This window comes from Acinetobacter brisouii (assembly GCF_008993995.1).
GTDB classification, from domain to species: domain Bacteria; phylum Pseudomonadota; class Gammaproteobacteria; order Pseudomonadales; family Moraxellaceae; genus Acinetobacter; species Acinetobacter brisouii_A.
Window position 1 is genome coordinate 1 of sequence record NZ_BKNN01000005.1, and the last position, 57,671, is coordinate 57,671.

The window sequence follows — 57,671 nt, forward strand, 5'->3', positions numbered from 1 at the left end:
GGTACTTGGTGATTTACTTGATCAAATCCCGTTGGATGAGCAGATTGATTCAGTCTATACCGACGGGGCTTATGACACAAAACAATGCCGTCAGGTCATTGCAGATCGGCAAGCACATGCAGTGATTCCACCCAGAAAAAATGCCAAGCCATGGAAAGATAAAAAGATGGGTTCGCTAGAGCGCAATGACTTGCTTAGAACAGTTAAGCGTTTAGGAAGAACTATTTGGAAGAAATGGTCAGGCTATCATCGGCGAAGTTTGGTTGAAACCAAGATGCATTGCATCAAGTTATTAGGCGATAAACTCAGTGCGAGAAACTTTCAAAGCCAAGTCAATGAGATTCATGCACGAGTGGCAGTATTAAATAGATTTACCGATTTAGGCAGACCTCACACCCGAGTTGTCACTTAAATTTGAGTAGATATGGGAAATCCTAGTTTTTAAATCTTTGTGCAACAAAGCCTCTTTAAGTTAAGTTGTTGATTTTTAATAATTATATAGATAATAAACTCTTAAGGTTTACAGGCTTTAATAGCGATCATTCTCTAAACAATGATCTGATTATGCTGGCATTTATTTCAAAAAATAAAATCAGTCTGCCTTTGGCGCTATTTAATGGTTTAGTTGCGTGTTGGTTGGCAGGATTTACCAATCTCAGTTTTTACCGCAATATTTCACAATTAAGCTCATATCAGGGTATGAGCAATTATTTATTTGTCTTTGTGACATTTATTTTGTTAAGTAGTTTTTACTTTTTTGTGTTGCAGTTATTGAATTGGCGACGTACAGCCAAGCCACTGAGCATTATTTTAGTGATCATGACGGGGATGACCTCTTATTTTGTAAATCAGTTGGGTGTTGAGGTGAGTACTGCCCAAATTGAAAATGTTGCGCAGACTGATTTACATGAAACACTGGATTTATTGTCCTTTCCCTTTTTACTCTGGTGTCTACTCACAGTCGTTTTGCCTGTTGTGGTCTTGAGTTTTTTGCAGATCCAACCCCAATCCTTTAAAAAAGTCATACTTACCAAAGTGGCATCGTTGGTTGTAGCATTGGCTGTGATGGGAGGAGGCTTATTTTCTTTTTATAGTCAATATGCCCCAATTTTTCGTGAGCATCGTCAGCTTAAAGCCCAGATTTCACCGATGAATGTCTTGTCGAGTGGCACAAGTTATATTCGTAAACAATTCAAACATGCCAATAAACCACTGGTTGCTTATGGGCAAGATGCGCATGTGGTTATATCTGCTACACAACGTCAGCCGAAGATTTTGGTGCTGGTGGTTGGTGAAACGGCTCGTGCCCAAAATTTCAGTTTGGATGGTTATTCAAAAAATACCAATCCTGAACTGTCTAAGCTGGATATTTTAAATTTTAATAATGTATCATCTTGTGGTACGCAAACTTCGGTGTCTGTACCGTGTATGTTCTCAGGTATGCCACGTAAAGACTATGATGAAGGTTTGGCATCGCATCGTGAAGGTCTGCTCGATATCGTACAGCGTGCGGGTTATCAAGTCACTTGGATTGACAATAACTCAGGCTGTAAAGGCACATGTACCCGCATTAAAAACTATATTTCACCGAAAGATGATCCACGCTATCAAAAGTGGTGTGATCATGGCGAGTGTCGTGATGGTATCTTGATTGATGCATTGACTGATTATTTAAAAACTTTAGATATGAAAAATTTAAAACAAAATCAGTTGATTGTTCTGCATCAGATGGGGAGTCATGGACCTGCTTATTACAAGCGTTATCCTGCTGAATTTAAGAAATTTACACCGATTTGTGAAACCAATAATATTCAAAACTGTGATCATCAGGCATTGATTAATACATATGATAATACCATTGTATATACAGACCATATTTTGGCATCGACCATTGATTTGCTGAAACAGCAGCCTGTTGCCAGTAGTATGCTGTATTTATCTGATCATGGTGAGTCGACAGGTGAAAGTGGTTTGTACTTGCATGGCACACCTTATATGGTTGCGCCTAAAGAACAGACACATATTCCAATGTTGTTGTGGTTTTCTCAAAACTGGTCAGAACGTCATCATATTTATCAATGCTTGTCACATTATAAAGACAGTGCATGGAGTCAGGATAATTTATTCCCAACCGTTTTGGGTTTACTCAATGTTCAGACTCAAGTGTATGACCAAAAACTAGATATGTTGTCGAGTTGCAAAGGGCAAATTTAGCATGATTCGAGTGCTGTATATTGAGGATGATGCAATGATTGGTAAGAGTACTTACCAGTTGTTGCAGCACGAAAAATTTCAAGTGGATTGGGCACAAACAGGTTTACAGGCCTTAGATTTGCTATTTCGCAATGTTTATCATATTGCTTTGCTTGATCTAGGCTTACCTGAATTGGATGGCTTGGAAATCCTGAAACATATTCGTAAAAAAGCCGATCTTAATCGTATGGGGGTGATTATTATTAGCGCCCGAGACCAAAGCAAAGACAAAATCTTGGGCTTGAAACTTGGGGCAGATGATTATCTGATTAAACCTTATGATTTTGAGGAGCTGACGGCACGGATTGAGTCAGTTTTACGCCGTAGTCACTTGAGTATTGATGAAGAAATTTGCTTTAAAGTGGGTAATATTCAACTGTTTCCAACCACGCATCGCATCTTAAAAGCAGGTAAAAATATTGAGCTATCCCAAAAAGAATGGGCAATCTTAGAGCCGATGATGATGTATCCCAATCAAATTTTTTCGAAGCAAGTGCTTGAAGAAAAACTGTATGACTGGCAAACCGAAATCAATAGCAATACCATTGAAGTTCATGTACATAATTTACGGCAGAAATTGGGAAAAGACCTGATTCGCACGGTACGAGGTTTAGGTTACTGTATTGAAACCCATGCAAAATAATTTATTAGGACTGCGTAAGTATGTTCAGCAGTTACAACAGCGATATGAACATTTAGCACTCAGCTCAAGGATGTCCTTGAGCGTTTGTATTTTTAGTATCTTATTGTTTTTTATGATCGGAATGTCGGCTTATCAGATTTCTCTCGAAGAGTCCGAAGAGGTACTCGATCGGCAAATGCAAGAGATGGCAAGTTTTTTAGATAAGAACAATATTCCAAATCGTATGTCGGTGTATGACTCACATCGACCTTATGATGAAACAGATTTATTTATTGATATTGTGCCAAAACAAGAGTTGTTATCAAAGAAAGCACATCCGAATTATTTGATGGCTTATGCCAGTGAAGCACATTTTCAGAAAATTCATTCTTCTCGTGGTGAGTTGAAAGTTTATGTCCTGCCACTGCCTGACAAACAGATTCAGATTAGTCAGTTTATTAAGGTTCGTCGTCATCTCGCCAAGCAATTGGCATTTACCATGCTCATTCCTTATGTGCTGTTTATGCCATTTGCAATTTATGGATTTTATCGGCTGATTCGTCATCATTTAAAACCGCTTGATCAACTTAAACAAACCTTTGCGGTACGTGATTATTCAGATTTATCGGAAATACGCATCGCGCATTTACCTGCTGAAATTACTCCTGCAATTGATGAGTTGAATCACTTGTTTCAGCGTATTCAGCAAGCGCAGCAGCAGCAGAAAATGTTTATTGCCAATGCGGCACATGAATTACGTACCCCCCTGACCGCGATTCGCTTACAGACATCATTACTTACAAAAACTCAAAAAGACTCAAAAGCTTATGCGGAAAATTTACAAGATTTGGAGCAAAGCCTAAAGCGTATGTCGCATTTGGTCGAGCAGTTGATGAGTTTGGCGCATCAGGAAGTACAAGGTAAGGAGCAGTTACAAGCGGTCGATTTGGTCGATAGCACTCGACGTTGTGTTGGGCAGTTATTGGCCAGTGCGCATAGAAAACAAGTCGATATTCAGTTGAATATTCAAGATGAGCATGTCGATAGTGTGGTGGCTGCTTTGCCCGCTGCCTTAGAGACCATTTTATTGAATCTGCTAGACAATGCAATTAAATATAACCCTGAGCAAGGGATTGTGTTACTGAATATGAAACAAGATGCCCAATATGTGTATTTGGAGATTCATGATGATGGTGCAGGCATTGAGCCAAGCCAATATGATCATGTTATGCAGCGCTTTGTGCGCTTGGAAAAGACGCAACATCAGGCAATGGGCAGTGGCTTGGGGTTGTCGATTGTACAGACTGCATTGCAACAAATTCATGCAGAGTTACAGTTTCAGCCCTCTGCATGTTTGCACGGATTGCAGGTTAATTTGAAATTTCTGAAATGGTCGAATCCTCAGTCTGAGGCATTGCATGAAAGCCATGTGCTTGAATGATATAAATCATAAGATCTACAGCCCAAGTCCACCACAGCGCCCACAAATTATGACTCAGAAAATGTGCGCCACGAACCATTTGTACACCGCTCATGATGCCGCCAATCAGTAAACCGAGTACAAGCCACAGGATTGCCAGTCGTGGATGCCGATGACGATAGCCAAAATATAATGCAATCAGGGAAAATCCCGCAGAGGCATGTCCACCGGGGAAACATTTGCCCAAGCCAATGACATGTTTACTCCAAGTCACGGTTTGACCATGCATTTCAACAATATTCCAAGGACAGGCATGCTCAGATTGCGATTTAAGTAAGCCAACAAGACTGGTGCTCATGATCATTGCCAGCAAAATATAACCACATAAACGGCGATAGCTGCGCCATTTTTCTTGCCAGTAACCTGCAATTAAAATATAGAGATGCACAAAAGCAATCAACCAGACACCCTGTTTTAAGGCATCGTGCCCAATCCGTGTTAACCACCAGTTATCTCTCAAATAATAATGCCCCTGAGCATCAACCCACGGCAAACTCAAAGACAAATCCAGTGCACCTTTGATTGGAAAAAATACAGATAAAATCAAAGCTGCGAACAGCAGTAAAATTAAATTGTTCCGCTCATAGGCAACAAGTACAGGGCGAGACCATTTCAAGATAAAGCATCCATAATGATAAACTATTCAGAACCTTAGAAGAGTAAACTTAAGACTTTCTGAGAAAAGCTTAAGAAAAGCTGAGCATTTGAAAATAACTTGTTATTTTATAAATGAAATAAGCTAATTTTGCAGGGCTAAATCGCTTGATCACAAATTATTTATGCTATTTCGAGTGTACTGTTAGCGTTAAACATAATCGTGTTGAAAATCAACGTGACTCAAAGGTAAAAATCCCTTAGATTGGGCTGAAATATATGACTTTCAGATTGAATAATAAAATGCCAAAAACCTTTGTGCTTGCCCCCGATTCGTTTAAAGAAAGTATGAGTGCTGTTGAGGCTTGCCGAGCCATGCAAACAGGGATTTCTCGTATTTTCCCAGATGCCTGTTTTATTCATGTGCCTATGGCAGATGGAGGTGAGGGCACAGTCGATGCCCTGCTCTTGGCACGAGAAGGTCAGCGAATTAGTTTTGAGGTCACAGGTTCATTCTATCCAGACAAAGTGCAGGCTGATTTTGCACTGATTGATCATGGAAAAACTGCGGTGATTGAAATGGCTCAAGCCAATGGTTTAGATTTACTCCGCCCAGAGCAGCGCAATCCTTTGTTGACCACAACTTTTGGTACGGGGGAACTGATTCGCGCAGCACTCGATTATGATGTCGATAAAATCATCATTGGATTAGGGGGCAGTGCAACCAACGATGCAGGTGCAGGAATGGCACAGGCCTTGGGCGTGCGCTTTTTCAATGCAGATGGGCAAATCCTTGCAAAGGGGATGTCAGGTGGACAATTGCAGCAGATTGAGCAGATAGATGTAACGGAACTTGACCCACGTTTACAGCATGTCGAAATTTTGATTGCCAGTGATGTGAGTAATCCACTGGTTGGAGAAACAGGTGCTTCGGCAGTTTTTGCCCCACAAAAAGGTGCAACACCTGACATGGTTAGGCAATTGGATGAAAATTTATGCTATTTTGCCAAAAAAATTCAACAAGCTTGCCAACTTGATCTTGCTCAAGTGACAGGTGCGGGGGCAGCAGGCGGTCTGGCTGCGGGGCTGATGGCATTTACAGGTGCAAGGCTGCATTCGGGTGTCGAGTTAGTGATTGAGCAAACAGAACTTGCCAAGCATATTGCCTGTGCTGATTATGTATTTACAGGCGAAGGTGGAATTGATTTTCAAACCCAATTTGGCAAAACACCTTTAGGCGTTGCAAAAGTGACTAAGCAGTTCAATAAACCCCTATTTGCTTGTGCAGGCTATGTCGGAACAGGTATTGAAACACTATATAGCGAAGGATTTACAGCGATTTTTGGCATTTTGGATGGTTGTTGTGATCTAGCAACAGCATGTCAACATGGACAAGAAAACTTGGCTAGAACTTGTGAAAATATTGCCAGAATTTTAAAAATTTATGATTAAAATCAAATGAATAATCTTATATTTTTTGATTGATAAATAACAAAAATAAATCATTGAAATTGAGGTGTTGTAGGACTAATTCAGCACTTTTTGAGTCAAAAATAGCTTTTACATATCATTTAACTTGATATGTAAAAGCGTTGAAGATTGAAAGGCTTATTAATTTTAATGATTTAATATTCAGACCTAGAGCGCATACACTCAGTATCATTACAAATATTTATAAATTTAAATGATTTAACGATAAGGTGACAAATCATGCTGAAAAAGGTGTTGGTGATTGTCGCGGTTGCCGTTTTGATCGGTGTTGCCGTTTGGATGAATTACAAAAGTAAAAATCAACTTCCTGAAGGTTTTGCGACATCCAATGGTCGACTGGAGTTACAGCGTCTAGATGTTGCGACCTTGTACGCAGGGCGTGTTCAACAGCTTTTGGTCAATGAAGGCGATAGTGTCAAGGAAAATGCGGTCTTGGCTGAATTGTCTTCAGAGCAGAGTAATAGTCAGGTTATGGCTGCTGAAGCAGGAAAAGATCGTGCCAAAGAAACTGTGGTACGTGCTGCCGCAGAAGTGAGCGCTCGTCAACAACAGCAAAAAGTTGCCAAGCTTGACTTGGAAAATACTCGTCAGTTGTATCAGCAAGCCTTGGTTTCTAAAGCCGAACTTGATCGCCGTCAAGCTGCTTATGATGCTGAAGTGGCAGCCGTTCATGCAGCACAGGCAGCCCAAGCCGAAGCAACCGCTGCGGTTGGACAGGCACAAGCACAAATTCATTCAGCCGATTCGACACATCAAGATATGCTGATTCGAGCGCCAAAAGCGGGTCGGGTTGAATATCGAATTGCAGAAGTGGGCAATGTCTTGGCAGCAGGCAGTAAGGTGGTGACTTTACTTGATCCGAGCGATGTCACCATGACGGTATTTTTACCGACCAATACAGTTGGAAAGCTAAAAGTTGGAGATGATGCCCGTATTGTGCTGGATGGTTTAAATGCGGTTTTCCCTGCCAAAATTAAATTTATTGCGGATCAAGCACAATTTACCCCCAAGTATGTTGAAACAGCCGATGAGCGTGAAAAACTCATGTATAAAGTCAAGCTTGCAATTCCGAGTGAGATTGCCTTGCGCTATAACCAGTTACTTAAAGGTGGCATGACAGGCAATGGTTATGTTCGCCTGAATTCGCGGGTAAATTGGCCGAAACAGTGGGCAATTCAACTTCCCCAATCTTAATGCGAGGACACTTTTATGTCAGAGCAACAAGTCGCGGTATGGTTGGATGCTGTTTCGCATCATTATGGTCGAGTGTGTGCATTAAACTCGGTGAGTCTGCGTTTGCCACGCGGTATTACAGTTGGCTTAATTGGCCCCGATGGTGTTGGAAAATCAACTTTACTGAGCCTGATTGCTGGGGTTAAAACCATCCAGTCAGGGGCTGTAAAGGTCTTGGATTATGATCTGTCCAAGAAAAAACAACGTCAGTTGGCCTCTCATAAAGTGGCATTTATGCCACAAGGTTTGGGACATAACCTTTATCCAACATTATCGGTTTATGAAAATGTCGATTTTCATGCGCGTTTATTTGGTTTGGCACGTGAGCAACGTCAGGCACATATTCAACGGCTTTTGAATGCGACAGGTCTAGCACCATTTGCAACCCGTGCCGCAGGTAAGCTGTCAGGAGGCATGAAGCAAAAACTCAGCTTGTGCTGTGCATTGGTGCATCAGCCTGAACTGTTGATTTTAGATGAACCGACCACAGGGGTCGATCCTTTGTCGCGTCGTCAGTTTTGGAGTTTGGTGGATAGCTTGCGGCAAGAAAATCAGGGCATGACAGTCTTGGTTTCCACCGCCTATATTGATGAAGCAGAACGCTTTGAATATTTATTGGCAATGGATGATGGACAGTTAATCGCCAGTGCACCTACTCAGCAAGTATTGCAACAAACTCAAAGTCACAATTTGGAACAGGCGTATATTCGCTTGTTGCCTGAGCAGAAGCGAACAGATGGACATGGGTTGCAGCTAACGCCTTTTGTGAAAGATGAAAATTCTCCACCTGCGATTGAAGCAGTTAATTTAACTAAAAGTTTTGGTGAGTTTACCGCAGTTGATCATGTCAATTTCACCATTGAACGTGGTGAGATTTTTGGCTTTTTGGGTTCAAATGGGTGTGGTAAATCAACCACCATGAAAATGCTGACAGGTCTACTGGAGGCGACAGAAGGAACAGCCAAACTGTTGGGAACGCAGATTGAAACCAGTGATATGCAGACTCGTTTACGTGTGGGCTATATGTCACAGGCATTTTCGCTATATGAGGAGTTGAGCGTCCGACAAAATTTAGTGTTGCATGCTCAGTTGTACCGCATGGCTGAACATCAAATCGCTCAGCGTGTCGATCAGGCTCTAGAAGAATTTGATTTAGGTAGTATTGCTCAAAGCAAACCCAATGAAATTTCTTTGGGAATGCGCCAGCGTTTGCAGTTAGCAGCCGCGTGTTTGCATCATCCTGAAGTTTTAATCTTAGATGAACCGACCTCAGGGGTTGACCCCGCAGCTCGTGATATGTTCTGGCGGCATTTGTTACGTTTATCAAGAGATGATCGGATTACCATTTTTGTCTCAACCCATTTTATGAATGAAGCGGCACGTTGTGACCGCATTTCATTTATGCATCGAGGGCGAGTACTGGCGGTGGGTTCTCCTGAACAGCTTTGCCAGCAGCAACAGACCTCCGACTTGGAAGAAGCATTTATTGCTTATTTGCAAGCGGCATCTCAGGAACAGCAGCCAACTCCCCAAGCTGTCGAAGCTGAAACAGAGACACATGATCTGGCGGATTTATCCCACTTGGCAGTTTTTCAGTCTGCTCAGGTACAAGGCTGGCTGTATTGGTTTGCAACCATTTGGACTTTTGCTGTTCGCGAGGGCAAGGAGCTGTTTCGTGACAAGATCCGTTTGTTTTTTGCTTTGATCGGCCCCGTGATTTTAATGATGGCGGCAGCTTATGGCGTGTCTTTTGATGTTAAAAAAATCAAGTTTGCTGTACTTGACCGCGATCAAACCATCGAAAGTCGCGAGTTAATTCAAAATTTCTCGGCATCGAGTTATTTTAGTTTTACCAAGAATTTGCAAAGTAGCGATCAGATTGATTATAGCTTGCAAAGTTCTGAAGCTCGATTGGTGATTGATATTCCTGCGCATTTTGGACAACAGCTATTACGTGGAGAAAAGCCTGAAGTCGGATTTTATATTGATGGATCATTGCCTTTTATTGCAGAAAATACCAAAGGTTTTATTTTAGGTATTTTAACCCGTTATTTAAGCGATAAATTGACCGCGAGTGGTTATCCACTGAATCAGGCAACTTCGGTACAGTTGCAACCACGCTATATTTATAATCAGGATTTTAAAAGTATTTATGCGATTGCTCCGGGCATGATCATGCTAGCAACCATGCTTATTCCTGTGATGATGACCGCTTTGGGCGTAGTGCGTGAACGTGAAATTGGTTCAATCACCAATTTATATACGTCACCTGCATCGGTACGACAGTTTTTGATTGGGAAACAGTTGCCTTATATTGCGGTTGCGATGTGTAGCTATTTTCTTTTGGTGTGGCTGGCTGTTGTGGTTTTGGGTGTCCCTGTGCGTGGTAATTTCTTTGCTATGGCATTGGGGGCTTTTGCTTTAATTTGTGCCGCAACATCATTTGGATTGCTGATTTCTAGTTTTGTGAAGTCACAAGTGGCAGCCATTTTTGGTTCAGCAATTTTGTCGATGATTCCTGCATTAAATTTTTCAGGTCTTTTTTATCCACTCTCGACCCTGACAGGCATTAAGGCATGGATTGGCTGGGGATTTCCCACTGCATGGTTCCAACTGATTAGCCTGGGTGGTTTTACCAAAGGGCTAAGTTTTCAGAGTTTCATTCCGTATTACCTGATTTTATTTGGTTTTGCCGTGCTGTATGTGTTTGTTGCAGGACTGATTCTGAAAAAGCAGGAGCAGTAGCATGTTACGTTGGCTAAAAAATGTTTGGGTATTGAGCCTTAAAGAACTTAAAAGCTTGTTAGGCGATGTAACTTTGCTAGGGCTGATTGTGGTGTTTCTTTCAGTTGCGGTATATACCGTAGCAACGGGCATTACCACAGAAGTTCGTAATGCCTCAGTGGCGATCATTGATGAAGACCATTCACAGTTGTCATTTCGGATTCGAGATGCTTTACAAGCGCCTTATTTTAAAACCCCTGTGATGATTTCACCCGATCAGGTCGATCAGGCGATGGATAAAGGCGACTATGTTTTTGTACTGACCATTCCAAGCAATTTTGAACGGGATGTGATGGCCAATCGTGAGGTTTCGATTCAAGTCCTTGCCGATGCAACCGCAGTGACTCAAGCGGGGGTGGGGACAACTTATCTGAATCAGATTGTGCAAAATGAAGTGAATGATTTTAAACAGCAGTCCCCTTCAGATTTATTGCCACTGACACCTGTTGTTCAAGTTTTATTTAATCCCAATACACAAACCCACTGGTACACAGGTGTAGCACAAGTTCTGAACAATATTACCTTACTTGCCATGATTTTGGTGGGGGCAGCGGTTATTCGTGAAAAAGAACACGGCACGATTGAGCATTTACTGGTTATGCCTGTACATGCCAGTGAAATTGTGATGTCTAAAATCGTGACCAATGGCTTGGTGATTACCTTGTCTGCATTACTGTCATTATGGTTGGTGGTGCATTGGGCTTTGGCTGTCCCTATTCATGGTTCGATAGGCTTATATGTGCTAGGTACAGCAATTTACTTATTTTCAGTGTCTTCTTTGGGAATTTGTCTGGCAACCGTTGCGCCAACAATGCCGCAATTTGGGTTGCTCTGTCTACCGATTTATATGGTGGCACGTCTGTTATCAGGTTCTGAATCACCGATTGAAAGTATGCCAGACTGGATTCAAAACATTACTTTTTATTCGCCTGTAACCTTATATATGCAGTTTGGACAAGAAGTGCTGTTTCGAGATGCAGGCTTTGCAATCGTTTGGAAAAAATTATTGGTTATGAGTGTCATGGGCGTAGGTTTTTTAATATTTGCATTGAAACGCTTTCGCTCCATGTTGGCCAGTCAAGGCTAAATTACGGAGAATAAAAATGCAAAAATCATTTTTGCTAGGGTTAATGAGTAGTTTGGTTTTAGCCGCATGTAGTCCAGTACAAGTTAAATTGAACTCCAGTGTTGCCGTACCCGCACAGTTTCAGCAAGTCGCTCCAGTCACTCCTGAGCATACCGATTTATCACGCTGGTGGTTGACGTGGCATGACCCTGTACTGACGCAGTTGATTGAGCAGGGCTTAAAAAATAATCATGATTTGGCAGCAGCGCGTGCCAATTTACAGGCGGCACGTGCCAATGCTGCTTTGGCTTTGGCAAATTTAGGTCCAAGTGTGGCTTTGTCCGCAGGTGCTGAAGCACATCATCTCCAATTGGATAATCCACTGAGTCAGCAAACACAAACGCTGCTTGCAACTGTTGGTGCAAGCACGTTGAATCAAGATCAATTAAAAACCACTGGCTACAGTGAACATGTGGGATTAGCTGCAAGTTGGGAACCTGATTTTTTTGGAGGAAAACGCAGTGATGCCGATGCTGCTCAATATGCCAGTGTTGCCGTGATGCAGCAGGGGTATGCTGCGCAAATGTTAATTGCCAGTGATATTGCTGAAAATTATTTAAAAGTTAGAGGCTTACAGAAAAGAATACAGATTGGACAACAAACCATTCAAAGTTTGTCTGAGCTGCGTCGTTATATTGATGGGCGCTTTAAGGCAGGGCAAGTAACAGCCTATGATGTGCATGATGTTGAGATTAAAAAGCAAAGCTTACAGGCACAATTAGCCACTTTACAGGCACAGGCAGACGCGTATCAACGCAATATTGCGGTATTAACAGGACAAGACCCACAGCAGTTTCATCTCGCGCATTCGATAGATATTCTTCAGCATCTTCCTGCACGTCCTCAGGGAGAAACGCCACTGAGTGTACTCAATCGCCGGCCCGATTTACGTCAGCAATATGCTTTATTACAAGCCTCTAGCGCACAGATCGCCAGTGCCAAAGCCGATTTATTGCCACGCTTTAAGTTGGAGTTCTTAGGGCAAATGGGACAAATTCGACTGGATAGTGATCGCTCAGAACTGCAAGGTTTTGCAGGTTTAGTGAGTGCAGGTGTAAGCCTACCGATTTTTACTTCTGGACGAATTCAGCGCAATATTGAAGCGCATGAAGCACAGACTCAAGCGTTATTGGCACATTATGATCAGTTATTACTGAAGTCTTTGGCGGAAGTAAACAGTGCCTACCAATTACAAAGCAGTTTGTTTCAGCAAAACCAGTATTTGAGTCAAGCGACAGCTCAAGCCAATACCCAAGTTAAACAAGCCAATCAGTTGTTTAAATTTGGCAATCTGACTTTAGATAAAGTCTTACTTGCAAGAATCAATGCTCAAGACTTGCAAGATCGCTTGGTACAAGGACATTTGGCAGAAGCCAGTAATCTACTCAGTTTATATAAAGCGCTAGGTGGAGGCTGGCAGCCAGAAACAGAGTAAGCGATGTTTTGCTCGGCGAATTTTCTATTTTCAATAGGGCTTGATGTTTTTGGACATCAAGCCCTATTTTTTGACTGGTCATATCAAAGAAAATGATAGATAAAACAAAGAGAATATATCTGAATATGAATTCAAACCTGCTATGCAATAAGTAGGTTATCGGCACAGTTCAGACAATAACAGGAAGAACGATCAGGGTTCAGGGGATTGAATATGCGTATGAAAAAATTACTATGGCTTGCAACTACAAGCCTTATGTGGCTGAGTGCGACACAAGCACAGGCAACCAGTTTTAAGAATGTGGTTATTTTTGGAGATAGCCTAAGTGATGGTGGTAACGTTGCCTTATATACCGCAGGAACTCAAGCACGCTACACCACCAATCCGGGACAGGCAGCAGCAGAACTGGTAGCTGAGGGAGTAGGAACAACTACATCACCCTCATTACTTGGTGGAACGAACTATGCGTGGGGTAGCTCGGGAGTTGTGAATAGCTTGTATAGTGGCATTCCAACTTTACAACAGCAATTATCTCAATACTTGGGTTTAACGGGTGGAACAGCCAATCCGAATACTTTGTATGAAATGTGGGGTGGAGCTAATGATATTTTTGGTTTACTAGATAAATATGTATCATTAGACATTACACAGGCTCAATTGATTACAGGAACAACAACAGCAGCCACGACAGAATTGAGTTTACTTTCTTCCTTACAACAGGTGGGGGCAAAGTATGTCGTGGTGTATAACTTGCCAAATATGGGTTTAACGCCCTCTGCATTAGAGCAAGGAACAACGGTTGCAGGTTATCTGACGCAGTTATCTCAATTGTATAATTATAATTTAAGCAATGGTTTAGACAGTTTAAGTGCTTCGGGTCTCAACATTGTACCTGTCAATGTTTATGGATTGCTGAGCGAAGTGGTTGCTAACCCTGCGGCATATGGTTTTACCAATGTGACTAATGAAGCCTGTGGTGTAGGTTCAAAATCTTATCAATGTGGCCCCGCAGGGTCTGGTGCACTTTATACCTATGCTGCAGGAACTGATCAAAGCTATCTGTTTGCAGATGGGGTACACCCAACGACGGCAACTCATCGCTTATTAGCTCAAGCTGTACTGGCGGAGCTTGCTGCACCAGGTCAGAGTCTTTATTGTCAGAAGTACCCCTTGCGATCACCAAAGCGCAGTATCGAACAGTCAAGAATGAAATGCTCACCGATGTAAATGGTGGTGAAACTCGGATATTTTTTAATCTGGACTATAATCACCAGAAACTCAAAGCTTCAGACAGCTCACCTCAGTTAAATAGCAATAATGTCAACTTTACCTTTGGTTCAGACGCTCAGATTAATTCCAATTTTTCGGCTGGAGTTGCGATGAGTTTAAATCAGCAAAATGGTAATTTTTCTAATAGTCAGGGTGATTATAAATTATTTGATGTTAGTGGTTTGGGTTATGGTGTTTATCATCAAGGTAATGGTTATATTGGTGGTTTTGCCAATGCAGGCAGCTTGCACTTTACCGACATTAAACGTCAGATTCAACTTGGTACGGCAGAGCGTACCGAAACAGCCGATGCACAGGGCTACCATGTGGGCGGTGGCTTAGATGGTGGATGGTGGTTTAACTTCAATGATTTGAAAACAGGGCCATTTGTTCATTTAGAATGGCAAACCATTAAAGTCAATGATTTTGCTGAGCATGGTACAGACAGTACAGCCATGTGGTTTGGTGAACAACAACGCGATTCATTTGTAACCAGTGCAGGCTGGCGTTTAAAAGGTGATTGGAAATACCGTGATGTTGTTGTATCGCCATTTGCTGAGGTGGCTTGGAATCATGATAATCAAGCTGACTCACATAGTATTCGTGCGGGTCTTAATAGTATGGGCGGAAGTTTTGTACTTTCAGGTTATACTCCTGATAAAAACTGGGGAAGTGCAAGCCTAGGTTTAACGACACAGTATTCAGCAAATCTTGCAGCATGGGCAAGTGCCAATGGTGAGTTTGCCAACAATCAAGCTGAAGATTTTGGTGTCAATGTTGGGATGAAGTATTCATTTTGATGTGTAAGTTGATGGAAAAAGAGCCACCTTGATATGGCTCTTTTTGCTAATCAATCAGCATCAGATCCGCAGTATTTTCCAGTTTAAGCGGACGCAGTGCAAAAATAGAACGGGTATGCCGAATCCCTTTAATCGAATACAATTTTTTTCTAAGAAATTTTTCGTAGTGTTCGGCATTTTTAACAGCGACTTTAATTAAATAATCATAATCACCTGTCACCAAATGCGCTTCGATCACTTCAGGAATATCCGCGAGAGCCTGACTAAACTGTTCTAAAATTTCATCGTCATGCCGTTCTAAAGTAATTTCAATAAAAAACAGTTCATTAATCCCAATGGCTTTGGGATTGATGTTTGCGGTATAGCCATCAATAATTTTCAGCGTTTCCAGTCGCTTTAAGCGCGTCCAACACGGAGATGATGACAACCCAACAACCTCGGAAAGCTGTGCAACGGTAAGGCGCCCATTATGGCGTAATGCAGATAAAATTTTTCGGTCAATCTGGTCAAGTGTGTATTCTGTACTGTTCATGAATTAAACTACGGAAGAATCATCTTAAAAATACCAATATACTTTATTTTTATTTTGCCGAATCAAGAAAAAACCAAAAAATCGGGCAACATTTGTGATTCATCGGTTATACACTGAATACATAAGGTCGAAGTCACTTGGGTAATGGCTTTGATTGACAAAATGCCCCTGTACGGGAAGGGTGCCTGAACAGGGGCATTTTGTTATATTTATTTAAAATTTATCAGAAATTTTTCAATCTCTGCTCGCCAAGGAATAGCGGGTTGTGCACCTGCTTGAGTTACGGCTAAGGCTGCTGCTGCACTGGCAAAATAACAGGCATCGATCAAACCCTGACCTTCAAGAAATGCGGTCATTAATGCGCCATTAAAGGTATCACCCGCGCCTGTGGTATCAACTGCATGAACTTTAAATGCAGGAACGTGTTGACCTTGTCCATTTTGACTGAGCCAAACACCATGCTCACCTAAAGTAATAATGATGTTCGGGATACCTTTGTCATGAAGGATTTGTGCTGCCTGTTCAGCACTTGAAAGGTCTTTGACCTGTATACCCGTGAGCTGCGAAGCTTCCGTTTCATTGGGGGTGATGAGGTCAATCTGTTGCAAAAAATCTAGTGGTAAAGTCTGTGCAGGTGCTGGGTTAAGTACCACCATTTTTCTTGCTGCCTTGGCAATTTTTACAGCCTCAATCAAACTGTCCAAAGGCGTTTCGAGTTGCAACAACAATGCATCTGCTTGATGAATCTGATACGCATATTTCTTCACATAATTTTTGTCTAAACAGGCATTTGCACCTACATAAATTCCAATACAGTTTTCTGCTTCACGATTGACAAAAATCAGCGCAACCCCTGTGGTCTGCTCAGGAACTTTATGAACAGATTGGAGGTTGATTCCATCTTGAGTGAATTGCATCAAAATATCATCGGCAATAGCATCACTGCCTAAACAGGCAATAAAAGCCGTATTCGCACCACTTCGACTGGCAGCAACCGCCTGATTTGCACCTTTGCCACCAAAAGCCAACTGATAATGCTGTCCAGTAATGGTTTGTCCTGCTTGGGGAAAAGCAGGCACATTTAAAATATGATCGACATTGATACTGCCAAGAACCACGAGCTGTTTATTGTTATTTGTCATATATAGGCTCACAACGAATTATTGCTGACAGCATAAAAGATTTTGAGGGGTGGGTGAAGATGAACCTAGACGATGGTTGCTGCACAGAGAAAATTCCTCAAAGTTTATATGGAATTTGTTAATATCGAATTTTACTTTTTCGTGCCTTTGCCATGGCAGTTTCAGCTTACTATCGTCGTACACGTCGCTATTGCTATGATGTGCTTCATAATTCTGATTACGATACTCCTGCAAGCCGTTATTTTAACTATTTGCTGATTATCATGATTATTGCCAATGTTTCGGCGGTTTTGGTTGAGTCTATTGATCATGTTTATTTGGCACACGCGGTTTATTTTGATCGCTTTGAACATATTTCAATTGCAGTGTTCACGTTTGAATATTTGCTAAGACTATGGAGCGTGGTCGAAGAAGATACGGAAACACCTGCATGGAAACAGCGCTGTCGCTGGTTGTTAAGTGGTGCAGCTATCGTTGATTTTATTGCAATTTTCCCTGCGTATCTCAACTTTTTTGTACATATGGATTTGAGCTATTTACGAATCTTGCGCTTACTGCGATTGCTGAAGTTGACCCGTTATTTTGTGTCATTACAAATCCTGTTGAATGTTCTTGAGCGTGAGAAAGGTTCATTTCAGGCGGTCATCTTTATTTTAATCATCATGATTGTACTGGCAGCAGGGGGGGTTTATGCCTTTGAACATCATGCTCAGCCACAGGTATTTGGCTCAATTCCACAGGCGATGTGGTGGGCAGTGGTGACTTTAACCACCGTTGGATATGGCGATGTCACGCCTGTGACCAACGCAGGAAAATTGCTTGGTTCGGTGATTATGGTGCTCGGGGTAGGACTTGCGGCTTTACCCGCAGGTATTTTAGCAACAGGTTTGGCCAATGAGCTGAACGTGCGTAAACAACGCCTTGAACAGGAATTTCGTGAATTGATTATCGAAAAAGATTTGGATTTGGTAAATGATGAAAAACAAATACAAAAAATTGGACGTGCAGTAGGGTTAAGGAAAGAGCAGATTCATGAAATTCAGATGCAACTTATTCGAGAACAAATCCTTGAAGAAAAAGAACAACAATTAAAACATTATAAATATTGTCCACATTGTGGTGAAAAATTGCATGATTAAGGTTGATTTGATTTTCACTCAATATTATCACCATGTGAAAATTACTCTGCTTTGTAGCGTTTTGTATCTAAACGCATGAGATTACAACAAGTGTAGTTTTCGCCAATTTGCACCTTGAAAAATTTTCGTTACAATGCGACCTTAGTCTTTTATAAAGTTTTGCTAAAGACTAAGCAGTCTTGCAAAAAATACTATCTGGAGGAATTGCAATGCAATGGACTAAACCTGCTTATACTGATATCCGTATTGGTTTTGAAGTGACTATGTATTTTGAAGCGCGCTAAGCCTCGCTGTTTATAGTCAATTTATAAGCCCTAGATTTACTAGGGCTTATCTCTTTGTAAAAGTTAAAAATTATGTATATTCATGTATTAGGATCAGCAGCAGGTGGTGGTTTCCCACAGTGGAACTGTAACTGTGCCAACTGCTCGGGCGTACGCCAAGGAACGATTCAGGCTAAACCGCGTACTCAGTCTTCAATTGCCATTTCCGAAAATGGAGTTGACTGGATTTTGTGTAATGCCTCTCCTGACATTCGTCAGCAACTTTTTGATTTTAAAGCGGCACAACCTGCACGTAAATTGCGTGATACAGGAATTCGTAGTGTCGTGTTGATGGATAGCCAACTCGATCACACCACAGGGCTCTTAACCTTACGTGAAGGTTGCCCGATTGATGTGTGGTGTACCGATATGGTTCATCAAGACCTGACCACTGGTTTTCCGATTTTCAATATGCTGAAACACTGGAATGGTGGTTTGCAGCACCATCTGATTGATCCAAAACAAGCTTTTCAAATCACTGGCTTTGATCAATTGGAATTCCAACCGCTGGTTATTCGCAGTGCTGCGCCGCCGTATTCTCCACATCGCCATGATCCGCACGACGGTGACAATATCGCGCTGATTGTTCGTGATCTTAAAACGCAAAAACAACTGTTCTATGCCCCGGGGCTTGGAAAAATCAGTGACGAGATCATGCAGATTATGGCAGCGTCGGATTGCGTCATGATTGATGGAACATTGTGGGCAGATGATGAAATGCAGCAATGTGGCGTCGGTCAGAAAACTGGGCGTGAAATGGGGCATTTATATATTGGTGGCGAAGGTGGTTCGTTGTCTTATCTGGATCAGCTCGACAAACCGCGCAAGGTGTATATCCACATTAACAATACCAATCCGATTTTAAATGAAGCATCTGCCGAGTGCGCTAAGTTACAGGCGCATGGTGTGGAAGTGGCATTTGACGGCATGCAGATTGAACTTTAAGGGATAATAATGACAGAGCAAACACAGGCAATGAGCCCTGAACAGTTCAAGCAGGCGATTTTAGATAAAGGGCGTTATTACCATATTTATCATCCGTTTCATGTGATGATGTATGAAGGCAAAGCCACGCAGCAGCAAATTCAGGCGTGGGTGGCGAACCGTTATTATTATCAGATCAATATTCCATTGAAAGATGCAGCGATCATGGCAAATTGCCCTGACCAGCGTGTGCGTCAGGAATGGATTCAGCGCATGATTGATCAGGATGGTATTTTTCCTGATGGCGGTGGGCGTGAAGCATGGTTGCGCTTGGCGGAAGCTGTGGGCTTGACCCGTGAGCAGGTGATGTCTGAAGAACTGGTACTGCCAGGCGTGCGTTTTGCTGTAGATGCATATGTCAACTTTGCCCGTCGTGCGCCGTGGCGTGAAGCGGCCAGTAGTTCATTGACCGAGTTGTTTGCACCGCAAATTCACCAGTCACGTCTGGATTCTTGGCCACAGCATTATCCGTGGATTAATGACCAAGGCTATGAATATTTCCGTTCGCGTTTAAGTCAGGCACGCCGTGACGTAGAACATGGGATGAGCATTACCCTTGAGTCATTTACCAGCTATGCTGAACAGCAACGCATGTTGGAAATCTTGCAATTTAAGCTCGACATTTTATGGACGATTTTAGATGCATTGACCTTGGCCTATGTACACAATCAAGCCCCATATCATAGTGTGACTGAACAACGCGTTTGGCATACAGGATTGTTTAAGTGAGTGAAAAAATGGATTTTGACTTAACCCAAGTGCCTGCATGGCGACAAGGCTACCGTTTTCAGTTTGAAGCGGCACAAAATGCCCATGTGATTTTATATCCTGAAGGGATGATCACACTCAATGGCAGTGCCGCCGCGATTGGGCAGCAGATTGATGGACAGCGTTCTGTGGCAGACATTGTGACTGTACTGAAACAGCAGTTTGGCGATATTGCCGAAATTGAGCAGGACGTGGTGGATTATATGCTGGTGGCACAGCAACAACACTGGATTGATCTGCATGGTTGAGGGTGTTGGCTTACCGCTTTGGCTGTTGGCAGAGCTGACCTATCGCTGCCCGTTACAGTGTCCATATTGTTCCAATCCACTGGATTATGCTGCGTATCAGCAAGAACTCAGCACTGAAGAATGGTGTCGGGTGTTTGATCAGGCACGTCAGATGGGGGCGGTGCAATTGGGGTTTTCGGGCGGTGAGCCTTTGGTACGTCAGGACTTGGAACAACTGGTTCAGCATGCGCATCAGCTTGGGTTTTATACCAACCTGATCACTTCGGGTATGGGTCTGACCGAACAACGGATTGCCGCGCTGAAACAGGCAGGGCTAGATCATATTCAGGTCAGTTTCCAAGCCAGTGATCCAACGGTGAATAATGCTTTGGCAGGTTCAAAACATGCTTTTGAGCAGAAATATGCCATGAGCCGTTTGGTCAAGCAGTACAATTATCCGATGGTGCTGAACTTTGTGATTCATCGGCATAATATTGATCAGATTGATAAAATTATTGAACTGTGTATTGAGCTTGAAGCCGATACGGTGGAATTGGCGATTTGTCAGTTTTATGGTTGGGCATTTTTAAATCGTCAGGGATTATTGCCGACCAAAGAACAACTGGTTCGTGCAGAACGAATTACCAATGAATACCGTGCCAAACTCAAACAGCAAAACCATCCTTGCAAATTGATTTTCGTGGTGCCCGATTATTATGAGGAACGTCCCAAAGCCTGTATGAATGGTTGGGGCAAAATCTTCCTGACTGTTGCACCCGATGGTACAGCCTTGCCATGTCATGCTGCGCGTCAGTTGCCGATTCAGTTTCCGAATATCCGTGAGCAAAGTTTGTCGGAGATTTGGTATCAATCTACAGGTTTTAATACTTTCCGTGGCGCTGCGTGGATGCCTGAACCGTGTCGTAGCTGTGATGAAAAAGGCAAAGATTATGGGGGCTGCCGTTGCCAAGCCTTTATACTGACGGGGGATGCCAGTCAGCCTGATCCAGTCTGTGGCAAATCGTCACAGCATCATTTGATTGAAGAGGCACGGGCTGAAAGCGAGCAACCACTGACCTTCGAGCAACTGCAATTTAGAAATCCGCGTAATTCTAAAAAATTGACCCGAATCCAAGTGCAACAACTTGAGGGTAAATCATCATGAGTTTGGTGTTTGATGGTCATAATGACGTGCTGACACGCTTATGGTTGAGCAATTCACCCAACCCTGCGCAGGCATTTTTACAACAACGCCTTGCAGGGGAAATGGATTTGCAGCGTTGCCAAATGGCAGGTTTTGCAGGTGGTTTGTTTGCCATATTTGTACCACCTTTTGAATATGTGCAGCAGCATGTACCTCATAAACTGGCTAATCCGCAGGCTGATCAGTTTAGCCAGCAGGACATGCAAAACATTTGTTTGAAGCAACTGGCGATTTTACAAGAGATTGTTACTGATCCTAATCAGCAGGTGAAACTCTGTACCAGCAGTGCGGAGATTCGCCAGTGTATTGAACAACAGAAATTGGCAGTGGTGCTGCATCTGGAAGGTGCAGAAGCAATTGCCGAAGATCTTGAATTGCTCGATGTATTGTATCAGGCGGGTTTACGTAGCATTGGCCCATTGTGGAACCGACAAAGTCTGTTTGGACATGGCTTAAAAGCAGCATTTCCACATTCACCCAACACAGGTGCAGGGCTGACCGATTTAGGTAAACAGTTGGTGAAGCGCTGTGCTGAACTGCGCATGGTCGTGGATGTATCGCATATGAACGAACGTGCCTTTTGGGATACGGCAGAACTGTTGCAACAGCCGTTGGTTGCCACGCATTCCAATGCCCATACCTTATGTCCACAAGCACGTAATTTGACCGATCATCAACTGAAAGCCTTTCAGGAAACGCAAGGCATGATCGGGGTGAATTTCGATACCGCATTTTTACGTGAGGATGGTCAGCGTAATCGCGAGACCTCGCTTGATGTGATTCTGGATCATATTGAATATCTGATGGCACATGTCGGAGAAGCACACGTGGGCTTTGGTTCAGACTTTGATGGTGGTTTTATCAGTCAGGAACTTGAAGATGTGACAGGTTTGCCAAAGATTGTGCAACGCATGCAGCAGCGACGCGGTTATAGTGAAAATCTGATTCATCAGTTATGTCGAGAAAACTGGCTCAATACCTTGGAACGAATTTGGGGTAAATAGCCTAAGTCATTCAGATACACGCCACCATCAAGATGGCGTGCAAACCCAAAAATTAAAATGTCCAGTTTAAAGTGAGTGTTGCTTTTAGTGGCTCACCTGGTTGAACCCAGTAATTGGTATAACTCGACACATAATAGGTGTGGTTAAACAGGTTGCTGATATTGAGCTGCACCCGAACATCTGGACGCGGCAACAAATACCCACCGACATTCACCACAGTAAATGATGGCAAGCTTGTACCGTTATCGATGTAATTGGCGCTGCGTTTTCCAAAGTAATTGAGATTGCCCACCAGTCCCGCAGGGTAATCTGCAATATGGAACTGATAATCTGCTGATAGGTTCGCGGTATGTTTTGGAATATTTTTCAGGCGTGCACCTTTGGTATCGACTTCACTTTCAATCACTGATGCGTGGGTCAATGTGTAGTTGGCATTTATCCGTAAATTTTCGGTGAGTTGATGCTGCAATTCGACTTCAAGACCATGACTTTGTACATGCCCACTATCCACATAACTGTCGCTAATGCCTTTAGTCCCTTCAGTTAGCAAATGGTGCTTATCCAGATTAAAATAAGTTAGCCCCAACCAGCTTTTTGGCAAGAACTGATATTTCGTACCAATTTCCCAGCTTTCGGTTTTTTCAGGGGCATAGAGTTGATTGTTCTTGTCTAGACCTGTGTTGAGTTCAAAGGACTTGCCCCAGTTGCTATACAGTGACCATTTTGCAGTCGGTTGATAATTAATCGCAGCGCGTGGGGTAAATGGAGTAAAGGCTTGTTTGGCAGAAATCCCTGTGCGGTAATCATCAATCTGTTGCTGTAAACGGTTATAGCGTCCACCTAACACCACATTCCATTGATCATTCAGGAAGATCTGATCTTGTAGGTTGAGCCCCAACATGTCTTGGGTTTCTTGGTTGTATTTGGTGGTACGGGTCAGTGGTAAAATGGTCTGACCGTAGACAGGATTGGCAATGTTAATCTGATTATCTTTATCTGCCCCAGACGCGCTTCTTAACTGTAACTGGTCGATGGTGTAGTGACCCGCTTCAACGTTGGCAACCACTTCATGGCGAATCGAACCTGTACTGAATTTTCCACGTAAAATTTGCTGAAACTGGGTGGTGTCGGTTTCAAAATGTCGATAGCGGCGGAAACGGTTGGCGGTTTGCTCATCTTTGAGCGATGAAATCTCAGTCGATGTGCCTTCACGTTCGCCGTGTTCATAACTCAGTGCGGTGGTGCTGTCCCAATTGTCATTCAATTGATGATTCAGGCGAAGCTGAAGCATCTGATCTTTAATCTTGATATCGCCATCGCTAGGTTCACCATAGAAGCTGTGAATATTCCCAAACTGACCGTTGACCATCGGAATGCCACGGTCAAACACCCCGCGATAATTTGCAAATTCGGTATCGAGATTGAGCTGGGTTTGATCGGAGATTTTCCATGCCAGTTGTGGTGCGATGTAATTATGTTGATTATCGACATGATCGCGGAAACTTTGGTTATTTTCATACGCCACACCTAAGCGGTAGGTAAGTGCATCATTGATTGCACCTGTGGTATCGATTGAACCGCGATACTGTCGTTCGGTACTGCCACTGACAGAAACTTCAGTTTTAGGTTGCCACTCAGGCTGCTTGGTGGTGATGTTCATGATCCCGCCAATCGCACCTTGTCCATACATGGCAGCCATTGGTCCTTTGAGAAAATCAATCGACTGGATGTTGACCATGTCGCGTGGCGCATGAATTCCACTCAGAGAACTCAAACCGTTACGCATGTACATCGTACCCATGTTTGGGTCGGTGCTAAAGCCACGAAATGAATAGTTATCCCAAAAACCGCCGCCATAACTGTCCTGATACATCACACCATTCACCAAAGCCAGTGCATCGCTGACGCGCTGGATGTTGTAGTTTTGAATATCTTTTTCAGAAACATGCGATTTGGTAAAGGGCACTTCAAGCAAGTTATGTTTGAACTGGGTGATGGCCTGAGAGGACAAATGGCGTTCATCCTGTTTTTCGGCAGAAACCGTAATAGTTGGTAAGTCTGAAATGGTGGTTGAGTCGCTCACCTGATCAGCAGCATGAGACGTTGCAGAAATAGATGCAGCAAGAATTCCCCAAGTTAAAGGGTGCAATAAAAAACGATGTGGCATAACAAAGAGCCTTTCAACAAAAGCAAAATAAGGGTATGCGAACAAAATTCGCTTAAACAAAACTATGCGAAGTTGAAGGCAAAAGGCGGTGCTCGACCTTGGGGGCAGAGAAATAAACGACGTAGATAGAAAAACACATAGCTGAGCGCTGCGAAGACGATCAGGCGAACCAGAATTTTGTCTTCAATCAGGCTTAAGTTCGGCTCAGTGATTGGCGAGAGGTGATGGAATAACTCGCAAAAGTGACAATGCTGTAACATTTTGTCATGTTGTTTTTGCATTTGGGAATGCTCAGCCGCAGACATATGCATCTGTGACATGGACATGCTGCTTTGTTCAAGTGCAACGCTAATCTGTTCACAAATCATGTTGTTTTGCATGCTTTTAGGCATAGCGACTTGCCAAAACACAAGGTTTTGCAGCAAAAGTGCCATCAAGCCGAAAAACAAACCATAACGCCGCATGACTTAATCCAAGTTCCAGCATTCCCCAAAAAAGATGCACAGCGTAGCATAAGATTGATAAGATGCAGCCTATTTTTGAAGGTTCTGGGCTGTTTTATGCAGAAAAATTCATCGCAAACTCACTTTTCCAATCAATTGCTACATGTCTTGCATGTCCAGCTTGGAGTGTTGGTTGCGCCGTTTATTTTTATTGCTGCATTGACAGGTTTGCTTTACGCACTGACCCCACAGATTGAACATGCGGTGTATCAAAAGCAGCTCTTTGCCGTGCATGATCTGTCCCAGTCAGAACAAGCCTTAAGTCTACAAGTGGCTGCTGCACAAAAGGTTTTACCAAAAAAAGCAATCATTACGGCTGTACGTCCTGCCCCGCAACCCGATGCGACCACGCGGGTTTTATATCTCGATCCGAACGATCCTGAGCATAGCCATGCTGTTTTTATTAATCCGTATACGCTTGCCGTACAAGGACAATTACCTGTCTATGGCACCAGTGGTGTACTGCCAATTCGTACCTTTTTAGATAACTTACATCGCAACTTGCTGCTCGGTACATTTGGGCGTGCCTACAGTGAGTTAGCAGCCAGTTGGCTCGGGATTTTTGCGCTGACTGGGTTATGGCAGTGGTATCGAAAACGTCAGCAGATGAAAGTTGGTAAAGCACATGCGCGACAAAAGAACTTGCGCTGGCATACGTGGATAGGTTTAAGTGTATTTCCAATGCTACTGTTTTTTTCAGCTACAGGGCTGACATGGTCAAACTGGGCAGGGGCGAATATTGCCAAACTGCGACATTTGGCAAACAGCGATACGCCCACTCTAAATACTCAACTTAGTCCTATGTCGATGTCTATGCCGATGGACGCTCATGCAGAACATCACATGTCGATGCCCATGTCAGTTCAGCAGCAACCACTGATTTTGAAAAATTTTGACATCATTGAAAAACTGGCACAGCAAAATGGGCTGACTTCAGAATATTTGCAAATTAAACCGAGTTATAGCAGTGACAAGGCATGGACGATTGAAGAAATGCGTCATCGTTGGCCTGTACAAGTCGATGCGATTGCGGTGGATATGCAGCAACAAAAAGTGGTCGATCAAATCGAGTTTGCCAAATTTCCATTGTCTGCCAAGCTGACCCGTTGGGGGGTTGATGCCCATATTGGGGTGCTGTTTGGCTGGGTCAATCAACTGGTGTTGGTACTCAGTGGTGCTTTGATTTTGGGGTTGGTGGTTTTTGCTTATCGGGCGTGGTGGAGCTATGCACAGGCACGTTCAACCTTGCAGCATCTCAATCGTCAGGTGATACGTTTGTGGCAGTGTGCCAATGCTGTACAGCGTGGGGTCAGTTTACTGGTTTTAGCAGTGCTTTATTTTTTAATGCCTGTCTGGGTTTTAAGTATTTTGGCATTACAGATCATGTTGTGGATGCTGAATCTCAGAAAGCCACAAGGTGCGGTGGATTAAACATCAACCTGCCACTTTCAATTGATGCATTGGCAGATGATCAATTAATTTAGAATGTTTAGCTATGACTAAGCAAGGCCTGTACTTTGTCTAAATACGGGCTGTCTTCAGGTAAAATCTCTAGTAACCGTTCAATCGCATCCAGACGTTCAGGCGCACGATTCACCAGATTTAGGAGCAAGTTTGCATCCCGACAGTGATAAATATAGTGGCTTAAACGTGCATCAAAAGCATCGCGCCATGCCCGTAAAAATGGGCTATCGGTTTTCGGTAAAAATTCACCTTTATATAAATTAAACACGGTTTGCATATAGCCTGCATTCAGGGCTTTTTCTGCCATGAGAAAGTCGCATTGCAACTCACAATTCAGACGATAACAACGTGACTGAATTCCACCTTTAAGCAAATGTCGAAGCTGCGAAATTTCGGCTTTTAAGGTCGTTAAACTGACGTCCCGATCGCCATAAAGCGCATAGTGCAGTTCATCGAGCTGAATCCCTGCGGGGCAGAGTGCCAAAATACATAAGATTTCGGTTTGGCGTTGGGTTAGGGTGAGAATTGTTTGATTGAAACTGATTTGGGGTGTGCCAAATAGATTCATGGACAGGCAGTCTTGCTGTTGTGCATGAAAAATTTGGCTGAGTAATTCTGCACAGCGTTCGACCGCCAATTTTCCCAAAGTGCTATGGCGTTTATATTTGGCAGATAAATTCATAATACCATAATATTGCTTGGTTTTTTGGTCAATAATCGGGGTGGCGTAACAGACCCAGTCACGCACACTATTCATGCTATTTTCATGAGAATAGACACAACTGGTTTGATGGGTATTGAGTGCTAGACCAATCGCATTGGTTCCCACCGATTGGGTTGACCATTGTCCACCTTCGACAAAATGCACCTGTTCGGCAGAGGAGCGCATGACTTTGCTACTCCATGCCCATAGCAGTGTGCCACAACTGTCCGTGACGCCAATCGCCATGCCCGCTTCATCAGCAATACTGGCAAGCTCGCGTTGCCCGTGTTGAATACTGCGCCCAAATAAGGAAGACTGCCAGTTTTGCTCTAAACAAAGCAGTGGTGCGGCAGTTAAAGAAAGAAGTGAATCAGCAGATGTGCTAGAAAAACGAGTGTGTTGCATATCCATGTTGTTATCCTTCAAAGGATGGGGCATTAGGCTCATATCCGTTGAGCATTTTGTCTGTCCCATCACAGTTTAGTGCATTCAAATTCACAGCAAAGAAACGATTTTTTATGATCTAAAACAGCAGTTTGTCCAGATCTCTTGGCTATTTTTAAATCTTGTGTCGCCTCATCTCCCACACCAATTTATAGCAGATTGTTGCTGTAGTTTGCTCGAAAAATGTTAAAAAATTTCGGTACTTTGTGAACTGTAAAATGAAACACTTGTTTTTTCTATGGTTATTAAAAAACAGGTAGATTTTCTCCTTTATATTGTTTGTCGGCAAAGTAACTGGAACGCACCATCGGCGCACTCCATAAATTAAAAAACTGCAAATGCTGACCATGCGTTTGATAACGCTGAAATTCGGCAGGGTCGACAAAACGCTGAATTGGAGCATGTGCAGGACTTGGCTGTAAGTATTGTCCAATTGTCACCAGATCGACCTCATGGTCTTTCAGATCATTGAGTAAAGCCAACACTTCGGCTTCAATCTCGCCCAGACCGACCATCAATCCGCATTTGGTCAAAATATCGGGACAGCGTTGTTTAAACTGCTGAAGCAAATTGAGCGAGTGCTGATAGTCTGAACCCGGACGCATGGCTTTATACAAGCGTGGTACGGTTTCAATATTGTGATTAAACACATCGGGCGGGCAGCAGCTTAAAATCTCCAGTGCCAAGGGCATGCGTCCACGAAAATCAGGCACTAAAATTTCAATCCGCGTCTCTGGACTTTGCGCTCGAATTGCTTGAATGCAATCCACAAAATGCTGTGCGCCACCATCGACCAGATCATCCCGATCTACGGAAGTAATCACCACATAATTGAGCTTTAAACGTGCCACCGTTTCGGCAAGATGCATGGGTTCATCGGCATCGAGTGCCAACGGGCGACCATGTGCCACATCGCAAAATGGGCAACGCCGCGTGCAAATATCGCCCATGATCATAAAGGTCGCAGTGCCACTGCCAAAGCATTGTGGCAGATTGGGGCAAGCGGCTTCTTCACACACGGTATGTAGCTTTTGTTGTCTTAATAAACGTTGAATGCGCTTAATTTCTTCAGGATCGCTGATTTTACTACGTATCCACTGTGGTTTTTTCGGTAAATGTTCACTGGGAATAATTTTAACGGGAATACGTGCCAGTTTATCTGCACCCCGTAATTTTTCACCTTGTTGTGGTTTTATACTTTGTGACATTTAAAACATATCCTTATGTGATTTAAATTGATTGATTTACTCGGAATAAGGTATAAATAACCTCTATTTTAAAATCATTAATGCTGTTAAATTAAAATAGTAGCATTATAGATTATCAGGCAAAGGTTGGTTGAAGGTTTGTTTTTATAATTTATTGATTATTAATAAAAAATAACATTTTATTTTGTGGGTTTAATTGCTTGTTTTATTTAATTTTTATTTAAAAATAAATCAAAAATTTTTTTAGTCTAATATCCAATATTCACAATTTGATTTTATATAAATACAGATGGTTTAAATCGAACTATCAGATTAATTTTATTTTAAAGACGATATTTAAAATATAAGGGATATTGATATGCAGCTTACTGAAGAGCAATTACTTGCCGCATATAAACGTATGCGGGATATTCGTGAATTTGAAGACCGACTTCACGAAGAAAATACCAATGGTGATATTCCGGGGTTCATTCACTTATACAGTGGTGAAGAAGCGGTTGCAGTGGGTATCTGCGAAAATTTAACCGATAAAGACTACATTACCTCGACTCACCGTGGGCATGGGCACTGTATTGCCAAAGGCTGTGATATTCACGCCATGATGCTGGAAATTTTTGGGAAAGATGACGGTCTTTGCCGTGGTAAAGGCGGTTCGATGCATATTGCCGATCTGGACAAGGGCATGCTCGGTGCAAACGGGATTGTGGGCGGCGGCCCTCCTTTGGCAATTGGTGCGGCATTGACCGCGAAAACCCTGAAAACGGGTGGGATTGGACTGTCTTTTACAGGTGATGGTGGCTCTAACCAAGGCTTGACTTTTGAAGCCATGAATATGGCGGTGGTGCTGAATCTTCCAGTGATCTTTGTATTTGAAAACAATGGTTTTGGTGAAGGTACAGGGCACGACTACGCAGTGGGTAGTAAAGACATTGCAGGGCGTGCAGCAGGTTTTGGTTTGCCTGCGGTCAAGGTCGATGGTACCGATTTCTTTGCCGTATATGACGCAGCGAAAAAAGCCATTGAGCGTGCACGCCGTGGCGAAGGGCCAAGTGTGATTGAAACCGTGACCAACCGTTTTTATGGGCACTTTGAGGGCGATCCGGGATTGATCCGCTCTAAAGAAGAAGTGGATTATGTCAAAGAACATAAAGACCCACTGAAAATTTTCCGTAAAAAAGTCAAAGGCAAAGTCGATGTTGCCAAACTTGATGCGATTGATGTGGCATCGAAAGCCAATGTCGATGATGCGGTTGCCAAAGCACGTGCGGCGGAATATCCAAAAGCCGAGCAACTTTTGACCGACGTTTATGTGTCTTACTAAGGGAATAGTGAATCATGCCAAATAAAAGTTTTCGTAACGCGATCAAAGAAGCGATTGAACTGGAAATGCGCCGTGATCCAACCGTGTTTGTGGTTGGGGAAGATGTCCGTGGTGGACATGGTGGTAAAAATACCGAAGAAAATAAAATCGAAGGTTTTGGTGGTGTACTCGGTGTCACCAAAGGCTTATGGACAGAGTTTGGCTCAGAGCGCGTGATTGACACGCCGATTACCGAATCTGCGATTATCGGGATGGCGGCAGGTGCAGCCGCAACAGGTTTGCGCCCTGTCGCTGACTTGATGTTTATGGATTTTTACGGTGTCTGTCATGACATGTTGTATAACCAAGCCGCAAAATTCCGCTATATGTTTGGTGGCAAAGCCAAAGCCCCAATGGTGGTGCGTGGCATGATTGGCGCAGGCTTCTCGGCAGCAGCGCAGCACTCGCAATCACCGTATAACGTGTTTGCAGCCGTGCCAGGTTTGAAGGTGGTTGTGCCGTCTAGCCCTTACGATGTCAAAGGTCTACTCACTCAAGCCATCCGTGATGATGATCCTGTGGTGTTCTGCGAACACAAAATGCTGTACGACATTAAAGGTGAAGTGCCAGACGAAGCCTATACCATTCTGTTTGGTGTGGCGAATTACACCCGCGAAGGAACAGATGTCACCATTATTGCTTTAAGTTTGATGGTGCACCGTGCCAATGAAGTGGCTGACAAACTGGCCAAAGAAGGCATTTCGGTGGAAGTGGTTGACCCACGCACCATTTCACCACTGGATGAAGAAGGTATTTTGGAATCGGTTGCATCGACAGGGCGTGTGGTGATTGTGGATGAATCGGCTGCGCGTTGTGGCTTCGGGCATGATGTTGCTGCGCTGATTGCACAAAAAGGCTTTCATTATCTGAAAGCACCGATTGAACTCGTCACGCCTCCACATACGCCCGTGCCATTTTCACCTGTACTGGAAAAGGAATGGATTCCGAGCGTAGAACGCATCGAGCAGGCTGTACGTAAAACATTGGAGGCTTAGGATGAGCGAAATCAAAACGCTGGAAATCCCGAAATGGGGATTGTCCATGGAAGAAGGCACGATTGCCCAATGGTTGATTCAGGAAGGCGACAGTTTTAGCAAAGGTCAGGAAATCTGTGAGATTGAAACCACCAAGATTGTCAATGTCCTTGAAGCGCCCTTTGGCAGCACGTTACGTAAAATTATTGCCAAAGATGGCGATACTTTACCTGTCGGTGGGCTGATTGCCGTCTGTGCAGAAAGCAGTGTTTCCGATGCTGAAATTGAACAGTTTGTACAGTCTTTAGGGGGCGCAGCAGTGAGTGCTGCACCTGTAGCTCAGGCGGAAATGGTTGTTACTACAACCGTACCGCAAGCTGAAGTCGCAGCACCATCTGTAGCTGTAGCAACGACGGCTGCACCAGTTGCTAAAGCACCTGCGACAACACAAACGGGTTTTGTGATTCCTGCGGCATTACAAGGTTATCAGCAAGATACCGCGATTTTTGCCACGCCACATGCACTGAAACTGGCTGCAAAGCACAATGTGAATTTGGCAAAAGTTTCAGGTTCAGGACGTGAAGGGCGTATTAGCGTACAAGACATCCAAACCGCAGTACGTGCTGCGGGCGGACAATGGGCTGATATTAAACATCAAGCCAGTGGTAAACCGTATAAATCCAATGTCGATGATAGTCAGGTTTTGGCAACACCCGTGGCGCGCCGTTTGGCGAAACAGTGGGGCATTAACCTGCATGATTGCCGTGTGTCGGGTTCGCGTGGACGCGTGTGTAAGGAAGATGTTGAAGCGCTGTATTATCGGGACAATCCAAGTACTGTGTGTGCTGAATCTGCTGCGACCAGTGCAGATGCGACACCGAAAAGTCAAGTCACTTCGATTGCCTTAAATGCCATGCGTAAAGCAATTGCTTCACGTCTGCAAGCGGCAAAACGCAATGCTCCGCATTTCCGTTTAACAGTGGATTTGAATGTTGAGGCGATGCAAAACCTGCGTAAGCAAATCAATGATAGCGTTCCGCAGGTGAAATTATCGATTAACGATATGTTGATTAAAGCGGCAGCCGCAGCATTGCTCAAAGTGCCAGAGGTCAATGTGCAGTTTGACGAAGCAACCCAGTCGATTTTGCAATTTGCTCAGGCCGATATTTCAGTGGCTGTGGCGATTCCTAATGGTTTAATCACCCCGATTGTCAAAGCAGCCGATCAAAAATCACTGTCTGAGATTTCAACTGAAATGCGCGATCTAGCAACTCGTGCCAAAACTGGAAAATTACAACCTGACGAGTTTCAGGGCGGTAGCTTTAGTATTTCCAATTTGGGCATGCTTGGCATTAAACAGTTTGATGCGATTATTAATCCGCCACAAGGCGCGATTATGGCACTCGGTGCATCTGAAGCGCGTGCTGTGGTTGAGCAAGGTGAAATCGTGGTTCGGGAAATGGTGACGGCAACTTTATCTTGTGATCACCGCGTGATTGATGGTGCAGTTGGGGCAAAATTTTTGGCAAGCTTCAAACAGTTTGTTGAAAATCCCGCCCTGATTTTGGTCTAGGAGAAGCCGCATGTCAGAAACACAATTTGATGTGGTGGTGGTGGGTGCAGGACCAGGAGGGTATGTGGCTGCCATTCGTGCAGCCCAGCTCGGGCTGAACACCGCGATTGTTGAAGCACAGCATTTAGGCGGGATTTGTCTGAACTGGGGCTGTATTCCGACCAAAGCCTTACTTGCGGGTGCAGAACTGGCAACCCAACTCAAACATGCGGGACAGTTTGGTTTTCAGGTGTCACAGCTTGAGTTTGATTTGCAACAACTGGTCAAGCATAGCCGTCAGGTGTCAGCACAACTGGTACAGGGCATTGCCCATTTGCTGAAAAAAAATCAGGTTACGGTGTTCGATGCCAAAGCCAAACTGATCGGCAAAGAAACCTTGCAACTGACCGATGCTAATGGAAAACAGCAAACTTTAACGGCACCGCACATTATTTTGGCGACAGGTGCACAGGCACGGCATTTGCCGCAGCTCCCTGTCGATAGCAAATATGTTTGGAGTTATAAAGAGGCCTTAGTTCCTGAGCAATTGCCAAAGCGTTTACTGGTGGTGGGTTCGGGTGCAATCGGCAGCGAGTTTGCCAGTCTGTATCAGGACTTGGGTTGTCAGGTCACACTGATTGATATCGCCAAGCAAATTTTACCGACTGAAGATGCTGAAGTTGCCCAATATGTGCAAAAACAGTTTCAGCAAAAAGGCATGCAGATACTCACTCAAGCCGTGATTCAAAGCATCAGCATTGTGAATGAACAAGTGCAATGTGTGATTAGTACTGCTCAAGGTGAACAGACACTTGAATTTGATCGGGTACTTTCAGCGATTGGGGTGCAGCCGAATACCCAAAATTTAGGATTGGAAGATTTGGGTGTGGAGTTAAATCCGCAAGGCTTTATCCAGACCGATAGCTTCTGCAAAACCAATGTTGTCGGGCTGTATGCGATTGGGGATGTCGCGGGCGCTCCGTGTTTGGCGCATAAAGCCAGCCACGAAGGTATTTTGTGTGTCGAAAAAATTGCAGGCGTGCAAGGTGTACATGCACTAGATCGTAGCCAGATTCCAGGGTGTATTTTTACCCATCCACAAGTCGCCAGTATCGGGTTGCATGAAGCGGCAGCGAAAGCCCAAAATCTACCGATTCATATTGGTAAATTTCCACTGTCTGCCAATGGTAAAGCATTAGCACTTGGCGATAGTGCAGGCTTTGTTAAAACTATTATTCATGCGGAAACAGGTGAATTACTGGGCGCGCACATGGTCGGGCATGAAGTTACCGAGCATATTCAAGGTTTTGCGATTGCCAAATATCTCGAAGCCACCGATGCAACACTGGCACAGGTCATTTTCCCGCATCCAACCTTATCGGAAGCGATGCATGAGTCGATTTTGGCATCTATGCAACGCGCGATTCATATTTAACTTTTTGACTCATCATTTGACGGATACAAAACAATGAAAGCAGCACGTTTTTATGACAAAGGGGATATCCGCATTGAAGATATTCCAGAACCAGAAGTCGCCGCAGGTACAGTCGGCATTCAGGTGGCATGGTGTGGCATTTGCGGCACTGACCTGCATGAATTTATGGAAGGCCCGATTTTTATTCCGCCGTGTGGTCATCCGCATCCGATTTCGGGTGAATCTGCACCAATCACGATGGGGCATGAATTTTCAGGCGTAGTCTATGCCGTTGGTGAAGGCGTGACGGATATTCAGATAGGGCAACATGTGGTGGTTGAACCGTATATCATTGCCGATGATGTGCCGACAGGCCCGGGTGAAAACTACCATCTCTCCAAAAATATGAACTTTATTGGGTTGGGCGGTCGTGGTGGTGGTTTATCTGAAAAAATTGCAGTGAAACGCCGCTGGGTACATCCGATTTCTAATGACATTCCACTTGATCAGGCAGCGCTGATTGAACCACTTTCGGTGGGACATCATGCCTATGTGCGAAGTGGTGCGAAAGCAGGCGATATTGCGTTGGTGGGTGGTGCTGGGCCGATTGGTTTATTACTGTCTGCGATTCTCAAAGCCAAAGGCTTAACCGTGATCATCACCGAACTCAGTAGCAAGCGCAAGGAAAAAGCCAAAGAATCAGGCGTGGCCGATTATATTCTCGATCCATCACAGGTTGATGTAGTCGCCGAAGTCATGAAAATTACCCAAGATCGCGGTGTCGATGTTGCCTTTGAATGCAGCAGCGTCAACAAAGTTTTAGATACCTTGGTCGCTGCAACCAAACCGACAGGTGTGATTGTGATTGTGTCGATCTGGAGTCATCCTGCCACTATCAATGTACATAGCGTGGTGATGAAAGAACTGGATGTGCGGGGCACGATTGCCTACGTGAATGATCATCAGGAAACCATCAAACTGGTTGAACAAGGTAAGATCAATCTTGAACCGTTTATTACTCAGCGCATTCAACTGGATGATTTAGTGTCACAAGGGTTTGAAACTCTGATTCACAACAATGAATCTGCGGTGAAAATTATTGTTCATCCATAAATATAGAGAACACTGACTTCTTTTAGTTAACCCCGATTCTTTGTGTTCAATCAAAGAAGATAGGATTGAGTTGAGAGAAGTCATGTAACTGTTATGATTGAAATTAAAAGAAAAAGACAGGCTTTCCTGTTGTAAATTTAGTGTTTAACTCCAACCGCTGAATCAAGCGGTTTTTTTATTTTTAGAATATGACGGCATGAAAATAGAAAAGTGGCTTGTGGACTAAAGTCAATCAAAAATGATTTGCGGGGATGTGAAAGTTAATTTATATTTATTTAATAATGATACGATATGTATCGTTTTAAATAATTAAAAAGCTCAGGATAGCTTCGTTGTCATATCAATTAATCCGCTTCTCGTCGTGAATGAGGAGAGTGATGAGTTGAAAGATTATGATGATGCAATAGAGGGAAACTATGTCACACCATATTGTTTTACCACGTATTTTAGAAATTGGGCGTAATGCTCGAAGTCAGTTGCCCGATATTTTGGCATCATTAGGGGCAAGCAAACCCTTAATTATTACCGACCGTGTCATGCTGTCTTTGGGTTATGTCGATCAATTACAGGCGATTTTGGCTCAAGCCAATATCTCAACCGACTACTTTGCCGATACCATTCCAGAGCCGACCGCCAGCTCGATTGCTGCGGGTGTCGAAAAAGTTCAGTCTCAAGATTACGATGCGATCATTGCAATTGGTGGTGGCAGTGTCATTGACAGTGCCAAAGCGATTGGCATTTTAGGAAAATTTGGTGGAGAGATCCGCGACTACAAATTCCCACGTCAAGTGAATGAAACAGGTTTGCCGATTATTGCGATGCCCACCACCGCAGGCACAGGCTCGGAATGTACCAAATTCACGATTATTACCGATGATGCCACGCATGAAAAAATGCTGTGTACGGGCATTGGCTTTTTGCCAGTTGCTGCGATTGTCGACTATGAACTAACACTGAGTTTACCTGCGCGTACCACCGCCGATACAGGCATTGATGCACTGACACATGCCATTGAAGCTTATGTCAGTAAAAAAGCCAATCTATACAGTGATTCACAAGCACTCGCAGCGATGAAATTGATTGGTCAAAACCTGATACAAGTCTATTTGCATCCTGAAGATGCCACCGCACGTGAACAGATGATGCTTGGTGCGACCTTGGCAGGGATCGCATTTTCCAATGCTTCGGTGGCTTTGGTACATGGTATGAGCCGACCAATCGGAGCATTTTTCCATGTGCCACATGGGCTTTCCAATGCGATGTTATTACCGATGATCACGGCTTATTCGATTGAAGCTGCACCTGAGCGTTATGCCACCTGTGCCAAGGTGATGGGTGTTGCAGAACCCAATGATGCGACAGATCTTGCTAATCAAAAACTGGTTGCTGCACTAGAGCAGATCAATCGAGAACTCAAAGTGCCGACTTTGGCAGAATTTGGGGTCAATAAAGCTGATTTCGATGCCGTGGTTGAAACTATGGCAGAACAAGCTTTAGCATCGGGTTCGCCAAACAATAATCCTGTTGTACCTAGCAGCGAAGAAATGGTACAGCTTTATCAAAAATTATGGCTGTAAATGGCTTATTTTTAAAATCAACAATGATCTCAGAATCACAACGAGGAACTCCCACAATGGACATGATTGGTCACTTTATCCAAGGCAAACTGTGTTACGACCATGCACGTACCCAAGCCGTTTATAACCCGTCAACAGGCGAGCAAAGCAAAGAAGTTGCGATTGCCAGTGTTGAAACGGTGGAGCAGGCGATTGCCGCTGCACAAGCCGCTTTTCCTGAATGGCGTGATACCCCTGTAATTAAACGTGCGCGTGTCATGTTTAAATTTAAAGAATTACTCGAACAACATGCCGATAAAATCTGTGAGTTGATTGGCGCTGAACATGGCAAGATCGTGCATGATGCTGCGGGCGAATTACAACGCGGTATTGAAAATGTGGAATATGCCTGTGGCGCACCCGAATTTTTAAAAGGTGAATTTAGCAAAAATGTCGGGCCATCGATTGATTCATGGAGTGAGTTTCAACCGCTTGGTGTGGTCGTAGGGATTACCCCATTTAACTTCCCTGTGATGGTGCCGCTGTGGATGTTCCCGATGGCAATCGTCTGTGGTAACTGTTTTGTCTTGAAACCGTCAGAAAAAGATCCATCTTCAACACTGTTTCTTGCTGAATTGTTGAAACAGGCAGGTTTACCAGATGGCGTGTTTAATGTGGTGAATGGTGACAAAGTTGCAGTCGATACTTTGCTGCACGATCGCCGTGTACAAGCGGTGAGTTTTGTTGGTTCAACTCCGATTGCCGAATACATTTATCAGACTGCAACTTCGACAGGTAAACGCTGTCAGGCACTCGGCGGTGCGAAAAACCATGCGATTGTGATGCCAGATGCCGATCTTGAAAATGTCGTCAGTTCATTGTTGGGTGCAGCATTCGGTTCATCGGGTGAGCGTTGTATGGCGTTATCGGTTGCAGTTGCAGTGGGTGATGAAACAGCCGATGCCTTGGTACAACAGCTTAGTGAACGTATGCAAGGTTTAAGATACGGACACTTTGCCAATAAAGACAATGACTTCGGTCCAGTCATTACCGCAGAGCATAAAGCTAAAGTGATCGGACATATTGATAGTGCCGAGCAGCAAGGCGCAACGGTGGTGGTCGATGGCCGTCATGCTGCACCTGAAGGCTATGAAAATGGTTACTTTGTGGGTGCAACTCTGATTGATCATGTGAGCCCAGACATGCTCAGCTATAAGCAGGAAATCTTTGGCCCTGTGCTACAAGTGATTCGTGTTGCGACCATGCAAGAAGCCATGCAACTGATTAATGATCATGAATATGGCAATGGCACATGTATTTATACCCGCGATGGGGAAGCTGCACGTTACTTTACCGATCATATCCAAGTCGGGATGGTTGGGGTGAACGTTCCGCTGCCTGTACCTGTGGCTTACCATAGTTTTGGTGGTTGGAAACGCTCATTGTTTGGTGATTTATATGCCTATGGTCCAGACGGTGCACGTTTTTACACGCGCCGTAAAACCATTACCCAACGTTGGCCATCGAGCAATGTTCGCGAAGGCGTACAATTCTCAATGCCAACACTGAATTAATCGAATACAGATTATCCTTGCTGAATCAATTGACTGAGTTCCTGTGCTGCCTCGCGTAGCACAGGTTTATACACCATCAAATCCTGTAATGACTTACGAATTGTGGGTGCATGGGTATATAGGCAAGCCACGATTTCTTGTTGTGCATTTAAAATCGGTACAGAACACGCCACCATGCCTGCGATAAATTCTTCATTATCTGTTCCGAGTTGCTGCTCAAAAATTTCTTGTAAATTCTGCTCTAACGCAGTTTTGTCAATCAAGGTATTTTTCGTCATTTGCTCAATCGGCAAATGTTTCAGCACATTCGTCCGACGTTCTTTTTCTAAATAACTTAAAAACAGTTTACCGCTCGATGTACACCATAATGGAACTTTTGAACCTACAGGTAAATAGACTTGCAAGGGCCAGTTGGTTTGTACCCGATCGGTGTAGAGCATTTCATTGTCTTGTAAAATCGCAATGCCACAAGTTTCGCCAATCTGATTGGATAGCTTTTGCAAAATGGCAAGCCGTTCAATTTTCTTGGGTTCCTGATTCCATGAACTGATGAGCAGTGCATGAGTTCTTCGCCCGACAATATAACCGCCATAAGTATCGAGTTTAATAAACCCTTCTTTTTCTAAGGTCTGTAATAAACGGTGAATGCTTGGTTTTGGAATATCGAGGGCGATGGCCAAATCGAGAGGAGTAGGAGGATGTTGTGCTATTGCAATGGCCTCGATAATTTCGAGTACACGTGTAATCGACGATCCTTTTTTCTTGATTTGATCTGCCACTTGTCCTGCCTTATCCTTAAATCGAATGTAAAAAAGCTGTATATTTTTCAATATACAGCTTTGAAAATATTCAGTAAATGAAATTTTATACGGTGAAATCTTCACCCAAATAAACTTCACGAACTGTGGTATTTTCCAGAATCTCTTGTGCTGTACCCTCAGCAATCACAGAACCTTCACTGACAATGTAAGCTTTCTCACAAATTGCCAGTGTTTCACGCACGTTGTGGTCTGTAATTAACACGCCAATACCACGATCTTTCAGGTTTTGAATGATTTCTTTAATATCACCAACAGAAATCGGGTCAACCCCTGCAAAAGGTTCATCAAGCAGCATAAATTTAGGGTTGGCTGCCAAGGCACGTGCAATCTCGGCACGACGGCGTTCACCACCAGACACGCTCATGCCTAAAGAATCTTTAATATGACTGATTTTAAAGTCATCGAGCAGTTCTTTCAGGCGTTGTTCACGCTGAGCTTTGTTCAGGTCTTTACGCGTTTCCAAAATCGCCATGATATTTTCACCAATGGTCAATTTTCTAAAAATCGAAGCTTCCTGTGGCAAGTAGCCAATGCCTTTACGTGCGCGCTCGTGCATGGCAAAGTGCGATAAATCTTGGTCATCTAGATAAATCTCACCTTTGTCCATACGAACCAAGCCAACCACCATGTAGAAACTGGTGGTTTTACCCGCACCATTTGGCCCGAGCAAACCCACAATTTGACCACTGTGCATTTCAAAAGAAACGTCTTTGACGACCCAGCGTTTACTGTAGTTTTTGGCAAGATGACGAATGCGAAGCTTTTGTGGTTGATTGATGAGGGCATCACTCATTTACTTTTTGCTCCTGGCATTGATTGTGATGCATTGGGTGGAATCACAATCTGTACACGACCTTTATTTTGGCTTGCACCTGTAGAGGTTGCAGCACCGCCAGATGAGCTTCCGATGGCTTCAATATCGCCTTTGTTCATGCTGTAACGTAAGATTGCGCCGCGCAGACTAGCACCATCTTGATTGACATAGGCATTGCCACTGAGCGTAATAATTCCTGTATCAGCATTGTAAACAATTTTTTGACCTTCACCATGTGCTAAACCTTTGTTGACATCCATTTTCTGTTGAAAACGTGCAGGATGACCGTTGGCTGTAATAGTGCTGATTTGACGACTTTTATTGAGTTGTGCTGTGACTGAATCGGCTTGAAGTTTCATGGAGCCTTGTTCAATCACCACATTGCCTGTATAGGTGGTATAACCCGTTTTATCATTATAAGTTGCACGGTCTGCAACCAATGAAATCGGTTGATTACGGTCTGTTGGTAATGCAAATGCTGACATTGCCGTACTAGATAGGGCTCCTAAAATGACAACATTGAAAACCGCTTTAATAGATGAATGTTTATGATTTAGGAGCATAGTTTCCTCGAATATTGAAAAACTCGTATTGTCCTGAGTTTAAGTCTGCTTTTAAGCCATGACTTATAAACTGGCTTTGAGAAGAGTCAACAGTGACTTCATGAGTCGTTTCTAACTGTCGAGTTTTCGGATAGCCAGTCAATTGATCAGTCTTTAGAGTCATAACGCCTTGAGTGGTATTTTTGTGGGCAACTACGTTGCCAGACAATATAATCTTTTGATTATCGTCATAACCATCGGCACGTGAAGCCGCATAAGTGGCATCAACCTTACCATGACTATAAGTAGTCGCATTGAAGTTATATAACTGAGATGTATTATTTTGTTTATTTTGTCGCATCTCATCAACTGAAGCGCGTGCCGAAACATACCCTTGTTGATCGGTTTGGGTGATTTTAACGTCTTTGGCTGCATAGGTCATATTACGTGCAGCATTGACATCGAGCTTTTTGCTTTTACCGCTATAGTAATAGTAACCACCGCTTATGGTTCCTATTACAATCGCTGCGATATATAAAGTTTTAGTATCCATAAGTATAGTTTATCAAACAAATGCTACTTAATGCGGGACAGCAGTGAATTTTTCAAGTAATTCTTGATAAACACCTTGGGCTTGTAGCAGCATATCGCACACTTCACGTACAGCACCACGTCCACCCATCGCTTGAGTCACCAAATCTGCGCGACGACGCACTTCAACGTGACCGTTTGGAACAGTGACTTTCATGCCTGCAATTGCAAATGCAGAAAGGTCTGGCCAGTCATCTCCCATATATAAACAGTCTTTTGGCAATAGGTTGAACTGCGCACATGCTTCACGAAGTGCTACACCTTTGTCTTCACGACCTTGGAAAACCAAATCGACTTTCAGGTCAGACATGCGTTTTTCTACGATATTGCTTTTTCGTCCAGTGATGATGATGACTTTTAGACCCGCTTGTTGAGCGAGTTTCATGCCTAAACCATCACGAATATCGAAAGATTTGATTTCATCACCCGTGTTCGTAAAGGTGACAAAACCATCACTTAAAATACCATCGACATCTAAAACCAAAGCCTTAATGTGGCTTGCTTGTTCTAATAACACATAAGATGCCATGTTTTATGCTACTCCTGCTTGAATAAGGTCATGCATGCTGATAACACCAATGACTTTATCTTCTTGATCAGTGACAATACATTGATTAATTTTTTTATCACGTAATTGTTCAAGTGCTTCTACGGCACGGGCATGCTTAGAAATTGTAGCAGGATGATGAGTCATGACTTCGGCAACGGGCATATTGAGATTAATATTACTTTGTTTGCTGAGTAGGCGACGCAAGTCACCATCGGTAAAGACACCTAATAATTGATCATTTTCATCTGTAATCGTGGTCAGACCTAAACGTTTTTCCGTCATTTCATACAGAACATGACTCATTGGCGCTGTTGGTAAAACTTTAGGAAGATCCTTTCCTTTATGCATTAGATGTTCTACATGGAGTAATAGGCGTTTACCCAAAGCGCCTGCAGGATGTGAACGTGCAAAATCATCCGAGGTAAAGCCGCGTGCCTCTAGTAAAGCAACAGCTAACGCATCACCCAACGCCAGTGTCGCTGTGGTACTTGAAGTTGGTGCAAGACCTAGCGGACAAGCTTCATCAGCCGCACCAAGCGTCAGTGCCACATCTGCATTTTGTGGCATTGGGCCTTGAATATCGCGGCTAATGGTAATCAAAGGTACACCTAGATGTTTAATCAGAGGCATGAGCATCATGATTTCATCACTTTTCCCAGAATTTGAAATAGCAATGAGAACATCACCTTTGACTAGCATACCCAAGTCACCATGACCTGCTTCACCCGGATGCATAAAGAAAGATGGCGTACCTGTGGAAGCAAAAGTCGCTGCCATTTTACGACCAATATGCCCAGATTTTCCCATGCCTGTAACAACTAAACGACCTTTGCACTGTAAGATAATTTCACAGGCTTTTACAAAACGTTCATCAATTTGTGCGGCTAAAACGTCAAGGGCTTGCTGTTCAATTTTTAAAGTTTCTAAAGCGACTTTTTTAAAATCAATTAGATTCATGATATTGATGGAATTCAAAATTAACTACCTTACCAAAATATAGGAAATATATTGAGGATGTGACTTCATAATAGCGCCCATTTTAGCACAAATAATCTTATTACAAATTTGGCTTACGCAGCCAAGATGCTTATCTTATATTTTTTAGGGATAAAACTTTGTGAAATATTGTGCATCAGTTATGATGAGGCATCTTTAGTTTGAACATTTGAAGACTTTATATGCAACCCTTTGTTTTATATAACTCTGAGCAACGTAAAAAAGTTGAATTTGTACCCCGTAAAGCAGGGCATATCGACATGTATGTTTGCGGTATGACCGTTTATGACTATTGTCATATTGGGCATGCTCGAGTCATGGTTGCATTTGATTACATTATTCGTTTTTTACGTAGTCAGGGTTGGAAGGTTAAATACGTACGCAATATCACCGATATTGACGACAAAATTATTAAACGTGCCAATGAAAATGGCGAAAGCATCACCGCATTGACCGATCGTTTTATTCAGGCAATGAATGAAGATGCTGAAAATCTGGGTTGTTTGCACCCAGATGAAGCACCACGTGCAACTGAATACATTGACCAGATGCAAAGCATGATTGGGAATTTGGTGGATAATGGCACAGCGTATCCTGCAAGTAATGGCGACGTTTACTTTCAAGTTGAAAAGTTTGCAAAATATGGTCGTTTGTCGGGTCGTAAGCTTGAAGATATGCAAGCAGGCGCTTCAGAACGTGTCGATGTAGACGTCGAGAAAAAGCATCCATTTGACTTTGTGCTTTGGAAACATGCCAAAGAAAATGAACCTGCTTGGGCTTCACCTTGGGGGCAAGGTCGCCCAGGTTGGCACATCGAGTGTTCAGCAATGTCAACCTGCTGCCTCGGCAATCATTTTGATATTCATGGTGGTGGTTCTGACTTAATGTTCCCGCATCATGAAAATGAAATTGCACAAAGTGAAGCATCAACAGGCGAACAGTACGTGAATTACTGGATGCATGTCGGCTTTATTAATGTCGATGGTGAGAAAATGTCGAAGTCTTTAGGCAATTTCTTTACCATTCGCGATGTGATGGACAAATTCCATCCTGAAGTCATCCGTTACTTTATCGTGTCGTCACATTACCGTAGCCCAGTCAATTTCTCGGATGTGGCATTAAAAGAAGCGAAAACTGCGCTCAGCCGTTTCTACCATTCATTTAAGGCGTATCAGCAAGCTTATGGCGAAAAAACCGTTGAAACTTTAGATCAAGCACTGGTTGAGCGTTTTAATGCTGCTATGCGTGATGACTTTAATACGGCTGAAGCCATTGCGGTATTGTTTGAAGTCAACAAAGAACTGAACCGCGCGGTGAAAGAAGAAAATGCTGAACAGGCAGCGGTTTATTATTCAACCTTACGTCATTTGACTAACATTCTAGGTTTGGTACAGCACAATGTTGAGGACTTCTTAAAGTCAGATATTGGTCAGGAAGCTTTAGGATTGTCTGAAGAACAAATCGAAGATTTGATTCAGCAACGTCAAGATGCCAAAAAAGCCAAAGATTTTGCCAAAGCGGATGCAATTCGTCAGTCATTGCTAGATCAAGGTGTGGTTTTGGAAGATACTCGTCAAGGGACTGTTTGGCGTCGTGCTGATTAAATCACCACTTGGACACCAAAAGAGTTGACAGCTTTTTGAAACACTCTATAATGCGTCCATATTGCGGGAATAGCTCAGTTGGTAGAGCATAACCTTGCCAAGGTTGGGGTCGCGAGTTCGAGTCTCGTTTCCCGCTCCAAAATTTAAAAAGCCTCAAGATTAAATCTTGGGGCTTTTTTTATGCTGTTTAAAATGAGAGTAAAGCTGATTTTATTCGGTTTTGATGATGCTCGATGAAGCACGTCGCGCTATGTCATTGTGCTGATAAGCTTGAACCTCCTGATTGAGCCACTCTACAAACTTCAAAATCAAACCACTATTTTGTTGTTCCGAATAAACAAAATAATAAGAACGCGAACCGACCAGTTTAAATCGAGAGGCAATCACCAAATCAGCATTCTTCAATTCTTTCTCAAGGAGCATTTGAGGAATGAGTGCCACGCCCATGTGATGTGTTGCGGCAACTGCAAGCATGGAAAAAAGCTCATGGCGTTGTCCATCCATTGCAGAAGGATCGTCATAACCTGCTGCATTGAACCATTCTTTCCAGATATACGGTCGCGTCGTTTGCTGTAATAAAGGCAATTGACTCAATTGCTGCGGAGTCAAATCAATTGCATTTAGATCCATTTCGGGGAAATATTTTTGAATCAACTGCACCGAACAGACAGGAACAACCTCTTCCTGCATCAGAAATTCAACCTTTGCCTCAGGCCAGTTTTCAAGTTGGGACGGCGTACCTGCGTAAATTGCAGCATCAAAAATATGTTCACTAAATAGAAAGGGCTTGGTACTGGTTTCAAGATGCACCGTAATTTCAGGATAAATCTGATTGAAACGATATAGTCGAGGTAGTAACCAGCGGGTCGCGAAAGTAGGAACAACGCCAAGTTTCAGTGTGCCGCCAAGCCCTTTGTGCGACATAAGATCCATCGTGCTTTGTTCAATGTTCAATAATGAAGATTTGATACTTTTAAAATACTGCTCGCCTGCCAGCGTCAATTCAACACCGTGGCGAGTACGTTGAAATAAACTCAGATTTAAAAATTCCTCTAATTGTTGGATTTGTCGGGAAACAGCACTTTGGGTAATACACAGTTCCTGCGCAGCGTGGGTGTAGCTTTTATGTTTGGCGGCAGATTCAAAACACAACAGTGACTGTAAAGATGGAATCATCCGACGCATATCACGATCCTTGTCATATCGGTGGATTTCTAGAATGAGGTATTTAGAAATAACATAGATTGTCCTTAAAAATAAAATGTTCATTTTATAAAAATATAAAAGTCATTGTATTTAAAATACTTTTTTGAAAACGGATCATTTTTTGTGAAATAAGATATGCGTAAACCACATGTCTGCATGAAAAAGAATCGTTTGCCTGAGTGGAGAACTTGATCGTAGCATGAATGAAAAGATCAACCAGAACAGGCTAGGAAAACAATGAATCAAATGCTGGAAACAACAAAAAAATCTGAACGTGTCCAATTTAACTGGCAAGACCCATTTCTGATCGAGCATCAACTCACCGAAGAAGAACGCATGATTCGCGATGCAGCAGCGGCTTACTGTCAAGATAAGCTTATGCCCCGTGTGCTTGAACAATTCCGCCATGAAACCACAGATCCCCGCATTTTCCGAGAAATGGGGGAGTTGGGGTTACTTGGGCCAACCATTCCTGAACAATATGGCGGGGCAGGTTTAAACTATGTCAGTTACGGTCTGATTGCCCGTGAAATTGAACGGGTTGATTCGGGTTATCGCTCTATGGCAAGCGTGCAAAGTTCCTTGGTAATGGTGCCGATTAATGAGTTTGGGACAGAAGAGCAGAAACAAAAATATCTGCCGAAACTGGCGACAGGTGAATATATTGGCTGTTTCGGGTTGACTGAGCCTGATCACGGTTCAGACCCTGCGGGCATGTCAACACGTGCCAAAAAAGTGGCAGGGGGATATCGCCTGAAAGGTTCAAAAATGTGGATTACCAATAGCCCGATTGCCGATGTATTTGTCGTGTGGGCAAAAGAAGTGTCAGAAGAAGGCAATGTTGGTGATATTCGCGGTTTCATTTTAGAAAAAGGTTGGCAAGGTTTATCTGCACCCGCAATTCACGGCAAAGTGGGGTTGCGTGCTTCGATTACAGGGGAAATTGTCATGGATGATGTCTTTGTCCCTGAAGAAAATGCCTTTCCTGAAGTTCGTGGTTTAAAAGGCCCATTTACCTGTTTGAATAGCGCACGTTATGGCATTGCATGGGGAGCGATGGGCGCCGCAGAATTTTGTTGGCACACCGCGCGTCAATACACCCTCGACCGTCAGCAGTTTGGTCGACCGCTTGCAGCCAATCAGCTCATTCAGAAAAAACTGGCGGATATGCAAACCGAAATTGCACTCGGCTTACAGATCGCCTTGCGTTTTGGGCGTATGAAAGATGAAGGTCTTGCCGCAGTGGAAGGCACATCCTTAATCAAGCGCAATAACTGTGGCAAGGCACTAGAGATTGCTCGTCTCGCTCGTGACATGTTGGGTGGAAATGGCATTAGCGATGAGTTCGGGATTGCCCGCCATTTGGTTAATCTTGAAGTGGTCAATACCTATGAAGGTACACATGACATTCATGCCTTGATTTTGGGGCGTGCGCAAACTGGCATTGCTGCATTTGCCAACTAAATAAAACCTTTTCATTAAAAATTCTTGGAGATGCTCGTTATGGGCATCTTGAGGAGATTTAAAATTTCAAAATGCCGAGGGAATGGCAGTACAGGCAAATTGAAATTGGGATGACACATCATAAAAATAATCGGGATGGAGCAATGGGTGCATTAACAGGGTTACGTGTGCTGGATTTGAGTCGGGTATTGGCAGGGCCGTGGTGTGGTCAGATTTTAGCTGATTTGGGTGCAGAAGTGATCAAGATCGAACGTCCCAAAGTTGGGGACGATACCCGTATGTGGGGACCGCCCTGGATGCCCGATGAACAAGGAGATGCCACCCGAGAAGCGGGTTATTATCAGTCTGCAAACCGTAATAAATATTCAGTCGCGGTTGATATCGCTTCAAAACAAGGACAATTGCTGATTCAGGATATAGTCAGGGATTCCGATGTACTGATTGAAAACTATAAGGCAGGCTCATTAGCCAAATATGGTCTGGACTATGCCAGCCTCAGCAAGATTAATCCTCGACTGGTGTATTGTTCGATTACAGGTTTTGGGCAGACAGGACCGCGTGCGGCTGAACCCGGTTATGACTTTATTATTCAGGGCATGGCAGGACTGATGAGCATTACAGGTGAGCCTGAAAATGTGCCGCAAAAAGTTGGGGTTGCAGTCACGGATTTACAAACAGGGCTGTATGCCACCATTGCAATACAGGCGGCGTTGTGGTCACGTCTCACGACTGGAAAAGGTCAGCATATTGATCTGTCACTGCTTGATGTTCAGGTTGTAGGTTTGGCCAATCAGGGCATGAACTATCTGCTGACAGACAAATCCCCAGTGCGGATGGGTAATACGCATCCCAATATTGTGCCGTATCAGACATTTAAAGCAAAAGATAAAGACTTTATTATTGCCTGTGGCAATGACAAGCAGTTTAAAGATCTGTGTATCGCGATTCAGCGACCAGACCTTTGGGAGCATGCCAACTTTCGCTCAAATCAGGATCGGGTGAAACATCGGCATGTTTTGATTCAGCAATTGCAGCAGCACTTTTTAACTCAAAATGCACAATTTTGGGTGGATTGTATTCATGCGAAACAAGTCCCTGTAGGTATGATTAATTCCATTGCAGAAGCATTACAGGAGCCACAGATTCAGGCGCGCAATATGCTGGTAAATGTGCCACATCCGCAAAATGCTGAATTTAAAATGATTGCTTCACCGATTAAACTGTCGGGTACACCGATTGAATACCGTCAAGCCCCGCCTCGTTTAGGGGAGCACACTTGGTCTATACTCAAACAATACCGCAGTGAAAGTGAATTGCGACAGCTCAAAGCGACGGGAGTAATCGAGGCGTTTGCTGAGCAGAATGACGCGGTGGGTGTCGAATAAGATCGAGAAAAAAGGATTATTCGACTTTATTTCATAAGTCATTTTCTAAACAATAAATCACAATATAAATACCCTCATTCCCTTGCGGAACAGTGTTCCTCATCCCAAAGGGAGAAGGAACTTTTAATACTAATTTTATTGATTAATCACATTGTGCCTGTCGGTATCTGAAAAATTATTCCTGCGGCTGTGCGTAGTTCATCACCGAGAGCAGGCGAATTGGAACCTGAATCAGTTTTTCTGGGCCGTGTGGAATCTCACCTTCTAGAGTTAAACAGTCGCCTGGTTGCATATGAAACACTTCATGCCCGTGACGATACAACAATTCACCTTCGACTAAATACAACATTTCTGTTCCTGGATGAGCAAAAGTCGGGAACTCCTCACTGGCATCGTCCATGCTGACCAAATAGGCTTCAAAGTTTTTACGTGGGCCGCGTGAATGGGTCAATAAATGATAAGTATGTCCTTTTTCTGTGCCACGGCGAACTACTTCCATACCATCACCCGATTTCACCAACATGGCATGGTTTTCTTGCTGATCGTACTGGCTAAATAAAGTCGACATGGGAATACCGAGTACTTCACATAAGCGGCTTAAGGTCTCAAGGCTAGTGGACACTTGGGCATTTTCAATTTTACTGAGCATGCCCTGACTAATCCCTGCGATCTGAGCAACCTCAGACAATTTTAAACCCTGTTCTTGGCGGTTACGTTTGATTTGAATGCCAATATATTGTTCAAGCTTTAAACTATTTTTACTTTGTCTCATTCTGGTTCATTCCTGCACTATTTCGATACCAATATTGCCTTGTAGTTTACTGCAAAGCGCAAACGAACTTTGTCAAAACATAAAATTCCTATTACGAAATATATATTCTTTTTGGAAATATAGTCGATTTTTACCCATAAATCACAATTTTTTTTAATGGCTGCAAAGTTGGCAAGGGATTTGCTTTCCTATTAGGAAATAAAATTTCTTAAATGGAATTTTTAAACCATGTAAGCACAGAAAGATGCATTTTCTGCACCACATTCAGTTTTTGTCATATGGGAGTATGCCAAATGTTGCAGCAAGCCGTAACCGAGATGTTTGATCAACATCAACTCATCAAAAAACCGATGTATCGTCCAGAGGTTCAACAGGTGATTGATCAGTACCAATTAAAATATGTATTGGCTCAGTTTGTCGATATTCATGGTGCTGCAAAAACCAAGTCTGTACCAATTTCTGGCTTAAAAGCCATTGAAAAAGATGGTGTAGGCTTTGCGGGCTTTGCGATCTCGGGAATGGGAATGCAGCCGCATGGGCCAGATTTTATGGTGAAAGGCGATTTGTCGAACTTAACTCCTGTGCCATGGCAACCAGGTTATGGTCGTGTGGTGTGCGAAGGCTATGTCAATGGTCAGCCGCATCCTTACGATTCACGCTATGTACTGCGTAAACAAGTCGAGCGTTTAAGTGCCAAAGGCTGGACATTAAATACAGGTCTAGAGCCAGAATTCAGCCTGTTTCGCCGTGGTGAAGATGGTTCACTGAAAATGGTGGATGACTCGGATAACCTCGATAAACCTTGCTATGACTATAAAGGCTTATCGCGTTCACGTGAATTTTTAGAACGCTTAACCGAGGCGCTCATTCCTGTGGGTTTCGACATTTACCAAATTGACCATGAAGATGCCAACGGTCAGTTTGAAATTAACTATACCTACAGCGATGCCATAAATTCGGCAGACATGTTTACCTTCTTCCGCATGGTAGCAGGGGAAATTGCCAATGATTTAGGCATAATCTGCTCATTTATGCCGAAACCAGATCCAAAACGTGCGGGCAACGGTATGCACTTCCACTTGTCAATTGGCAGTGAAGAATCTAGCAACCTATTCCATGACCCAAGTGGTATGGGCTTATCGAAAATGGCGTATCACTTTATTGCAGGTTTGCTTGAGCATGGCCCAGCACTCTGTGCGTTCTGTGCGCCAACTGTGAACTCTTATAAACGCCTTGTGGTGGGTCGTTCATTGTCTGGTGCGACATGGGCGCCTGCATTTATTGCCTACGGTTCCAACAACCGTTCAGCCATGGTGCGTATTCCGTATGGTCGTATCGAACTACGTCTGCCAGATGCAGGCTGTAATCCTTACTTGGTGTCAGCCGCGATTATTGCTGCGGGCTTAGATGGCATTGAACTTGAACTGACCCCACCTGCGGCATGCAATGAAAACTTGTACAGCCTTGGTTTGGAAGAAATCGCTGCACGTGGCATTGAAACCTTGCCACAGTCGCTGAAAGAAGCAGTCGATGCACTCAAAGCTGATCCATTGTTCCGAGAAAAAATGGGTGCAGAAATCGTGGATGAATTCATCGATCAAAAAAGTATGGAATGGGTGGAATACAGTCGGCATGTGTCCGACTGGGAAGTGAAGCGTTATACCGAATTTTTCTAAATTTTAAGATAAATCAACAGAATTGAATCTATTGGAGTAAGCATTATGTGTGGCATTGTCGGACTTTACTTAAAAAACCCTGCGCTCGAATCTCAATTGGGCAAACTGTTTGAACCGATGCTTGAAGCCATGACTGGACGTGGTCCAGATAGCGCAGGCTTTGCGATCTATGGCGACGAAGTACAAGATGGCTGGGTCAAACTGACCTTACAAAGCACCGATGAAAGCTTTAACTGGCAAGCATTTGCAGAAAAACTAGAAGCAAAACTCGGTACAGGCTTTGACTGGTTCCAAAATGCAACCGCAGCTGTGCTGAAAGTCGAAGCAGATGAAACCACTGTTCGTGTAGCAATTGCCGAACTTGCACCTGAACTGAAAATCATGAGTGTGGGTCAAAGCATCGAAATTTTAAAAGGCATGGGCTTGCCTGTGGAAATTTCTGAACGCTTTGGCTTAGCCAACATGAAAGGCAGCCACATTATCGGGCATACCCGTATGGCAACTGAAAGTGCTGTAACCATGGAAGGCAGCCACCCATTCTCAACGGGTGCAGATCTTTGCTTAGTGCACAACGGTTCATTGTCAAACCATGCGCGTTTACGTCAGGAACTCAAACGCGAAGGCATTCATTTTGAAACGGATAACGACACTGAAGTAGCTGCGGGTTATTTGGCTTGGCGTTTACAAGAAGGGGACAACCTCGAACAAGCGCTGAATCATGCCCTTGATGACTTGGATGGTTTCTTTACGTTTGCGATTGGTACACGTGACGGTTTCGCCGTGATTCGTGATCCGATTGCCTGCAAACCCGCAGTGTTGGCAGAAACCGATGACTATGTGGCAATGGCATCTGAATATCAGGCATTGGCTTCACTTCCAAACATCGACAAAGCCAAAGTTTGGGAACCAGAACCAGCAACGTTATATGTCTGGGAACGCTCAACAGCCAATACTGGCGCAGCAGCATAAAACCAAAATAGAGATTAGAGGAATAAACACGATGAATAGCACAGTATTGGCAGACAAAATCGAATTAAAAGATACTTATGATTTGAGCGTGGACAGTATTCGCGAACTGAATCAGGCATTACATACCCCTGAATTGGTGGCTGCGATTCCTGCATGGACTGTGCAGAACCCAGCAGGTCAGCACAATATCGCAGTGGGTATAAAAGCTCCTGTACAGGTCACTATTGACGGGCATGCAGGTTATTACTGCGCAGGCATGAATCAGGAAGCTGATGTGATCGTGAACGGAAACGTGGGTGTTGGTGTTGCTGAAAACATGATGTCAGGTTCAGTTTGCATTAAAGGCAATGCTTCACAAGCAGCAGGTGCAACAGCACACGGTGGTTTGCTGGTGATTGATGGAGATGCAGGCGCACGCTGTGGTATCTCGATGAAAGGCGTGGACATTGTGGTGGGTGGCAGCATTGGACACATGAGCTGCTTTATGGGACAAGCAGGACGCTTGGTGGTGTGTGGCGATGCAGGCGATGCATTGGGTGATTCACTGTATGAAGTGCGTATTTATGTCAAAGGCACAGTGAAATCTTTGGGTTCAGACTGTATTGAAAAAGAAATGCGCCCAGAACACATTGCCGAGTTGGCAGAGCTGTTGGAGCAGGCAGGATTTGATGAAGATCCAACCACCTTCAAACGCTATGGCTCGGCGCGCCAGCTTTACAACTTTAAAGTCGACAACGCATCTGCTTACTAAACCAAACGTGGCTCGGAGATATTTACGATGACTCAATCTGCTACTCAATTTGAACCAGTATTACGCGAATCTGCTACGTTTGACCGTTTAACGATTCAGGAAATTCAACGCGCTGCCGCTACAGGGATTTATGACATCCGCGGTGGGGGTACAAAACGCAAATTGCCACACTTCGATGACTTGTTGTTGCTCGGTGCAAGTATGTCACGTTATCCGCTTGAAGGTTATCGTGAAAAATGCGGAACTGATGTGGTGCTTGGCACACGTTTTGCCAAAAAACCGATTCACCTGAAAGTGCCTGTCACCATTGCGGGAATGAGCTTTGGTGCATTGTCTGCCAATGCCAAAGAAGCTTTGGGGCGCGGTGCAACCATGGTTGGCACATCAACCACAACAGGTGACGGTGGTATGACGCCTGAAGAACGCGGTCATTCGCAAACATTGGTGTATCAATATCTACCTTCACGTTATGGCATGAATCCAGATGACTTGCGTAAAGCCGATGCGATTGAAATTGTACTTGGTCAAGGTGCAAAACCAGGCGGTGGCGGTATGCTGTTAGGCATGAAAGTGACTGAACGTGTGGCAGGTATGCGTACACTTCCAGTCGGTGTCGATCAACGCAGTGCCTGTCGTCACCCAGACTGGACAGGCCCAGATGATCTTGCAATTAAAATTGCAGAAATCCGTGAAATCACCGATTGGGAAAAACCAATTTATGTGAAAATTGGGGCAAGCCGTCCATATTACGATGTCAAACTTGCAGTCAAAGCAGGGGCAGATGTAATCGTACTCGATGGTATGCAAGGCGGTACGGCAGCAACTCAGGAAGTGTTTATTGAACATGTTGGTATTCCAATTTTACCTGCAATCCCACAAGCGGTTCAGGCATTGCAAGAAATGGGAATGCACCGCAAAGTGCAGTTGATCGTGTCAGGCGGGATTCGTACAGGTGCAGACGTGGCAAAAGCCATGGCACTGGGTGCAGATGCAGTCGCAATTGGGACAGCAGCCTTGATTGCACTGGGGGATAACCATCCACGCTTAAATGATGAATTGAAAAAAATCGGTTCAGCATCAGGTTATTACGATGACTGGCAAAATGGTCAAGACCCTGCGGGGATCACCACGCAAAACCCTGAGTTAGCTAAAAATCTTGACCCGATTGAAGGTGGTCGCCACTTGGCAAACTACTTACGTGTGTTGGTACTCGAAGCGCAAACTATGGCGCGTGCCTGTGGTAAATCACACTTGCATAACCTTGACCCTGAAGACTTGGTGGCGCTCACTGTTGAAGCAGCAGCAATGGCGCGCGTACCATTGGCAGGTACTAACTGGGTACCCGGTCAAGTTCAGTTCTAATTGATTTAAATCCCCCATTAAAGCGAGCCATGTGCTCGCTTTTTTATTACAGACTTTTACAGCGATGATTTGTTATTCTTGACAAGTAATTATTGAAATAACAATGAGTTTAAAGATCATGGACAATAGTAATAAAAAATTAAAACCAAGCATTGTTTGGTTAACACAACCTGAAGCCCATGACTATCCCGCTGCGAGTTCCTATCTCTCTTTGATTTTTGATCCCATCCAAGTGAAAAAATTGCTCGATCAGCTACAAAAACAACCCATCAGTCAATTCAAAGCCAAAGATATTTTTCGTGCAGCACAGCTTCCATTACTTGATGAGCATAATTTTCACGTGGCACGTGATCTCGACAAAATTGAACAGGAAAAAGCACTCTCTCCATTGTTACTTGTTCGAGATCTTGCTCAGCATAAAGTGATTATTGCCGATGGCTATCATCGTTTATGTGCCGTGTATTTACACGATGAAGATGCTTTAATTCCATGCCAAATCGTTTCATTTGATGCAAGTTGAGTCGTTGAATGAATGCCAATAAAAAATCTTCAATTTTCGATGTAGTCGCCGGCTTATCCATCGCAGGGTTGTTATTGCCTGAAGCTGTGGCTTATTCCAACATTGCAGGCTTGTCCCCACAAAGCGGTCTGGTGGCTTTGGTCATTGGTTTAATTGTGTATGGATTGATTGGGCGTAGCCGTTTTGCAATCGTTTCTTCAACATCTTCTTCGGCGGCAGTGCTGAGTTCAGGTTTAGCCACTATTGTTGCATTATCTTCGCCTGAGCGAGCCAGTTTGGCGTATGCCTTGGTATTTTTATCTGGGATTTTGCTGGTGATTGCGGGGCTATTTAAACTTGGTGAAGTCACACAATTTATTGCCAAACCTGTACTCAAAGGTTTTTCTTTTGGTTTAGCTCTGAGCATTGTGGTGAAACAGTTGCCCTCTGTCTTGCAGATTCATCCTGAACACAGTGATTTCTTTCGGCAGATTTGGGGATTCATGACGGCGTATCAGGACTGGAATGTTTATGCGTTCGGCATGGGTATTGTGACCTTTGCAACTCTAAAACTCACCCAAAGCTATAAAACCATTCCTGTGGCTTTATTGTTGATTATCTTGGGAATTAGTTTAAATGTATTGGGTTATACCGATGAGTGGGGGATTCATTCGGTTGGGCATTTTGAATTTGTTTTACCGAGTGCCAGTTTGCCCAACCTGAGTATGAATAGCTGGCTGCAACTGGTTGAAATTGCCCTTGCAGTAGCACTGATTGTGTATGCTGAGTCCTATACTTCGATTCGTACTTTTGCCTTAAAATATAATGATCCGAGCGAACCCAACCGCGACCTGATTGCTTTGGGCGTTGGTAATATCTGTTCGGGATTACTCAAAGGTATGCCGCTAGGCGCAGGCTACTCCGCCACCTCAGCCAATGAAGCCGCAGGTGCAACAAGTAAAAAATCGGCGTGGGTTGCAGCGCTGGCAGTCATCCTGTTTTTAGTATGTTTTCGTCAATATATTGCCAATATTCCTGAGCCGATTCTGGCCAGTATTGTGATGTATGCGGTCAGTGGGCATATTCGTCTTGCACCCTTCAAACAGTATTTTATTTGGCGTAAAGATCGTATTCTTTCGATTACTGCAATTTGGGCTGTGATTATTTTTGGTGTGCTGAATGGCTTAATTATCGCAATTGCGGTCAGTATTTTAATGATGCTGAAAAGTTATGCTGTTCCCCGTATTGCATGGCTTGGGCGCTTAGATGGAGGACATGACTTTGTCGATATGGACCGCTTTCCTGAAGCGGTTGCTCCATATGAAATTTTAATTGCCCGACCTGATCATCCGATGTTTTTTGCCAATGCTGAAAAAATCTGTAATGCGATCTTAACTAAAATTGCGACACAGCATTATGAGCATGTGATTTTAAATCTGGAAGAATGTCCGAGTCTTGATAGTACCAGTATTGAAGAACTACTTCTGCTTGCTACCCGTTTGCATGAACAACAAATTGACTTGAGATTAGCGCGTGTACGCCGTTCAGTGGCGCAGACCTTGTTGTATGTGAATAGTCCATTATTTCCCCAATCCAGTTATAGTGCACAAAGCGTCGATGACGCTGTACAGGGGTATGAAAGGAGAGCTTCATCTGCAACCTGAGGTTACTTCATTAACTTGAAGTTAATGTTCTGCATTTCGAGTTTATTGATCAAAAATCCTGAACAGGGTTTTATAGATGAAAACATGAACTGCGGAACAGGACATCACATGGAAGGCTCGGTACAGCATAAAGATCGAATTTGGAATAAACGCCGTTATGCCAAGCAGATTAAATTGGACTTGGCACGCAAGTTTGCTGATGGTGTAGTGATTCCCACCCAAAATATTGTTCAGGCACTTGAAACCCTGATTACCCCAGGTGATCGGGTTGTCCTCGAAGGCAACAATCAAAAACAAGCCGATTTTCTTTCACGTGCACTTGCACAAACTAGCCCAGATATTTTGCATGATTTGCATATGATCATGCCGAGTGTTGGGCGTCCAGAACATCTAGATTTATTTGAAAAAGGCATTGCCCGTAAACTGGATTTTTCATTTGCAGGCACGCAAAGCCTGCGTATTAGCCAGTTACTTGAAGATGGCTTACTGGAAATCGGCGCAATTCATACCTATATCGAACTGTATTCACGTTTACTGGTCGACCTGATTCCCAATGTGGTGTTATCCGCAGGCTTTATGGCAGACCGTCACGGCAACATTTATACGGGCGCAAGTACCGAAGATTCACCAGCCTTGATTGAACCTGCGGCATTTAGCGATGGCATCGTGATTGTACAGGTCAACAAACTGGTCGATGACGTGACTGACTTGCCACGTGTCGATATTCCTGCGTCTTGGGTGGATTTTGTAGTGGTGGCGGATCGTCCATTTTATATTGAACCATTGTTTACCCGTGACCCGAAACACATCAAACCTGTACATGTCCTCATGGCAATGATGGCGATTCGCGGGATCTATGAAAAACATCAGGTGCAATCGCTGAATCATGGCATTGGCTTTAATACCGCAGCGATTGAACTGATTTTGCCGACTTATGGTGAATCACTTGGGCTAAAAGGCAAGATTTGCCGTAACTGGACACTCAATCCACATCCGACCCTCATTCCTGCGATTGAATCGGGCTGGGTGGAAAGCGTGCACTGCTTCGGGACAGAACTCGGCATGGAAAAATATGTGGCTGCGCGTCCCGATGTGTTCTTTACAGGGCGTGATGGCTCGCTGCGTTCCAACCGTATGATGTGTCAGTTAGCAGGACAATACGCTGTCGATCTGTTTATTGGTGCAACTTTACAGGTTGATGGACAAGGACATTCTTCAACGGTGACTAAAGGTCGTTTGGCAGGTTTTGGTGGTGCGCCGAATATGGGGCATGACCCGCGTGGTCGTCGACATGGTACGCCTGCATGGCTGGATATGCGTCCTCAAGGCTTAAATGACACTGATACCTACTTGGCACGCGGCAAAAAACTGGTCGTGCAAATGGTGGAAACTTTCCAAGAGGGTGGCAAACCGACCTTTGTGGATCAGCTTGATGCCGTCGATGTTGCGAAAAAATCAGGCATGCCACTCGCGCCAATCATGATTTATGGCGATGACGTGACGCATTTACTCACCGAAGAAGGCATTGCCTACTTATATAAAGCCGACAGTCAGCAACAACGT

50 protein-coding genes, 1 tRNA gene and 2 pseudogenes (1 of these 53 running past the window's edge) are annotated in these 57,671 nt (G+C 43.8%); 38 read left to right on the forward strand and 15 right to left on the reverse strand.

Annotated features, from left to right (window positions below):
- The 4 genes from GBN19_RS02325 to GBN19_RS02340 all read left to right on the forward strand — a co-directional run.
- Positions 1-412 (forward strand): IS5 family transposase (locus GBN19_RS02325; RefSeq protein ID WP_151777007.1); only part of this gene is annotated, 412 nt, incomplete at its 5' end.
- A gap of 152 nt (positions 413-564) precedes the next feature.
- The gene (locus tag GBN19_RS02330; protein ID WP_151777008.1) at positions 565-2,214 is read left to right on the forward strand and encodes a phosphoethanolamine transferase; all 1,650 of its coding nucleotides are present in this window, start codon (positions 565-567) and stop codon (positions 2,212-2,214) included.
- Between the two features lies 1 nt (position 2,215).
- The gene (locus GBN19_RS02335) at positions 2,216-2,896 is read left to right on the forward strand and encodes a response regulator transcription factor (RefSeq protein WP_151710975.1); all 681 of its coding nucleotides are present in this window, start codon (positions 2,216-2,218) and stop codon (positions 2,894-2,896) included.
- Entirely contained in the window at positions 2,877-4,316 is a 1,440-nt protein-coding gene (locus GBN19_RS02340) for a sensor histidine kinase (protein WP_375707846.1), read from the forward strand. Before GBN19_RS02335 ends, GBN19_RS02340 begins: the two co-directional genes overlap by 20 nt.
- On the opposite strand, the gene GBN19_RS02345 is transcribed toward GBN19_RS02340, so the two are convergent.
- Positions 4,246-4,971 (reverse strand): phosphatase PAP2 family protein, encoded by a 726-nt coding sequence (locus GBN19_RS02345; RefSeq protein WP_228271195.1) that lies wholly within the window; start codon positions 4,969-4,971, stop codon positions 4,246-4,248. The two genes, GBN19_RS02340 and GBN19_RS02345, sit on opposite strands and share 71 nt — an antisense overlap.
- A 281-nt stretch (positions 4,972-5,252) precedes the next feature.
- On the opposite strand from GBN19_RS02345, the gene GBN19_RS02350 reads away from it, so the two are divergent.
- From GBN19_RS02350 to GBN19_RS16045, 7 genes are all read left to right on the forward strand, one after another.
- Positions 5,253-6,401 (forward strand): glycerate kinase family protein, encoded by a 1,149-nt coding sequence (locus GBN19_RS02350; protein WP_151777009.1) that lies wholly within the window; start codon positions 5,253-5,255, stop codon positions 6,399-6,401.
- 258 nt (positions 6,402-6,659) lie between these two features.
- Positions 6,660-7,634: an HlyD family secretion protein gene (locus GBN19_RS02355; RefSeq protein WP_151777010.1), complete on the forward strand. Its 975-nt coding sequence runs from the start codon at positions 6,660-6,662 to the stop codon at positions 7,632-7,634.
- A gap of 15 nt (positions 7,635-7,649) precedes the next feature.
- Complete coding sequence (rbbA, locus tag GBN19_RS02360) at positions 7,650-10,418, forward strand: ribosome-associated ATPase/putative transporter RbbA (protein WP_151777011.1); 2,769 nt, start codon at positions 7,650-7,652, stop codon at positions 10,416-10,418.
- A 1-nt stretch (position 10,419) separates the two neighbouring features.
- Positions 10,420-11,544, forward strand: a complete 1,125-nt coding sequence (locus GBN19_RS02365; RefSeq protein ID WP_151777012.1) for an ABC transporter permease — start codon at positions 10,420-10,422, stop codon at positions 11,542-11,544.
- A 16-nt stretch (positions 11,545-11,560) separates the two neighbouring features.
- Positions 11,561-13,018: an efflux transporter outer membrane subunit gene (locus GBN19_RS02370; RefSeq protein WP_151777013.1), complete on the forward strand. Its 1,458-nt coding sequence runs from the start codon at positions 11,561-11,563 to the stop codon at positions 13,016-13,018.
- Between the two features lie 219 nt (positions 13,019-13,237).
- Positions 13,238-14,245 (forward strand): SGNH/GDSL hydrolase family protein, encoded by a 1,008-nt coding sequence (locus GBN19_RS16040; protein WP_228271196.1) that lies wholly within the window; start codon positions 13,238-13,240, stop codon positions 14,243-14,245.
- A complete protein-coding gene (locus GBN19_RS16045) occupies positions 14,173-15,087 on the forward strand; it encodes an autotransporter outer membrane beta-barrel domain-containing protein (RefSeq protein ID WP_228271197.1) in 915 nt (304 codons plus the stop codon). The genes GBN19_RS16040 and GBN19_RS16045 overlap by 73 nt, the downstream gene beginning before the upstream one ends.
- A gap of 46 nt (positions 15,088-15,133) precedes the next feature.
- On the opposite strand, the gene GBN19_RS02380 is transcribed toward GBN19_RS16045, so the two are convergent.
- Together GBN19_RS02380 and rbsK are read right to left on the reverse strand one after the other, a co-directional pair.
- Positions 15,134-15,619, reverse strand: coding sequence for an Lrp/AsnC family transcriptional regulator (locus GBN19_RS02380; protein ID WP_151777014.1), 486 nt, complete (start codon positions 15,617-15,619; stop codon positions 15,134-15,136).
- A gap of 209 nt (positions 15,620-15,828) precedes the next feature.
- Positions 15,829-16,761 (reverse strand): ribokinase, encoded by a 933-nt coding sequence (rbsK, locus tag GBN19_RS02385; protein WP_151777015.1) that lies wholly within the window; start codon positions 16,759-16,761, stop codon positions 15,829-15,831.
- A 152-nt stretch (positions 16,762-16,913) separates the two neighbouring features.
- On the opposite strand from rbsK, the gene GBN19_RS02390 reads away from it, so the two are divergent.
- The 7 genes from GBN19_RS02390 to GBN19_RS02420 all read left to right on the forward strand — a co-directional run bounded on the left by GBN19_RS02390 (position 16,914) and on the right by GBN19_RS02420 (position 22,410).
- Positions 16,914-17,900 (forward strand): ion transporter, encoded by a 987-nt coding sequence (locus GBN19_RS02390; RefSeq protein ID WP_151777016.1) that lies wholly within the window; start codon positions 16,914-16,916, stop codon positions 17,898-17,900.
- Positions 17,901-18,109: 209 nt separating this feature from the next.
- Complete coding sequence (pqqA, locus tag GBN19_RS02395; protein WP_111892195.1) at positions 18,110-18,184, forward strand: pyrroloquinoline quinone precursor peptide PqqA; 75 nt, start codon at positions 18,110-18,112, stop codon at positions 18,182-18,184.
- A 72-nt stretch (positions 18,185-18,256) separates the two neighbouring features.
- Positions 18,257-19,168, forward strand: coding sequence for a pyrroloquinoline quinone biosynthesis protein PqqB (pqqB, locus tag GBN19_RS02400; RefSeq protein ID WP_151777017.1), 912 nt, complete (start codon positions 18,257-18,259; stop codon positions 19,166-19,168).
- A 9-nt stretch (positions 19,169-19,177) separates the two neighbouring features.
- Positions 19,178-19,936, forward strand: a complete 759-nt coding sequence (pqqC, locus tag GBN19_RS02405) for a pyrroloquinoline-quinone synthase PqqC (protein ID WP_151709197.1) — start codon at positions 19,178-19,180, stop codon at positions 19,934-19,936.
- Between the two features lie 8 nt (positions 19,937-19,944).
- Positions 19,945-20,223, forward strand: coding sequence for a pyrroloquinoline quinone biosynthesis peptide chaperone PqqD (gene pqqD, locus GBN19_RS02410; RefSeq protein WP_151777058.1), 279 nt, complete (start codon positions 19,945-19,947; stop codon positions 20,221-20,223).
- Entirely contained in the window at positions 20,216-21,367 is a 1,152-nt protein-coding gene (pqqE, locus tag GBN19_RS02415) for a pyrroloquinoline quinone biosynthesis protein PqqE (protein WP_151777018.1), read from the forward strand. Before pqqD ends, pqqE begins: the two co-directional genes overlap by 8 nt.
- Entirely contained in the window at positions 21,364-22,410 is a 1,047-nt protein-coding gene (locus GBN19_RS02420; protein ID WP_151777019.1) for a dipeptidase, read from the forward strand. Before pqqE ends, GBN19_RS02420 begins: the two co-directional genes overlap by 4 nt.
- A 52-nt stretch (positions 22,411-22,462) precedes the next feature.
- Here the strand turns inward: GBN19_RS02420 and GBN19_RS02425 are convergent, their stop codons facing one another.
- The gene (locus GBN19_RS02425) at positions 22,463-24,577 is read right to left on the reverse strand and encodes a TonB-dependent receptor (protein ID WP_151777020.1); all 2,115 of its coding nucleotides are present in this window, start codon (positions 24,575-24,577) and stop codon (positions 22,463-22,465) included.
- A gap of 62 nt (positions 24,578-24,639) precedes the next feature.
- On the reverse strand, positions 24,640-25,041 hold the full coding sequence (locus GBN19_RS02430) for a DUF2946 family protein (protein ID WP_151777021.1): 402 nt from the start codon (positions 25,039-25,041) through the stop codon (positions 24,640-24,642).
- Positions 25,042-25,137: 96 nt separating this feature from the next.
- Here GBN19_RS02430 and GBN19_RS02435 point away from each other — a divergent pair, with 96 nt between their 5' ends.
- Positions 25,138-26,511, forward strand: a complete 1,374-nt coding sequence (locus GBN19_RS02435; protein WP_151777022.1) for a PepSY-associated TM helix domain-containing protein — start codon at positions 25,138-25,140, stop codon at positions 26,509-26,511.
- A gap of 58 nt (positions 26,512-26,569) precedes the next feature.
- On the opposite strand, the gene GBN19_RS02440 is transcribed toward GBN19_RS02435, so the two are convergent.
- Positions 26,570-27,658 carry a helix-turn-helix domain-containing protein gene (locus GBN19_RS02440; RefSeq protein WP_151777023.1) on the reverse strand — a complete coding sequence of 363 codons (1,089 nt, stop codon included), beginning with the start codon at positions 27,656-27,658 and terminating at the stop codon, positions 26,570-26,572.
- A gap of 278 nt (positions 27,659-27,936) precedes the next feature.
- On the reverse strand, positions 27,937-28,899 hold the full coding sequence (lipA, locus tag GBN19_RS02445; protein WP_151777024.1) for a lipoyl synthase: 963 nt from the start codon (positions 28,897-28,899) through the stop codon (positions 27,937-27,939).
- A 358-nt stretch (positions 28,900-29,257) separates the two neighbouring features.
- On the opposite strand from lipA, the gene GBN19_RS02450 reads away from it, so the two are divergent.
- From GBN19_RS02450 to GBN19_RS02480, 8 genes and pseudogenes are all read left to right on the forward strand, one after another.
- Positions 29,258-30,220 carry a thiamine pyrophosphate-dependent dehydrogenase E1 component subunit alpha gene (locus tag GBN19_RS02450; protein ID WP_111891857.1) on the forward strand — a complete coding sequence of 321 codons (963 nt, stop codon included), beginning with the start codon at positions 29,258-29,260 and terminating at the stop codon, positions 30,218-30,220.
- Between the two features lie 14 nt (positions 30,221-30,234).
- Positions 30,235-31,254 carry an alpha-ketoacid dehydrogenase subunit beta gene (locus tag GBN19_RS02455; protein WP_151777025.1) on the forward strand — a complete coding sequence of 340 codons (1,020 nt, stop codon included), beginning with the start codon at positions 30,235-30,237 and terminating at the stop codon, positions 31,252-31,254.
- A gap of 1 nt (position 31,255) precedes the next feature.
- A pseudogene (locus GBN19_RS16335) lies at positions 31,256-31,622 on the forward strand (biotin/lipoyl-containing protein); the annotation flags it as partial.
- Positions 31,623-31,699: 77 nt separating this feature from the next.
- Positions 31,700-32,806: pseudogene (locus GBN19_RS02460) on the forward strand (2-oxo acid dehydrogenase subunit E2); the annotation flags it as partial.
- A gap of 10 nt (positions 32,807-32,816) precedes the next feature.
- Positions 32,817-34,220, forward strand: coding sequence for a dihydrolipoyl dehydrogenase (gene lpdA, locus GBN19_RS02465; RefSeq protein WP_151777027.1), 1,404 nt, complete (start codon positions 32,817-32,819; stop codon positions 34,218-34,220).
- A 33-nt stretch (positions 34,221-34,253) separates the two neighbouring features.
- Positions 34,254-35,312: a 2,3-butanediol dehydrogenase gene (locus GBN19_RS02470; RefSeq protein ID WP_151777028.1), complete on the forward strand. Its 1,059-nt coding sequence runs from the start codon at positions 34,254-34,256 to the stop codon at positions 35,310-35,312.
- A gap of 416 nt (positions 35,313-35,728) precedes the next feature.
- Positions 35,729-36,889: an iron-containing alcohol dehydrogenase gene (locus GBN19_RS02475; RefSeq protein WP_151777029.1), complete on the forward strand. Its 1,161-nt coding sequence runs from the start codon at positions 35,729-35,731 to the stop codon at positions 36,887-36,889.
- A 56-nt stretch (positions 36,890-36,945) separates the two neighbouring features.
- Complete coding sequence (locus GBN19_RS02480; protein ID WP_151777030.1) at positions 36,946-38,442, forward strand: CoA-acylating methylmalonate-semialdehyde dehydrogenase; 1,497 nt, start codon at positions 36,946-36,948, stop codon at positions 38,440-38,442.
- Between the two features lie 11 nt (positions 38,443-38,453).
- Here GBN19_RS02480 and GBN19_RS02485 read toward each other — a convergent pair whose 3' ends face one another.
- The 6 genes from GBN19_RS02485 to GBN19_RS02510 form a co-directional block, all read right to left on the reverse strand.
- Positions 38,454-39,209, reverse strand: coding sequence for an IclR family transcriptional regulator (locus GBN19_RS02485; protein WP_151777059.1), 756 nt, complete (start codon positions 39,207-39,209; stop codon positions 38,454-38,456).
- Between the two features lie 97 nt (positions 39,210-39,306).
- The gene (gene lptB, locus GBN19_RS02490) at positions 39,307-40,056 is read right to left on the reverse strand and encodes an LPS export ABC transporter ATP-binding protein (protein ID WP_151709209.1); all 750 of its coding nucleotides are present in this window, start codon (positions 40,054-40,056) and stop codon (positions 39,307-39,309) included.
- On the reverse strand, positions 40,053-40,640 hold the full coding sequence (gene lptA / locus GBN19_RS02495) for a lipopolysaccharide transport periplasmic protein LptA (protein ID WP_151709210.1): 588 nt from the start codon (positions 40,638-40,640) through the stop codon (positions 40,053-40,055). Before lptA ends, lptB begins: the two co-directional genes overlap by 4 nt.
- Positions 40,624-41,172 (reverse strand): LPS export ABC transporter periplasmic protein LptC, encoded by a 549-nt coding sequence (lptC, locus tag GBN19_RS02500; RefSeq protein ID WP_151709211.1) that lies wholly within the window; start codon positions 41,170-41,172, stop codon positions 40,624-40,626. The genes lptA and lptC overlap by 17 nt, the downstream gene beginning before the upstream one ends.
- A 27-nt stretch (positions 41,173-41,199) precedes the next feature.
- Positions 41,200-41,739, reverse strand: a complete 540-nt coding sequence (locus GBN19_RS02505; protein ID WP_151709212.1) for a KdsC family phosphatase — start codon at positions 41,737-41,739, stop codon at positions 41,200-41,202.
- Between the two features lie 3 nt (positions 41,740-41,742).
- Positions 41,743-42,717, reverse strand: coding sequence for a KpsF/GutQ family sugar-phosphate isomerase (locus GBN19_RS02510; RefSeq protein ID WP_151777060.1), 975 nt, complete (start codon positions 42,715-42,717; stop codon positions 41,743-41,745).
- A gap of 221 nt (positions 42,718-42,938) precedes the next feature.
- On the opposite strand from GBN19_RS02510, the gene cysS reads away from it, so the two are divergent.
- Together cysS and GBN19_RS02520 are read left to right on the forward strand one after the other, a co-directional pair.
- Positions 42,939-44,360 carry a cysteine--tRNA ligase gene (gene cysS / locus GBN19_RS02515; RefSeq protein WP_151777031.1) on the forward strand — a complete coding sequence of 474 codons (1,422 nt, stop codon included), beginning with the start codon at positions 42,939-42,941 and terminating at the stop codon, positions 44,358-44,360.
- Positions 44,361-44,423: 63 nt separating this feature from the next.
- Positions 44,424-44,499 (forward strand) — tRNA-Gly (locus tag GBN19_RS02520).
- 71 nt (positions 44,500-44,570) lie between these two features.
- Here the strand turns inward: GBN19_RS02520 and GBN19_RS02525 are convergent.
- On the reverse strand, positions 44,571-45,545 hold the full coding sequence (locus tag GBN19_RS02525) for a LysR substrate-binding domain-containing protein (protein WP_151777032.1): 975 nt from the start codon (positions 45,543-45,545) through the stop codon (positions 44,571-44,573).
- Between the two features lie 258 nt (positions 45,546-45,803).
- Here GBN19_RS02525 and GBN19_RS02530 point away from each other — a divergent pair, with 258 nt between their 5' ends.
- A complete protein-coding gene (locus tag GBN19_RS02530; RefSeq protein ID WP_111891827.1) occupies positions 45,804-47,030 on the forward strand; it encodes an acyl-CoA dehydrogenase in 1,227 nt (408 codons plus the stop codon).
- A 143-nt stretch (positions 47,031-47,173) separates the two neighbouring features.
- Positions 47,174-48,415: a CaiB/BaiF CoA transferase family protein gene (locus GBN19_RS02535; RefSeq protein ID WP_151777061.1), complete on the forward strand. Its 1,242-nt coding sequence runs from the start codon at positions 47,174-47,176 to the stop codon at positions 48,413-48,415.
- Positions 48,416-48,590: 175 nt separating this feature from the next.
- Here GBN19_RS02535 and GBN19_RS02540 read toward each other — a convergent pair whose 3' ends face one another.
- On the reverse strand, positions 48,591-49,187 hold the full coding sequence (locus GBN19_RS02540) for a helix-turn-helix domain-containing protein (RefSeq protein ID WP_151777033.1): 597 nt from the start codon (positions 49,185-49,187) through the stop codon (positions 48,591-48,593).
- Positions 49,188-49,480: 293 nt separating this feature from the next.
- On the opposite strand from GBN19_RS02540, the gene glnT reads away from it, so the two are divergent.
- The 7 genes from glnT to mdcA all read left to right on the forward strand — a co-directional run.
- On the forward strand, positions 49,481-50,863 hold the full coding sequence (gene glnT, locus GBN19_RS02545; RefSeq protein WP_228271198.1) for a type III glutamate--ammonia ligase: 1,383 nt from the start codon (positions 49,481-49,483) through the stop codon (positions 50,861-50,863).
- A gap of 45 nt (positions 50,864-50,908) precedes the next feature.
- Positions 50,909-51,832: a class II glutamine amidotransferase gene (locus GBN19_RS02550; RefSeq protein WP_151709217.1), complete on the forward strand. Its 924-nt coding sequence runs from the start codon at positions 50,909-50,911 to the stop codon at positions 51,830-51,832.
- Between the two features lie 31 nt (positions 51,833-51,863).
- Positions 51,864-52,583: a GltB/FmdC/FwdC-like GXGXG domain-containing protein gene (locus tag GBN19_RS02555; protein WP_151777034.1), complete on the forward strand. Its 720-nt coding sequence runs from the start codon at positions 51,864-51,866 to the stop codon at positions 52,581-52,583.
- A 27-nt stretch (positions 52,584-52,610) separates the two neighbouring features.
- A complete protein-coding gene (locus GBN19_RS02560) occupies positions 52,611-53,945 on the forward strand; it encodes an FMN-binding glutamate synthase family protein (protein WP_151777035.1) in 1,335 nt (444 codons plus the stop codon).
- 103 nt (positions 53,946-54,048) lie between these two features.
- On the forward strand, positions 54,049-54,465 hold the full coding sequence (locus GBN19_RS02565; protein WP_228271199.1) for a hypothetical protein: 417 nt from the start codon (positions 54,049-54,051) through the stop codon (positions 54,463-54,465).
- A gap of 8 nt (positions 54,466-54,473) precedes the next feature.
- On the forward strand, positions 54,474-56,108 hold the full coding sequence (locus GBN19_RS02570; protein ID WP_151777036.1) for a SulP family inorganic anion transporter: 1,635 nt from the start codon (positions 54,474-54,476) through the stop codon (positions 56,106-56,108).
- A gap of 108 nt (positions 56,109-56,216) precedes the next feature.
- Positions 56,217-57,671, forward strand: partial view of a malonate decarboxylase subunit alpha gene (gene mdcA / locus GBN19_RS02575; protein WP_151777064.1) — the 5' portion only. Its footprint extends 225 nt past the window's final position; 1,455 of the gene's 1,680 nt are visible here — the first part of the coding sequence; the start codon lies at positions 56,217-56,219; its stop codon lies beyond the right edge, outside the window.

What these genes read in the sequence shown, in the direction of transcription:
- lptC (WP_151709211.1), bottom strand. Translation starts at nt 41,172, where the DNA reads ATGGATACTAAAACTTTATATATCGCAGCGATTGTAATAGGAACCATA.
- GBN19_RS02530 (WP_111891827.1), top strand. Translation starts at nt 45,804, where the DNA reads ATGAATCAAATGCTGGAAACAACAAAAAAATCTGAACGTGTCCAATTT.
- pqqD (WP_151777058.1), top strand. Translation starts at nt 19,945, where the DNA reads ATGGATTTTGACTTAACCCAAGTGCCTGCATGGCGACAAGGCTACCGT.
- GBN19_RS02455 (WP_151777025.1), top strand. Translation starts at nt 30,235, where the DNA reads ATGCCAAATAAAAGTTTTCGTAACGCGATCAAAGAAGCGATTGAACTG.
- GBN19_RS16040 (WP_228271196.1), top strand. Translation starts at nt 13,238, where the DNA reads ATGAAAAAATTACTATGGCTTGCAACTACAAGCCTTATGTGGCTGAGT.
- GBN19_RS02570 (WP_151777036.1), top strand. Translation starts at nt 54,474, where the DNA reads ATGAATGCCAATAAAAAATCTTCAATTTTCGATGTAGTCGCCGGCTTA.
- GBN19_RS02365 (WP_151777012.1), top strand. Translation starts at nt 10,420, where the DNA reads ATGTTACGTTGGCTAAAAAATGTTTGGGTATTGAGCCTTAAAGAACTT.
- GBN19_RS02335 (WP_151710975.1), top strand. Translation starts at nt 2,216, where the DNA reads ATGATTCGAGTGCTGTATATTGAGGATGATGCAATGATTGGTAAGAGT.
- GBN19_RS02560 (WP_151777035.1), top strand. Translation starts at nt 52,611, where the DNA reads ATGACTCAATCTGCTACTCAATTTGAACCAGTATTACGCGAATCTGCT.
- GBN19_RS02535 (WP_151777061.1), top strand. Translation starts at nt 47,174, where the DNA reads ATGGGTGCATTAACAGGGTTACGTGTGCTGGATTTGAGTCGGGTATTG.
- pqqE (WP_151777018.1), top strand. Translation starts at nt 20,216, where the DNA reads ATGGTTGAGGGTGTTGGCTTACCGCTTTGGCTGTTGGCAGAGCTGACC.
- GBN19_RS02480 (WP_151777030.1), top strand. Translation starts at nt 36,946, where the DNA reads ATGGACATGATTGGTCACTTTATCCAAGGCAAACTGTGTTACGACCAT.
- pqqB (WP_151777017.1), top strand. Translation starts at nt 18,257, where the DNA reads ATGTATATTCATGTATTAGGATCAGCAGCAGGTGGTGGTTTCCCACAG.
- GBN19_RS02380 (WP_151777014.1), bottom strand. Translation starts at nt 15,619, where the DNA reads ATGAACAGTACAGAATACACACTTGACCAGATTGACCGAAAAATTTTA.
- glnT (WP_228271198.1), top strand. Translation starts at nt 49,481, where the DNA reads ATGTTGCAGCAAGCCGTAACCGAGATGTTTGATCAACATCAACTCATC.
- GBN19_RS02330 (WP_151777008.1), top strand. Translation starts at nt 565, where the DNA reads ATGCTGGCATTTATTTCAAAAAATAAAATCAGTCTGCCTTTGGCGCTA.
- pqqC (WP_151709197.1), top strand. Translation starts at nt 19,178, where the DNA reads ATGACAGAGCAAACACAGGCAATGAGCCCTGAACAGTTCAAGCAGGCG.
- lptB (WP_151709209.1), bottom strand. Translation starts at nt 40,056, where the DNA reads ATGAGTGATGCCCTCATCAATCAACCACAAAAGCTTCGCATTCGTCAT.
- rbbA (WP_151777011.1), top strand. Translation starts at nt 7,650, where the DNA reads ATGTCAGAGCAACAAGTCGCGGTATGGTTGGATGCTGTTTCGCATCAT.
- GBN19_RS02435 (WP_151777022.1), top strand. Translation starts at nt 25,138, where the DNA reads ATGCAGAAAAATTCATCGCAAACTCACTTTTCCAATCAATTGCTACAT.
- lptA (WP_151709210.1), bottom strand. Translation starts at nt 40,640, where the DNA reads ATGCTCCTAAATCATAAACATTCATCTATTAAAGCGGTTTTCAATGTT.
- GBN19_RS02370 (WP_151777013.1), top strand. Translation starts at nt 11,561, where the DNA reads ATGCAAAAATCATTTTTGCTAGGGTTAATGAGTAGTTTGGTTTTAGCC.
- lpdA (WP_151777027.1), top strand. Translation starts at nt 32,817, where the DNA reads ATGTCAGAAACACAATTTGATGTGGTGGTGGTGGGTGCAGGACCAGGA.
- rbsK (WP_151777015.1), bottom strand. Translation starts at nt 16,761, where the DNA reads ATGACAAATAACAATAAACAGCTCGTGGTTCTTGGCAGTATCAATGTC.
- GBN19_RS02540 (WP_151777033.1), bottom strand. Translation starts at nt 49,187, where the DNA reads ATGAGACAAAGTAAAAATAGTTTAAAGCTTGAACAATATATTGGCATT.
- GBN19_RS02355 (WP_151777010.1), top strand. Translation starts at nt 6,660, where the DNA reads ATGCTGAAAAAGGTGTTGGTGATTGTCGCGGTTGCCGTTTTGATCGGT.
- GBN19_RS02505 (WP_151709212.1), bottom strand. Translation starts at nt 41,739, where the DNA reads ATGGCATCTTATGTGTTATTAGAACAAGCAAGCCACATTAAGGCTTTG.
- lipA (WP_151777024.1), bottom strand. Translation starts at nt 28,899, where the DNA reads ATGTCACAAAGTATAAAACCACAACAAGGTGAAAAATTACGGGGTGCA.
- GBN19_RS02510 (WP_151777060.1), bottom strand. Translation starts at nt 42,717, where the DNA reads ATGAATCTAATTGATTTTAAAAAAGTCGCTTTAGAAACTTTAAAAATT.
- GBN19_RS02470 (WP_151777028.1), top strand. Translation starts at nt 34,254, where the DNA reads ATGAAAGCAGCACGTTTTTATGACAAAGGGGATATCCGCATTGAAGAT.
- GBN19_RS02475 (WP_151777029.1), top strand. Translation starts at nt 35,729, where the DNA reads ATGTCACACCATATTGTTTTACCACGTATTTTAGAAATTGGGCGTAAT.
- GBN19_RS02425 (WP_151777020.1), bottom strand. Translation starts at nt 24,577, where the DNA reads ATGCCACATCGTTTTTTATTGCACCCTTTAACTTGGGGAATTCTTGCT.
- GBN19_RS02390 (WP_151777016.1), top strand. Translation starts at nt 16,914, where the DNA reads ATGGCAGTTTCAGCTTACTATCGTCGTACACGTCGCTATTGCTATGAT.
- GBN19_RS02430 (WP_151777021.1), bottom strand. Translation starts at nt 25,041, where the DNA reads ATGCGGCGTTATGGTTTGTTTTTCGGCTTGATGGCACTTTTGCTGCAA.
- GBN19_RS02550 (WP_151709217.1), top strand. Translation starts at nt 50,909, where the DNA reads ATGTGTGGCATTGTCGGACTTTACTTAAAAAACCCTGCGCTCGAATCT.
- GBN19_RS02525 (WP_151777032.1), bottom strand. Translation starts at nt 45,545, where the DNA reads ATGCGTCGGATGATTCCATCTTTACAGTCACTGTTGTGTTTTGAATCT.
- cysS (WP_151777031.1), top strand. Translation starts at nt 42,939, where the DNA reads ATGCAACCCTTTGTTTTATATAACTCTGAGCAACGTAAAAAAGTTGAA.
- GBN19_RS02350 (WP_151777009.1), top strand. Translation starts at nt 5,253, where the DNA reads ATGCCAAAAACCTTTGTGCTTGCCCCCGATTCGTTTAAAGAAAGTATG.
- GBN19_RS02565 (WP_228271199.1), top strand. Translation starts at nt 54,049, where the DNA reads ATGAGTTTAAAGATCATGGACAATAGTAATAAAAAATTAAAACCAAGC.
- GBN19_RS02555 (WP_151777034.1), top strand. Translation starts at nt 51,864, where the DNA reads ATGAATAGCACAGTATTGGCAGACAAAATCGAATTAAAAGATACTTAT.
- GBN19_RS02450 (WP_111891857.1), top strand. Translation starts at nt 29,258, where the DNA reads ATGCAGCTTACTGAAGAGCAATTACTTGCCGCATATAAACGTATGCGG.
- GBN19_RS02440 (WP_151777023.1), bottom strand. Translation starts at nt 27,658, where the DNA reads ATGGATATGCAACACACTCGTTTTTCTAGCACATCTGCTGATTCACTT.
- GBN19_RS02420 (WP_151777019.1), top strand. Translation starts at nt 21,364, where the DNA reads ATGAGTTTGGTGTTTGATGGTCATAATGACGTGCTGACACGCTTATGG.